This is a genomic window from Deinococcus apachensis DSM 19763 (assembly GCF_000381345.1).
Taxonomy (GTDB): domain Bacteria; phylum Deinococcota; class Deinococci; order Deinococcales; family Deinococcaceae; genus Deinococcus; species Deinococcus apachensis.
The window spans coordinates 642,642-699,509 of record NZ_KB906398.1 but is presented as its reverse complement, the minus strand read 5'-3'; the positions used below and the strand labels follow the sequence as shown (position 1 = coordinate 699,509).

The following is a 56,868-nucleotide window of genomic DNA, read 5'->3' as shown; positions in this document are numbered from 1 at the left end:
ATCCCAAGACCTGCACCGTCGCCCAGGTGTTCACCGTGGACGCCTTTGAGAGCCGCGACGGGCGCTACCTGTACGCCGTGGACCTGGACGTGGAACTTGTGAAAGACGCCCAGGTGACCATCGGCACGCACCGCCTGACCGCCAGCCACCTGCAACTGTGGTCCACCTCCGGCTACGGCAGCGTGCCCGACGCCGACGCCCTGGCCGAGATGGCGACCAACAGCGTCCGCGACTACTACGAGGAATTCGCCCTGGACTGGAAGGCGACCCACCCGAAGTAACGGCCCCGGGTGGGGGAGGCAGGTTTGTCCTTCCGAAGGAAGCGTGGGCGGGAGTCAGAGCACTTGAAAGAAGAGTTGTCACCCTGAGCGAAGCGAAGGGCCCCCTCCACAGAGGAGGAGATGCTTCTGACACTGTTCTTATGCCAGATGCTCTCAAGCTTCTCCCCCTTGCCGTACAGAGCAACCTGGACGAGCTTCAGGGGGAACTTGAATCGCCCTTGGCCTGGTCCGTCTCCAGCCCGTCCCAGAATGCCTGCAAATCGGATGCCAGCGGCGCCTCCGCGGCGAACTGGGTTCCGGCCCATGGAAAGGCGATGCGGGCGGCGTGCAGCGCCTGCCGGGGGAGCAGCAGCCGGGCGGTCAGCTCCGGCGTCTGCCCCGTCTCCATGAAGTCGAGGAAGGCCTGGGGGTCGCGCCCGTAAATCTTGTCGCCCACCATTGGCAGGCCCAGGTGCGCCAAGTGGGCACGAATCTGGTGCAGCCGTCCCGAGCGGGGATAGGCCTCGATCAGCGTGAAGCCCGCCCGCCGCTCCACCATCCGGAAATCCGTCACGGCGGGCCGCCCGTTCGGCACGACCGCCTGCCGGATCACGACCTTGTTCGCCCCGCCCAGCCCCAGATCCCCCAGCGGGGCGTCGAGGGTCAGCCGCTCCCACCCCGGCGACCCGTGGACGAGGGCCAGGTACGTCTTGCCGACCAGATGTTCCTTGAACAGGGTAAAAAAGCGCCGGGCGGCGTCGGGGTCGCGGCTCAGCAGTTGCGTCCCGCTCGTCTCACGGTCGAGGCGATGGGGCGGCGCGAGGTCACGCTCGCCCGTCTCGGCCCGCATGAAGGTCAGTACATCGGGTACGTCCACCCGCGCCCGCACCGGATGGGTCAGCCACAGCGCGGGCTTGCCCACCACGTAGAAGTCGGGATGCTCGACCAGCACGCGCGGCTTCTCGGTGGGAGGCAGGAGGGGCGCGCGGGCCGTCATACTTCCCAGATCGAGCGGTAGGGCCGGTCCCGCAGCCGGGCGGCGAGGTCCACGCCGCGCTCCACCGTGCGCGCCAGCCACTTGCCCGGCACCCCGTCCGCCGCCCACTCCGCCGAGGTCGCGTACACGAAGTGGGGGCTCACCACGCAGCGAAAATCCGTCATCAGCCCGAAGGCGAAGGCCCCGTGGCTCAGGTAGCCGTGTGCCAGGCCTCCCGAGACGAGGAAGGTGACCGGCTGGTCGAACCACGCGCCGTGCAGCCCCCGCTCAGGGTCGGTGCTGCCCGTCAGCTCGACCAGATTCTTGACACCCGCCCCCAGGCCCCAGTTGTAGACGGGCACGGCGAGGAAGACCCCGTCCGCCTCCCCGATGACCCGGTGATACAGCTCCGCGTTCGGATGCGCGTAGCAGGTGTCGTTGTCGAAGGGGGGCAGGGGCGTGTCCCGCAGGTCGAGCAGCGTCACGTCATACCCATCAGCCCCCAGTTGCGCCGCCGTCAGCCCGGCCATCCAGCGGCTGCGGCTGACGGGATCGAGGCTGGTGGACAGCACCGCGAACTTCACGGGGGGCAGGGTAGCAGGCGAGGGGTTGGAAGAGCCACGGCTTTCAGTCCCTGCGCCAAGCCATCCGGCGCGAGACCCCCTTACGCTGCTTGTGGGAATCCAGCAGCCATGGGCGGCGGAACTTCCGGCCCGAAAGGGGAAGACGATGAAACTCAACCACCTCAACCTGACCGTCACCGACGTCAGGGCCACTCTCGCATTCCTGGAAAAGTATTTCGGGCTCCGGGGCCAGGGGAAGGCCAATGACCGCATGGCCTTCCTGACCGACGACAACGGGACGCTGATCAGCCTCTTCCGCGGGGAGCACGTCAGCTACCCCGACACCTTCCATGTCGGCTTCACGCAGGCGAACGAGGAGTGGGTATCAACTAGCAGCTCCGCGAGGACGGTTACGAGGTGGGGCCGCCGGGCAGGCAGCACGGCTCGTGGACCTTCTACTTCCGCTCCCCGGGCGGATTTGTCATCGAAGTGCTCTGCTGAGCCGCCGGGGGCCCCACTGTTCCTAAGCCAACCGGCGCACGTTTCCCCGCACTACCCGTTGTTATCCTCGGTAAGAGATGCCGTTTGCCGCCCGTGCCCTGACCGCCCTGGATTTTCCCCGCATCCGCGACGCCCTCGCCGAGCGCAGTTCCACGTCGCTGGGCGTGGAGCGGGCGCGGGCCATGACGCCCTCCGACGACGCGGGCCGCATCCGGCGCGAACTCGACGAGGTGGAGGACGCCCTCTTCGGGGTGAGCCTTAGCCTCGGGGGCATCCAGGACATCCGCGACCTGTACGGGCGGGCGCAGGAGGGGCGGGTGCTCTTGGGGCAGGACCTGCTGAACGCCGCCTATTCGCTGGACGGCGCGATGACGGTCAAGCGGGCGATTAATGCCAACTCGCGGGGGCCGCTGCGCGACGTGGCCCTTGGTTTGGGCGACCACAGCGAACTTGTGCGCCGGGTGCTCTCATCCCTCGACCGCGACGGCGGGGTGCGCGACGACGCCAGCCACCGGCTCCGCGACCTGCGCCGCCGCATCGAACCGCTGCGGGGCCGCATCCGCGAGAAGCTGGCGGCCACCCTGGACCGCTGGGCGGACGTGCTGCAGGAGCACATCGTCACCATCCGGCGCGACCGCTATGTGCTCCCCGTGCAGGCGAGCCGGGTGGGACAGGTGCAGGGCATCATCGTGGACGCCTCCGCGACCGGGCAGACGTACTTCGTGGAACCGGCGGCGGTCACCCAGCTCAACAACGAACTCGCCCGCCTGATCCTCGACGAGGAGGCCGAGGTCCGGCGCATTCTCACCGAGCTGTCGGGCCTGCTCGCCTCCGACCCCGACGTGCCCGTCACCCTCGCCACCATCGGCGAACTCGACCTGATCTCCGCGAAGGCGAGGCTGGCGCGCGACTGGCGCCTCAACCGCCCCGAGCCCACCACCGACAGTACCTACGACCTGCGGGAGGCCCGGCACCCCCTGATCGAGAACCCCGTCCCCAACGACATCGGCCTCGGCGACACGAAGATGCTCCTGATCACCGGGCCGAACATGGGCGGCAAGACGGCGACCCTCAAGACGCTGGGCCTGGCCGTCCTTATGCATCAGTGCGGGCTGTACGTGGCCGCCGCCTCCGCCCGGCTGCCTGTGGTGCGCGACGTGCTGGTGGACATCGGCGACGAGCAGAGCATCGAGGCGAGCCTCTCGACCTTCGCCTCGCACCTCAAGCACCTGCGCTTCGTGCTGCGCCACGCCGCGCCCGACACCCTGGTCCTCATCGACGAGCTGGGCTCGGGCACCGACCCCGCCGAGGGGGCCGCGCTCGCGCAGTCGCTCATCGAGACCCTGCTGGGGCAGGACGCCCGCGGCATCATCACCTCGCACCTCTCGCCCCTGAAGCTCTTCGCGCTGGAGACGCCTGGGCTCAAAAACGCCTCGATGGGCTTCGATGTGGAGACCCTCTCGCCCACCTACCAGCTTCAGGTGGGGCAGCCGGGCCGTTCCTACGCCCTCGCCATCGCGCGGCGGATGGGGTTGCCGAACGATGTGCTGTCGCGCGCCGAGGAACTGCTCGGCCCTGACGCGGGCCTGATGGAGCGGATGCTGGAGGGCCTGGAACGCGAGCGCGCGGACCTCGCCTCGGAACTGGAGCGGGCCACGACCGCCCGCCGGGACGCGGAGGCTGAAGTCGCCCGCATGCGCCAGGAGCGCGAGACGCTGGAGGCCCGCCGAAACGAGATGATCGCCGAGGCCGCCCAGAAGGCCGAGACCCTGTACGCCGACGCCATCGAGCGGGTCCGCACCCTGCGAGCCCGCGCCCAGGAGGACAGCGCCCGCCCCCGGGTGATGCAGGAGCTGCGCGAGTTGCGCTCCGCCGCCCAGAAGGCCCGCCCCGCCCCGCCCCCCTCCCGCGAGGAGCGCGGCGATCCCATCCGGGTGGGCAGCACGGTCGAGGTGCCCGCCTACGGAGCGACCGGCCAGGTGCTGGAGATGCGCGGCGACGACCTCGTGGTGCAGCTCGGCGTGATGAAGGTGGGCGTCAAGCGGCGGGACGTGCGCCTCAAACCCGAGCCCAAGGTGAAGGCGCCGCGCCCGACCTTCGCGGGGACCAGCCCCAACACCTTCCAGAACGAGCTGCAACTGCGCGGCCTGGGCGTCGAGGAGGCGGTCGAGGAACTGCGCACCGCGATCACTGAGGCGCAGGCCCTCCGGGAGACGCCGCTGCGGGTGGTCCACGGCAAGGGGCAGGGGGTGCTGCGCCGCCTGTTGCGCGACTACCTCAAGACCGACAAGCGCGTCGAGTCCTTCCACGATGCCGAGGCCAACCAGGGCGGGCACGGCGTAACGATCGTGAATGTTAGGACCTGAAAAACATCATTTTTCACATCCGCGTCACATTCACCAAAACCGGCGGGAAAGGCGTCAGGATGCTCGGGTGTCGAGACGATTCACCCAGATTCTGAAGTGCGGGGCAGCCGCCCTGACGCTCACCGGCCCCGCCGTCGCCACTGCCCAGACGGCAGGCACGCAGACGAATGCTGTGCCCGCCCTCCGGCTGCCCGCTAACTATTTCCCGCGTTTTGGCGACACCGAGGTGGTGGCTGGCCTCGACGGGGGAGTGTCTTTCGGCGTGCGCGCCTTTCCGCTGCCCTTCAAGCAGGATGTGCGCCTGGTGCTGGCCCGGCACCCCCAATACTGGGAATACGGTGTGAGTACCCGGATCAACGACACCTCTCTAGTCGTGGGTGTGTTCGATAATGGCCTGGGCGCCGCCGCGGGGATTCCCCGCCTGGAGATCACATATAACCCCTACCGTGGGCTGCAGTACAGTGGGCTGCTTCAGGGAAACGGCGCGTACTCCCGCTTTGCGGGAGGGTACGCCTTTACGGTTTTCCAGGACCGTGTGCGAGTGGTGAATAACGCTGGGGTGGCCTTTCAGGGGGATGTGGCGGCAACCTACACACAAACGGAAGTGGGGGCCGGGTACGGCAAGATGTTCGGGAAGATCAACACGTCCTTTGGCGTCAACGCCCGTCTGTACACCTTCCCCATTCAGCGAGAGGCACAGGGCAGTCTGGACGTGTCCCTTAACGCGAATACGGCCCTGGCCCCCGGCCTCACGCTGGTCGCCTCGCATTTCGAGCGGCTTGTGGCGGGCCACGTCGCCATTCCTGCCCTGAATCACGGCCGCTCCCAAGAGACGAACGCCAGCCTCACCTACCGCCTGCCCATGGGCGCGACCCCGCCCGCCTTCACCGTGGGCGCGCTCCGCACCCGTGTCACCCGCGTCTGGACGGGCAACGTGACCACCGTATACGGCGACCTGCTGCTGCGCGCCGAGGCGCTGCCCTCGCTGTTCGGTCCCTCGATCGGCTACCAGTGGGCGGCCGACGGCACGGGCAAGTGGCTCTTCAGCCTGACGTTCATGGGCAAGTGAGCGGCTGATCCGCGGCGTCCCCTGCTGGGCGGCGCGCGAGGGTGACCGGGCAGCCTGCCCTCCACCCGGCAGACCTTTGGAGGGCCCCGTTCCAAGCACGAGCTTCCATTGCCTGCCACACAGGCTTGTGGCAGAATGCCGGACGAATTCTCAGAAATTCGTTCCTTTTCCTTCATCCCCATGCACGTGAGCAGTGGAGGGCAGCCGTGGTACAAGCGACGAGACAGGTCAGACTCACGAGGGAGGGCTTCGAGCGCCTCCAGCGCACCCTGGCGCAGGAGAACGCCCGCCTGGCGGAGGCGACCCGCATCCTGCAAGAGCAGATGGAGACGAGCGCCGACAACGAGGACACCGGCCTGGAGGACGCCAAGCGCGAGAAGCTGAACATCGAGGCCCGCATCGAGGAGCTGGAGGACACCCTCGCCCGCGCCACGATCATCGAGGACCACGAGAATGACGGCCGGGTGGAACTGGGCGCGGTGGTCACCCTCGCCAACGAGGCCACCAAAAAGGACATGCGCGTGCAGGTCGTCAGCGCCCCCGAGGCGGCGGTCCTCGGCGGCAGCCTGCCGCGCATCAGCGAGGAAAGCCCGGTGGGGAAGCAACTGATGGGCCGCAAGCTGGGCGAGACCTTCGTGGTGAACCTGGAAAACGGCAGGCAGGTCAAGTACCGGGTCAAGACCATCGAGTATTAGACGGGGCAGGGGGAGTGGGGGGTACCGGGCAAGGCCCCTCCGCTCCCTCTTTTTGCTGTTACCGCCGCCTATACTTCCCCCTATGTCCGACTCCGTCCCCACCCAGGATGCCCGCCGCGCGGGTCTGCACGAGCAGACTGTCAGCCGCCTGAACAACCAGGACGCCCTGCGCGAAGCGGGCTTCGAGCCCTACCCCTACAGCTACCCCCAGACCCACCACACCCGCGACGTGCTCGCCGCCCACCCTGGGGTGGAGCCCGGTCAGGAGTGGCCGGAGGAGATGTATGCCCTGGCGGGACGCATCACGAACTTCCGCCATCAGGGCGGGTCCGCCTTCGCCGACCTCCAAGACGAGCAGGGACGGCTGCAACTGCACTTCTCCAAGCAGGACACCGAGCAGTTTGCTGCCACGAAGAAGATCGACCTCGGGGACATCATCGGCGTGACGGGTTTCCCCTTCGTCACGCGGACGGGGCAGCTCACCCTGCGAGTCAGGTCATGGCAGCCCCTGGTCAAGAGCCTGCACCCCCTCCCCAGCAAGTTTCACGGTCTTCAGGATGAGGAACTGCGCGCCCGGCGCCGGTATCTGGATCTGATTGTGAACCCGGAGCAACGGGAGGTGTACCGCACTCGCGCCCGCGCCATTCGTTACATCCGCAACTTCCTCGACGACCGCGGCTTTATGGAGGTGGAGGGTCCCACCCTTCAGGTCGTGCCGGGCGGCACGGAAGCCAAGCCCTTCAAGACCTTTCACAACGCCTTGGGGCACGAGTTCAGCCTGCGAATCAGCCTGGAGCTGTACCTCAAGCGGCTCCTGGTTGGCGGCTTCGAGCGCGTGTACGAGATCGGGCGCAACTACCGCAACGAGGGCATCGACCGCACCCACAACCCCGAATTCACCATGCTGGAGGCGTACTTTGCCTACGGCGACTATGGGAACATGATGCGGCTGGTCGAGGAGCTGCTGCACGGCCTCGTCACGCAGATCAAGGGCGGGCCGCGTCTGACTTACCAGGGCAAGGAGGTGGATTTCAGCCTGCCCTTCCGGCGGCTGGACTTCGTGACGACGCTGAAGGACGCCGCCGGACTGGATTTCGACCCCACTGACCTTGCCCGGCTGCGGGCCTGGACCGACGAACGCCACCCGGAACTGCGGAAGGTGCCCGACTACAAGCTGCTCGACAAGCTCTTCGGCGAGTACGTCGAGCACACGCTGGTCAACCCAACCTTCGTGACCGACGTGCCGCTGGCGATCAGCCCGCTGGTGAAGGCGCACCGCTCCCGCCCCGGGTTCAGCGAGCGCGCCGACCTGTTCGTGGCGGGGTTTGAACTGGCGCCCATCTACAGCGAGCTGAACGATGCCTTGGACCAGCGGGGCCGGTTCGAGGCGCAGACCGAACGCCGTGATGCCGGTGACGACGAGGCCCACGAGCAGGACGAGGACTTCCTGCTGGCCCTGGAGTACGGCATGCCGCCCGCCGCCGGAATGGGTATGGGCATGGATCGCCTCGCCATGTTGCTCACGGACAGCGATTCCATCCGCGACGTGCTGCTGTTTCCCCTGCTGCGGCCGGAAGGTCAGCCGGGCGGAGTTGAGGTGGCTTCAGAAGCCGACACCTTGGGCTAAACGTTCTTCTGGAACCCCTCAAGGGCCGGAGCATCTACGCTCCGGCCTTCTTCTTGGGGGCACACCCACCCCGTTAATTGGTTCTCTTGACAAACAAAGAAGCATGGGAGCAGGATGAAGCGTTTCATAAGACGACCTGCTTCGTGTTCTCGAAGCCTGCTCCGCCTTCTGCTCCCGGAGTCCTTTTGCCGTACGCCGAGCTTCCCAACGACACGCTCGACTTGGCCGCCATTCGAGCCCGTCATACTCTGTTGCTGCTGGGCCGACTGTGGCGGGGTGACCGGGCACGGGTGGACCTCGCACGGGAACTAGGCTTGTCGCGCAGCGCGATCAGCTCCATCGTGGCCGAGCTGATGGACGCCGGGCTCGTGCAGGAGGCCGGGCCGCGTGTGGGAGTTTCGGGCGCCGAGGGAGGCGGACAGGTGGGCCGCCGCGCGACGCTGCTGGCTCTCAATACCCGGGCCGTCTTCCTGCTCGCCGTGGATCTGGGGGCCAGCCACGCGCGGGTGGACCTGCTCGACCTGCGCTGCGCGACACTGGCCTCCCGGACTGTTGCGCACGACATCCTGCTCGGCCCCGCGGCGACCTACGCCCTGCTGGTGGAGCTGACCTGCGCGGTGTTGACCGAGGCGGGCGTGGGGCGTGAGCGGGTCGCGGCGGTCGGCGCGGGTGTGCCCGGCCCGGTGGACCACGCGACCGGGTGCGTCGTTCAGCCCCCCAACATGCCCGGCTGGGACGGCGAGAACGTGGCGGCGGGGCTGGAGGCGGCGCTGGGGCTGCCCACCCGGGTGGACAACGACGCCAACCTGGGCGCGCTGGCCGAGACGCGCTTCGGGGCGCATCGGGGCGCCGCCGATCTGATCTATGTGAAGGCCGCGACCGGCATCGGTGCGGGCGTGCTGCTGGGCGGGCGGCTGCACCGGGGCGTCCGGGGCGGGGCGGGCGAGATCGGGCACATCAGCATCAACGAGCAGGGGCCGGTGGGCCGCAGCGGCAACCCCGGCAGCCTGGAGAGCTACGCGGCGGGGCAGGTGCTGGTGAAGACCGCCGCCGAGCGCCGCGCCGCCGGGGCGCTCACCACGCTGCCCGACCCCCTCACCCTGGCCGATCTGATCGACCGGGCGAACACCGATCCCCTGGCCCGCGCGGTCTGGGCCGAGGCCGGGCATCACCTCGGCGTGGCGATCAGCACCGCCCTGAACCTCTTCAATCCCAGCGCGGTCGTGATCGGTGGGCGGCTGGCGGGGGCGGGCGAGGTGTTCCTGCACGCCGTGCGCGAGAGCGCCCTGGGCCGCACCATGCGGATCAACGCCGACCGGGCCCGCATCGACCTCAGCACGCTGGAGGGGGACGCCGGGGTCCTCGGCGCGGGCGCGATGCTCCTCGACCACCTCTTCACGCCGGGCGGCCTGCGCCACCTGTACCGGGTCGCGGCGGTGGGCCGGGGGCCGCCCCAGGCTCCGGCCGCGTTGCCGACCGTCCCCACCGCCACGCTGTTCTCCCCAGGAGGAACCCCATGAAGAAAGCTCTGCTCATTGCCGCCGCCCTCGCAGTCACGGGCACCGCCGCCGCCGCCGGGAAGCTCGAAATCTTCTCCTGGTGGTCCGGTGACGAGGGTCCCGCCCTCGACGCCCTGGTCAAGCTCTACAAGCAGAAGTACCCCACCGTTGACCTGGTGAACGCCACGGTCGCGGGCGGTGCGGGCACGAACGCCAAGGCTGTGCTCAAGACACGCATGCTCGGCGGCGATCCGCCGGACTCCTTCCAGGTTCACGCGGGGCAGGAACTCATCGGCACCTGGGTGGTCGCCAACCGCATGGAGGACCTGACCAGCCTCTACAAGTCCGAGGGCTGGATGTCGAAGTTCCCCAAGGACCTGATCCCGCTGCTGTCGAGCAAGGGCGGCATCTGGAGCGTGCCCGTCAACGTCCACCGCTCCAACGTGATGTGGTACATCCCCGCCAACCTCAAGAAGTGGGGCGTCACGCCGCCCACCAGCATCGACGGGCTGCTCAAGACCTGCGCCACCCTGAAGGCCAAGGGGCTGGCCGCGCCGATCTCGGTGGGGGACAGCAGCTTCCCACAGCCGCACATGTGGGAATCCATCGCGCTGGGCACGCTGGGCACCCAGGGCTGGGCCGACCTGTGGAGCGGCAAGCTGAAATTTACCGACCCCCGCGCGGTGAAGGTCTGGACCAACTTCGGCAAGGTCATGGACTGCACGAACAAGGACTCCTCGGGCCTGACCTGGCAGCAGGCGACCGACCGCGTGGTGAAGGGCCAGTCGGCCTTCAACATCATGGGCGACTGGGCCGCTGGGTACATGGCGACCACCCTCAAGCTCAAGCCCGGCACCGGCTTCGGCTGGGCGCCCGCGCCCGGCACGGCGGGGACCTTCCTGTTCCTCTCGGACAGCTTCGGCCTGCCCAAGGGCGCCAAGGACCGCACCCAGGCCGTCAACTGGCTCAAGCTGCTGGGCAGCAAGCAGGGTCAGGACACCTTCAACCCGCTCAAGGGTTCCATCGCCGCGCGCACCGACTCGGATGTGAGCAAGTACAACGTGTACTCGCAGTCGGCGGCCAAGGACTGGCGCAACAACCGCATCGCGGGCAGCCTGATCCACGGCGTCGTCGCCAACGAGACCTTCACCAGCGGCTTCGGCGGCATCGTCGCGCAGTTCGTGCAGAACAAGGACGCGAACGCTGCGGCGCAGGCTACCCAGGCGCTCGCCACCCAGGCGGGCATCGGCAAGTAAGTTCCGGCTGGGGCGGCGTCCAAGTGGCGCCGCCCCGCATCCATTGGGGTGCGCCCCCCGTTCCAAGGAGTTGTTCATGGCCCGCGCCTCCATCCCGACCAGGGCCGCCCCCCGGCGGCGTTCTTTCAACTCGGACCGGCTGTGGAGCCTGGTCGTGCTGCTGCCCTCCGCCGTGCTGCTCGCCATCTTCGTGTACGGCTTCATCTTCCGCTCGGGCTACCTCAGCCTGACCGACTGGGGCAACGACCCCGCGCAGGCCCTCAGCCTCAACCCCGTCATCAAATACACCGGCCTGACAAACTACAGCAACCTCTTCGGCGGCCTGCTTGACTCGCGCTTCCGGCAGGATCTGGTCAGCACACTCTTCTTCACGGCCTTTTTCATCGTGGCCTGCCTGGGGTTGGGGCTGGGCCTCGCCATGCTGCTCGACCGCAACCCGAAGGGCGAGGGGCTGTGGCGCACCATCTTCCTCTTTCCCATGAGCCTGAGCTTCATCGTGACGGGCACGATCTGGCGGTGGATGCTCCAGCCCGCGGGCGGGGTGAATGCGCTCTTCGGCCTCGACCCCGACCGCCACGCCTGGCTCACGAGCAACGCCTCCATCTGGCGCTTCGACTGGAACAAGTTGCCGCTGATCACGGCGGTCGTGGTGGCGCTCGTGCTGCTCGGCCTCGCCTCCCGCGCCCGGCAGAGCGCCAACCGGACCCAGATGTGGGTGGCGATTGCCTGCGCGGCCCTGCTCGTGCTGTGGGCGTTCACGCTCGGCAACAGCGTGAAGATGACCCCGGTGCCCGAGTACCACGGCTTCAACCTCGCCTTTATCGGCATCATCATCGCGGCGGTGTGGCAGATGTCGGGCTACACGATGGCGCTGTACCTGGCGGGCCTGCGCGGCATCCCCGACGAGCTGCGCGAGGCGGCCCGGGTGGACGGGGCGAGTGAGTGGGGTGTGTACCGCCGCGTGATCTTCCCGCTGCTCGCGCCCATCACCCTCTCGGCGATGATCATCCTGGGGCACATCAGCCTCAAGATCTTCGACCTGGTCTACGCGATGACGAGCCTGAACAACCTCAACACCGAGGTGCCCGCCCTGCTGATGTACATCACCGCCTTTCAGGGCAACCAGTTCGCCAAGGGCGCGGCCATCGGCATGGTGCTGCTGATCCTCGTGGCCGCCGTCATCGTGCCCTACCTGGCGAGCCAGTTCCGCCGGAGTGACCGCTCATGACCACGACCGCCACCACTCCCCGCCCGGAGGTCACCGCCCCGCGCCGCCCCAACGTCAGCCGGATGCTGCTGTACCTCGCGCTGCTCGTGGCCGCGCTGTTCTTCCTGGTGCCGGTGTACCTGCTCGTCGTGACCGCGTTGAAAACGCCCGACGCTATCGGCCTGGATACGACCTGGAGGCTGCCGGGCGTCTGGAACTGGGCCAGCTTCTCGGAGGCCTGGAGCAAGGTCTCGGGCGGACTGCGGAATTCGATCATCCTGGCGTTCAGCGCGACCGCCCTCTCGGCGCTGCTGGGCAGCCTGAACGGCTACGCCCTGAGCAAGTGGAAGTTCCGGGGCGCGGACCTCCTCTTCGCCCTGATGCTGTTCGGCATGTTCATCCCGTACCAGGCGGTGCTGATCCCGCTCTTCCAGTTCATCAAGAGCATCGGCCTGTACGGCAGCATAGGCGGCCTGATCCTGGCGCACGTCGTCTACGGCCTCCCCATCACCACCCTGATCTTCCGCAACTACTACTCGGAGGTGCCGGACGCGCTCGTCGAAGCCGCCCTGATCGACGGGGCGGGTTTCTGGGGCATCTACAGCCGGGTGATCTTCCCGCTCAGCGTGCCGGGCTTCGTGGTCGTCGTGATCTGGCAGTTCACCCAGGTCTGGAACGAGTTCCTGTTCGGCGTGACGCTGGCGAACCCGTCGAGCCAGCCCATCACGGCCGCGCTCGCCCAGCTCTCGGGCGGCCAGGCAGTGAGTTGGAATCTGCCGATGGCGGGCGCGATACTCACGGCGATTCCCACCCTGATCGTGTACATCCTGCTGGGACGCTATTTCGTGCGCGGCCTGCTCGCGGGAAGCGTCAAGGGGTAGGACTTTCAAACCTCCGCAGCACGCCTTCCTCCGCGGGTGGGCGTGTTCTTCTTTGTCTACGCACCTTCGCGCCTTTTCTGACAGCGACCGCTGGTCAGCTACGGTAGACTTCCGCCTACCTCATGCCGAGTGCCGACTCCCCCGCCGTGTTCGTCGTGTCCCCCGACAAGGCGCGGGCGGCCCTGCTCGCGCCCGCGCTGCGGCAGGCCGCTGTCCTCGCCATCCCGGACGCCGAGACCCTGCTGCGCGAGGCCCACGTGCGCCCGCCCGCCGTCGTGTTGCTGTACGCCGACACGCCCGGTGTGCCGCTCGCCGAGGTGCTGCCCCTGCTGCGCCAACGGGCCGAACTCGCCGGAACCCATTGGCTCGCGGTGGGGACGCATGGCCTGGGTGCGCTCCTGGCTGCGGGAGCCGACGCTCTGATCAGCGATGCCACCCCCGTGGACGCCCTGGCCCTCCAGGTCGGCACGCTCCTGAACCGCGCCGCCCGCTACAACGAGATTCAGGTTCGCCTAAACGCCATGCAGCGCCGCCTGGACGATTGGGAACATGAGGAACGGGTGCGCGACCAGCTCGTGCATATGCTCGTCCACGACCTGAAAAACCCCATCGCCGCCGTGATGGGCCTGTTGGAGGTGGTCGAAGAGGACGACCGGGTCCCCGACGATTCCCGCGAACTCGTCCGGGTCGCCCGCGACGAGACGCAGCACCTGCTGCACCTCGCTGTCAACATGCTCGACGTGCGGAAAATCCAGGCGGGCAAGATGAACCTGCGGCCCGAACTGGTCTTCAGCCCCATGTTCGAGGAGGTCATCGAGCAATCTCGCGGCGATGTGGGCAGCGGCCTGCGCGACCGCCACGTGAGGGTGGAGGTCGCCCCCAACCTCAGCCCCTCCCGCGCCGACCCGGAAATCCTGCGCCGGGTGCTGGCGAACCTCATCAGCAATGCCATGAAGCACACGGTCATGGGTGGCCTGATTCACGTCCGCGTCTGGCAGGAGGAGGACGCGACGCGCGTCCAGGTTCGGGACGACGGCGAGGGCATTCCCGAGGACGACATTCCCAACCTCTTCGCCGCCTTCGAGCAGTCACGCCTGACCCTGCACGGCCGCTTCGACACCGGCATGGGCCTGGCCTTCTGCAAGCTCGCCGTCGAGGAACACGGCGGGCACATCTGGGTCGAGTCGGAGAGGGGCAAGGGCACCACCTTCACCTTCACCCTGCCCCTAGCGCAAGACGGCGAGGACGACGACTTCGTGGAGCTGTTGAGCTAAGGAGGAGTAAGGGAGCAACTTACGGGAGGTGAACTACGACGGCGGGCGTGCTGCTGCGGCCCGGGTGTGGGAAACGCCCGTTTCAATCCTCAGCTCACCCGAGGGCAGGCTGCAACGGGAGTGTCGTTGCTCTGCGCCTGGAATATAAGTTCTGTACTCCCCCGTGCGGACGTCCCGGTGATGTCCAGCATGGGGATCAGCCCTGACGGACTGTAGCTGCTCCGCGCTGCCCTGTAGCGAGGTTTCTAGGTTCGCGCCCCCCCTGGCTTTCCCACGTCATATAGGGTTCCCGCATCGTCTGAGGCGGCGTTTCGTGCTAGAACATGAGGCGTACTACAAGTCGTTCGCAGGTCAAGTTCGTCAGGCCTCTCTTTTTTTACCCTTCCTAGTGCGCTTTTTCACAAGGTGATGTGGATAGGGAAAGAGGGGCAGAAGGGAGACTCCCATCGAGTACGCGAATTTTGTGATCATGCTGCTGATCGCGCTGGGCATCGGTGTGCTGGCGGTTATCGTCTCGGCGCTATTGGGACCGAAAAAGGCGAGCCGCACCAAGCTGATGGCCTACGAGAGTGGTAATGACCCGGAGCACGGTGGCGTGGGGACCGGCCAGCGCTTTCCGGTGCATTTCTACCTCGTCGCCATGCTGTTCATCGTCTTCGACATCGAGACGGCCTTTTTCTACCCGCTCGCAGTGGCTTACCAGAAGCTGGTGCCCTTCGCCTTCTGGGAAGCGGTGACGTTCGTGGGTCTGCTGCTGGTGGGGTACTACTACATTCTCAAAAAAGGGGTGTTGGAGTGGTCCTGACTGCGGGTCAACTGGGGGTCATGTGCAGAGCCTCCTCAAGCCTCCTGGAGGTTCCCGTATGGCGCTGAAAGAACTCTTCGACCGCGATTGGCAGGAACTGGAATCGGAGGGCATCCTCTTTTCCAGCCTGGAGAAGCTGGTCGCCTGGGGCCGCTCCAACAGCCTGTGGCCCGCGACCTTCGGACTGGCCTGCTGCGCCATCGAGATGATGAGCAGCACGGACGGGCGCAACGACCTCGCGCGCTTCGGGTCGGAGGTCTTCCGCGCCTCGCCCCGGCAAGCGGACGTCATGATCGTCGCCGGTCGCCTGAGCAAGAAGATGGCCCCGATCATGCGCCGGGTGTACGACCAGATGCCTGACCCCAAATGGGTGATCAGCATGGGTGCCTGCGCGAGCAGTGGCGGCATGTTCAACAACTACGCGGTTGTGCAGAACGTGGACCACGTGGTGCCCGTGGACATCTACGTGCCCGGCTGTCCGCCCCGCCCCGAGGCGCTGATCTACGCCGTGATGCAGCTTCAGAAAAAGGTGCGCGGCGAGGCTTTCGACGAGCGCGGCCAGGAACTCCCGATGGTGGAGGCGTGGACCCGATGAGCGAGCGGATGATTGTCACGACCGCGACTGCCGGAGCAGGTGTGGTGGAAACCGGCAGCGTCGGCGAGCTGATGGTGGACCTCGGCCTGACGCCGGAAAGGACGAGCGAGCCGACCGCCATCGTTCCTGCCGGGCGGCTGCGGGAGATAGCGTTCGCCCTCAAGGAACGTGGCTTCATGCTGATGGACTGCGTCGGCGTGGACTACCTGGCGTTCCCGGAAGCCCGGCCCGCCCGCTTCGCGGTGCTGCACAACGTCTACCACCCCGAGGACCACCGCCGCCTGTTCCTGCGCGTGTGGCTGAACGACGGGGAGCCGCTGGAAAGCCTCTACCCCGTCTGGAAGGCCGCCAACTACCTGGAGCGCGAGGTGTACGACCTGATCGGCGTGGAGTTCGCCGGGCACCCAGACCTCCGTAAAGTGCTGACGCCGGACGATCTGGAAGGCCACCCCCTCCGCAAGGACTACCCCCTCGGCGAGACGCCCGTGCCCTTCCGCGACGGCCGCTTTATCGACCCCGCCGCCTTCCGGGCGGGCCTGACGGGGCAAAGCCGGGGCCTGACGGGCTGGCGCGGCGAACTCCGGCGGGGTGAGGGTGAGGACCGCGTGCCGCCCGTGATGCCCGCAGGGGGACCGAAATGACCATCAAGGACCGGGACCCGAACTCCGGCACGTTGCCCCGCACCCAGATGACGCCGGACCACCAGGAGTCCACCGGGGCCGAGCGGCTCGGGGGGCAGACGGGCGCGCTGCTGCACACCGAGATCATGAGCCTGAACGTGGGGCCGCAGCACCCCTCCACGCACGGCGTGCTGCGGTTGGTGGTGGACATGGACGGCGAGTACGTGGTGAAGGTCACGCCGCACATGGGTTACCTCCACACCGGCTTTGAGAAGACCTTCGAGAACCGCACCTACCACCAGGGCGTGACCTACGCGCCGCGCACCGATTATCTGCACTGCTTCGGCCACGAACTCGCTTACGTTCTCAGCGTGGAAAAGCTGCTGGGGGCCGAGGTGCCCGAACGGGCGACCACCGTGCGCGTGATCCTGCACGAGCTGGGGCGGATCCACTCCCACCTCGTCTTCGTGGGGACGGGGCTGCTCGACCTGGGGGCGCTGACGCCCTTCTTCTACGCCTTCCGGGAGAAGGAGGCGCTACAGGACCTCTTCGAGGCGGTGTGCGGCTACCGCATGAACCAGGGATACTTCCGGGTGGGCGGCCTGTCGCGCGACATCCCGGAGGACTGGCCTGCCCGCGTCTCCGCCTTCCTCGACACCTTCGATAAGGGTGTGGACGAGTACGAGACGCTGTTCGCCAAGAACCCGATCTTCCTCGATCGGGCGACGGGCGTGGGGATTATCCCGCGGGACGTGGCGATCGACCTGGGGCTGACGGGACCGAACCTACGCGCGTCCGGCGTGCCCCTCGACCACCGCAAGGACAACCCCTACTGCGGCTACGAGACCTACGACTTCGAGGTGCCATATTCCACCACCGGGGACAGCCTCGCCCGCTTCCAATTGCGGCTGATGGAGTTCCGCGAGAGCGCCAAGATCGTCCGCCAGGCCCTGAAGCGCCTCACGCCCGGCCCGATCAAGGACCCCAACCGCAAGATTTCCCTGCCGCCCCGGCAGGAGCTGGAGACGAGCATGGAGGCCGTCATCCACCACTTCAAGCTCGTGACGGAAGGCTTCCACCCCCCGGTCGGCGAGGTGTACGTGCCCGTCGAGTCGGCGCGGGGCGAGGTCGGCTACTACATCGTCTCGGACGGCGGCTCGATGCCCTACCGGGTCAAGATCCGCGCGCCGAGCTTCGTGAACCTTCAGGCGCTGGAGTACGCCTGCGTCGGCGCCCAGTTTGCCGACCTGATCACCATCCTGGCGACGATTGACCCGGTGCTGGGGGATGTGGACCGGTGAACAGGGAAGGGGTCAGCGTTCCACCGTCAGCAGAAGATCGGGTGCGAGGGGTTGCAGCCGACGGTCAGCACTCCCGAATTCCGCTTGGGGAATGGTCATGACTGCCATGACCCGTGAACTCCCCGCCGTCCTGCTCGAAGCCTTCCAGCGCAACGGGCGGGTGAATGCGGCCATGCTGGACGCCATCACGGACACCGACCTGGACCTGAGTGACGGGCAGGGCGGGATGAGCGTCGGGCAGCATCTGGAGCATATGGCGGGGATGCGCCGGTACTGGGTTGGGCGCGTCTCTCCCGCGCACGGGGAGGCCATGACCTTCACCACCCAGGAGGGCGATCAGCGCTCCTGGACCGTGACGCTGAGCCCTGCCGAACTCCGCGAAGCCTTCAACCAGGGCGATGCGGCGGTGCTGGAGGCCGTGCAGAGCGCCTATGCCGAGGGCCGGAGCTTCACGGGCGTGTACGAGAGCGACCCGGCGCACTTCCTGCAACACACCATCGTCCACGACTCGCACCACCGGGGGCAGGTCATGAGTCTGCTACGGCGTGGTGGGCGCAGCCTGGAACAGATGGACGCGCTCGAACAGGCCATCTGGCCGATCTGGAAGGAGTAGGTGGGAACCATTTTTATGGGTTACTTTTCCGACAAACAACTCCTCGTCGCGGACATCTTCAGCCGCTACCCGGCCTCCCCCCAGGGCCGACGCTCGGCGCTGATGCCGCTGCTGCGTGAGGTGCAAGACGCCCACGGGTACGTGTCCGAGACGCACATGGCGGAGATCGCGGCCCTGTGCGGCACGACGGCGACCGAGGTGCGGAGCGTGATGAGTTTCTACTCGACGTACCACACGCTGCCGACCGGCCGGTACCACCTCCAGGTCTGCTCGACCCTGATGTGCGCGCTGGCCGGAAGCGACGAGCTGTGGGACCACCTCGTCTCCAACCTGGACGTGCAACCCGGCGAGGTCAGCCCGGACGGGCGCTTCAGCGTGCAGAAGGTGGAGTGCCTGGGCTCGTGCGGCACCGCGCCCGTGGTGCAGATCAACGACGAGGGGTACTACGAGCAGGTGACCCGCTCGAAGTGCGACCGACTGATCAAGGCAATGCGGGCGGACACGCCACCCCCGCCCGACAATCCCGTGCCCGTCACCGTGCGCGAGGACGGGCGCCAGATGACGGCGAAGGGAGAGCGCGTCGGGGCCAGCATCCACGACCTCGCCCCGCTGACCGGAGGTGAAGCATGACCGTCGCCGAACCCGCACCCAAACCCATCACCAGCGGCAAGGACCCCCGCTTCGCCCCCACCCTGTATGCGCACGTCGGGCAGGACCAGAGCTGGACGCTCGACTACTACCGGCAGCACGGGGGGTACGAGGCCGTCAAGCGTGCCTTCGCGATAGGCCCCGACGCCGTCATCGACGAGGTGAAGAAGTCCGGCCTGCGCGGTCGTGGTGGGGCGGGCTTCGCCACTGGCCTGAAGTGGTCCTTCATGCCCCTGAAGGACGGCAAGCCGCACTACATCATCTGCAACGCGGACGAGTCGGAGCCGGGGTCGTTCAAGGACCGCTATCTGCTGTCAGAGGACCCCCACCAGCTCATCGAGGGCATGCTGATCGCCGGGTACGCCATGCGCGCCTCGGTCGGCTACATCTACATCCGCGGGGAGTACGTCCACGCTGCCGAGCGGGTCTGGGCCGCCATCATTGAAGCGCGGGCGGCGGGGCTGCTCGGGAGGAACGTCCTCGGCAGCGGCTTCGACTTCGAGTTGCAGGTCCACCGGGGCGCCGGGGCGTACATCTGCGGCGAGGAGACGGCCCTGATGAACTCGCTGGAGGGCCTGCGCGCCAACCCGCGCCTCAAGCCGCCCTTTCCCGCCGCCGCCGGACTGTACGGTCTGCCGACGACGATCAACAACGTCGAGACCTTCTGCGCCGCGACCCAGATTCTGAAGTACGGCGCCGACTGGCACGCGGGCATGGGCACCGAGAAGAGCAGGGGCATGAAACTCTTCCAGATCAGCGGCCCGGTGCGGCGGCCCGGCGTGTACGAGCTGCCGCTGGGCACCACCTTCCGCGAGCTGATCTACGACTGGGCGGGGGGTCCCCTTGAGGAGATGAAGGCGATCATCCCGGGCGGCTCCTCCTGCCCGATGCTGCCCTGGAACGACCAGATTCTCGACACGCCGATGGATTACGAGAGCGTGGCCGCCGCGGGCTCGATGCTTGGCACGGGCGGCGTCACCCTGATCCCCAGGGCCGACTGCATCGTCAATGCGACGTGGAACCTCGTGCGCTTCTACGGGCACGAGTCGTGCGGCAAATGCACCCCCTGCCGGGAGGGGATCAGCTCGTGGATGACCCGCATGTACGAGAAGCTGGTGCGCGGGCACGGCCAGCCCAACGACGTGCAGCTTATCCTCGACATGAGCGACAACATCGGTGGCCGGAGCTTCTGCGCCCTCGCCGACGCCTGCCTGGGACCGGTTCTGAGCTCCATCAAGCTCTTCCGCGAGGAGTACGACGCGCTGGCTCAGACCGGGCAGCCGCTGTACCCGGCGCGGAAGCGGTGGAGGGACAGTTGATGGTTCCGCCCTCGATGCCGTTTTCCATCCCCTGCCGTAAGGAGCACGCATGAAAGTTGTTGTGGACGGCATCGAACTCGACCTCCCCGCGGGCACCAGCGCCATCGACGCGGTGTTCGCCGCGGGGCGGGACGTGCCGTATTTCTGCGCCCACCAGTACCTCTCGCCCGTTGGGGCGTGCCGGATGTGCCTGATCGAGTCGGGCTCCCCGCGCAAGAACCCGGACGGAACGTTCGTGATGGAAGGCGAGGGCGACGCGGCCAAGCCCAAAATCTTCTGGTTCCCCAAGCCGATGGCCGCCTGCACCATGCAGGCCACCGAGGGCATGCACATCCGCACGGCGGCGACCTCCGAGGTCGTGGCGAAGTCGCAGGCGGGGATGATGGAGTTCACGCTCCTGAACCACCCGCTCGACTGCCCGACCTGTGACAAGGGTGGCGCGTGCGAGTTGCAGGACCGCGCTTTCGAGTACGGGTACGGGGCCAGCCGCTTCGGCTTCGACCGCCGCCACGCGGACAAGCACTATCCCCTCAGCGACTTCATCATCCTCGATCAGGAGCGGTGCATCCACTGCAAACGCTGCGTGCGCTACTTCGAGGAGGTGCCGGGGCAGGAGGTGCTGGACTTCATCGAGCGCGGCGGGCATACCTTCATTGATACGGAGGAAGGGGGACTGCCCACCGGCTTTCAGGGCAACATCGCCGATATCTGCCCGGTGGGGGCGCTGCTTGACAACGTGGCCCGTTTCCGGGGCCGCAACTGGGAGTACGACCACACGCCGACGACCTGCACCCTCTGCCCGGTGGGTTGCTCCATCACGGTGGACGCGCGTAACGGGCGGCTGGAGCGCGTCGTCTCGCGCGAGAACCGCGAGGTGAACGAATACTGGCTCTGCGACGCGGGCCGTTTCGGGCACGTCTTCGCCTCGGAGGACCGGCTGACCAAGCCCCTGATCCGGGTGAGCGGTGAGCTGCGCGAGGCGACCTGGGAGGAGGCCATCGTCGCCATGAAGCGGGGCTTGGGCGGCATGTACGCCTCCGACCTCGCTCTGTACCTGAACTCGGACTCCACGCTGGAGGAGGGGGCAGCGCTGGAGGCCCTGGCCGGGCTGACGGGTGCGCCCTCGGTGGATCACTGGCCGCGCTACCCGGTGAATGTGCCCTCCACAGCGACGCTGACGGACGTGGCGACCGCTGACGCCGTGGTCGTACTGGGCGCCGACCTGGGCGAGGAGGCCCCTGTGGTTGAGCTGCGCGTGCTGGAGGCGCTGCGCGGCGGAGTGATCCCGCCCGAGTTCACGCACGGCACGGCGATTGCCGACCTGCGCCTCGTCGAGCGCCCGACCCGGCACCCCGAGCGCCTGGCCGTGATCGGCCCCGATTCCCGCCTCGCCCGGCACGCCGGAACGCGTGTGGGGGTGGAGGGTGGGGGAGACCTGCTGGGGGCCCTCCTGAATCCCCGGACGGACGAGGCGCGGGCGGTGGGGCAGCTCCTGAAGGAGGCCGAGCGGCCCGTCGTCATCCTGGGTGCGGACGTGCTGAACAATCCGTCCGGGGCGTTCGCCACACAGATCACCGACCTCGCCCGTCAGACGGGGGCGAAGGTTCTGGCGATCCCGGCCGGGCCGAACAGCAACGGATTGGCGCACCTGAACCTCATCCCCCGCGCGGGCGGCCTGAGCTACAGCCGACTGGCAGACGCACAGGCCGCCTTCATCTCCAGGCTTGACCCCGGCGTGCGTGCTCGCGGCTTTACCATCGTTCACGACACGCACCTGACGAATACCGCGCGACTCGCCGATGTGGTCCTCCCCGCCGTGACCAACTACGAGAAGCGGGGGACGACCGTGAACCTCGAAGGCCGTCTCCTGCCGCTGACCCAGGCGGCGCTCGACGCTGGAGAGGGGGCCGACCTGATCCGCACGCTGACCGCGCTGGCGGAGGTGCTGGAGGTACGCGCTCCCGCCCGTGGGCTGAAATCCGCCCAGGCACTGCTACAAAGCCGCCTGGGGGTGAACGTCGCCGACCTGCCTATAGGTGGCCGAATTCAACCGTTGGGCCGGACGTTCGATGCTCCCATGGGGCAGACCTACATCCCGAAATTGTGGAAGGAACGCATGCACGTGGACCCCGAGCGCCGGGGCAGCGGCGTCATGAACCACGCCGAGCGGCGGGAGGACCCCATGTGGGAACTTCCCATGCTGGGTGCGGCGGTTCGTCCGGGGGGTGACGACTGATGCCCGACTGGCTCGTCCAACTCCTGATCACGCTGCTCAAGGGCGTGCTGGTCGCCTTCGCGCTGCTCACCACCTTCGCGTACATGACCCTGATCGAGCGGCGCCTGCTCGCCCGGATGCAGATTCGTCTGGGGCCGAACCGGGTGGGGCCGATGGGCCTCCTCCAGCCCCTCGCGGACGCGATCAAAAGCATCTTCAAGGAGGATGTGAGCGTCACGCTCGCGGACAAGCTGGTGTACACGCTCGCGCCCATCGTCGCCATCGGGATGGCGCTAACGGCGTTCGGGGGGATTCCAGCTGGACCTGCGGGGAGCCTCTTCGGCGCCGACCCCTGGGTGTACAACCTTGACGCGGGGCTGCTCGCGCTGCTGGCGATCACCTCCATGGGCGTGTACGGCATCTTCCTGGGCGGCTGGGCGTCGGGCTCCAAGTACCCCATCCTGGGTGGCCTCCGAAGCAGCGCGCAAATGATCTCCTACGAACTCGGCATGGGCCTGAGCGTGCTGGGTCTGCTGATGCTGGTGGGAAGCACCAACTTCGTGCGAATCGTGGAGTGGCAGGCGGTGAGCGGCTGGCTGATCCTCTTCCAATCCCTGGGCTTCGCGCTCTTCCTGATCTCCTCCTTCGCCGAGACGAACCGCACGCCCTTCGACCTGCCGGAGGCTGAGCAGGAGATCGTGGCCGGATACCTCACCGAGTATTCGGCGATCAAGTGGGCGCTCTTCCAGATGGCCGAGTACGTCAACATGATCACCGCCTCCGCCGTGATGTCCACGCTGTTCTTCGGCGGCTACCGCGGGCCGGTGTTCCTGGAGGGCCTGATTCCCGGCATCTCCGGCTGGCCGATCATCTGGCTGGTCCTCAAGATCGCCTTCTTCCTCTTCATGTTCATCTGGGTGCGCGCCACGCTGCCCCGGCTGCGCTACGACCAACTGATGCGTTTCGGCTGGAAGCTGCTGCTGCCCGTCGCTCTCGCCAACACGCTGCTGACGGCGGCTTACCTGGCGTTCGCGCGGGGCACCGGGCTGTGGCTCCTCAGCCTGCTCAGCCTGGGCGGGCTCGTGCTGCTCCTCGTCATGAGCGACCGCGTGCGCGTGCTGTGGAACACGCCGACGCAGCGCCGCGAGAGCGGGGCGGCGCCCGTTCGCCCGGTGGGGGGCGACTGATGCCGGTCCTCCCCCATCTTCCACACCCATCCGAAGGAGAAACATATGGGCGTTCTTGAAATCGCCAAGGGCATGGGCGTCACGCTCGGGAAGCTCTTTCAGAAGCCGGTGACGGTCAGTTACCCCGAGCAGCGGGCGACGATCCAGCCGCGCTTCCGCGGGCGGCACGTCCTGACCCGCCACCCCGGAACCGGGCTGGAGAAGTGCATCGGCTGCTCGCTGTGCGCCGCCGTGTGCCCGGCCTACGCGATCTACGTGGAGGCTGCCGAGAACGACCCCCAGAATCCCACCAGCCCCGGCGAGCGCTACGCGAAGGTGTACGAGATCAACATGCTGCGCTGCATCTTCTGCGGCCTGTGCGAGGAAGCCTGCCCGACCGGCGCCGTGGTGCTGGGCAACGAGTTCGAGATGGCGGACTACCGCTACCGCGATCTTGTGTACGGCAAGGAGGACATGCTCGTCGGCGTGGAAGGCTCACTGCCCCAGCGCCGGGAGGCCGCGCGCACGGGGAAACCGGTCCGTCTGGGCTTCCAGGTGCCGCAGGGACCACGCAAGGAACTGGAGGGGGTGGAGTACCCGAGATGAGGACGGCTGAATGGATTGGTTGGGCGGGGACGTTGGTCACACGCCCCCTCACCCTGGCCCTCTCCCACGGGGGGAGAGGGAGCAAGACGCGCCACACGCGAGGCTGCCCATGATCGCCTTCATGATCCTGGGTGCCCTCGCGCTGGTGGGCGCGATCATCACCATTGCGGCGAAGAATGCGGTTCACGCGGCGCTGGGCCTGGTGGGCACGCTGCTCAGCGTCGCCGGGCTCTTTGCCAGCCTGAACGCCTCCTTTCTGGCGGCGACGCAGGTCATCGTGTACGCGGGCGCGATCATGGTGCTGTTCCTGTTCGTGATCATGCTGCTGAACGCGAACCAGCCCATCTCGGGGCGCGACCCGGTGCCCTTCGTGCGGGAACTGGCGGGCATCGGCGGGGTGATTCTGGCGGGGGCGCTGGCGGTGCTGGCCCTGACCTACCGTGATCCCCGCCCACTCGCGGAGGGGGCTCAGGCCCTGCGCGGCGGCGGGGCCGGACCGGTCGGCGAGGTGCTGCTGACCCGCTTCCTGCTGCCTTTCGAGGCGGTCAGCATCCTGCTGCTCGTGGCGATTGTGGGGGCGGTAGCCCTGGTGCAGCGGCCCGTGCCGCAGTCCGACGGGGTGCCCGACACGGAGGCTGTGAGCCTGCCCCTCCCCGGCACCGAGCGGGAGGAGGTGCGCGCCTGATGGCCCCGACCAGCTATTACGTCGCCCTCTCGGGCCTGCTCTTCGCCATCGGCATGATCGGCGTGCTGACCCGCCGCACCGCGATCATGGTGTTCCTGAGCGTCGAACTCATGCTGAACGCCGCGAACCTCGCGCTCGTCGCCTTCGCGCGCTCGTGGGGGGACCTTACCGCGCAGACGGCCGTGTTCATCGTGATGACGCTCGCCGCCGCCGAGGTCGCGATCGGCCTCGCGATCATCGTCGCCATCTTTCGCAAGCGCGAGACCACCAACGTGGACGACCTCGCCACCCTGAAAGGCTGAGTGCGGGCGTGCCCCTGTATCTGCTGCCGCTGTTTCCGCTGCTCGGCTTCGCGCTGCTGATTTGTTTGCCCCGCCTCTTTCCCGGCCGGTCGGCGGGCTGGCTCGGCTCGGCCACGGTGCTGGCGAGCTTCGTCGTCGCCGTGCTGCGCTACTTCGGCCAGACGGACACCGCTGCCCACGAGGTGCTGTGGGCCTGGCTGCCGAACATGGCGCTCAACGCCAACCTCGCGGTCGGGTTCTGGTATGACCAGCTCTCCGCCCTGATGGCGCTGATCATCACGGGCGTGGGCTTCCTGATCCATGTCTATTCCGTCAGCTACATGGGCCACGATCCCAAGTTCGTCCGCTTCTTCGCGTTCATGAACTTCTTTGTGGCGATGATGCTGATCCTGGTCCTCGCCGACTCCTACCCGTTGATGTTCGTGGGCTGGGAGGGCGTGGGGATGGCCTCCTACCTGCTGATCGGCTTCTGGTTCAATGGCCGCAACTCGGAGGCCTCGGACCAGGAAATCCGCGAGGCGAGCGACCGCGAGGGTGTGGCCAACTCCAACGCCGCGCGCAAGGCGTTCATCATGAACCGCATCGGCGACCTGGGGTTCATGTTCGGCATGTTCCTGATCTACAAGCTCTACGGCACGCTGGTCATTCCCGAGCTGCTGGAGCGGGTGGAGGGCGCGCAGGTCGCCGTCGCCGGAATCGAACTCGCCTGCCTGTTCCTGCTCGTCGGGGCCGTCGGCAAGAGCGGTCAGCTCCCGCTGACGACGTGGTTGCCGGATGCGATGGCGGGTCCCACGCCTGTCTCTGCCCTGATCCACGCCGCCACGATGGTCACCGCGGGCGTGTACCTCGTCGCGCGCAGCCACTTCCTGTACGACCTCGCACCCGTCGCCTCGACCTGGGTGGCCTGGGTCGGTGGGCTGACGGCGCTGTACGGCGCACTGTCGGCGCTCAACCAACACGACATCAAGAAGATCCTCGCCTACTCGACGGTCTCGCAACTCGGGTACATGTTCATGGGCGTGGGTCTGCACGCCTACTCGGCGGGTGTCTTTCACCTGCTGACGCACGCGTTCTTCAAGGCGCTGCTCTTCCTGGCGGCTGGAGCGGTCATCCACGCCCTGCACGAGGAACAGGACGTGCGCGCGATGGGCGGGATGCGGAAGTTCATGCCCTTCACGCACATCGTCTCGCTGATAGGCGTCCTTGCCATCGCCGGAATTCCGATCTGGAGCGGCTTTTTCTCCAAGGATGCGATCCTGGTCGCCGCCTTTGAGGCCAGCCCGGGCCTGTACGTGATCGGGCTGGGCGTGGCGCTGCTGACCGCCTTCTACATGGGCCGCTGGTACTTCCTGGTGTGGCGGGGCGAGTACTGCGGCCGTGTCGCGCACCCCCATGAGGCCGACGGGGTAATGCAGGTGCCGCTGGGCATTCTGGCGGCCCTCGCCACATTCGGCGGGTTCCTGAACATTCCCACCTTCCTGGGGGGCGGGCATGCCTTCGACAATTACCTGAGCCGGGCGGTTCCCGTCGAGGTCCATGAGCTTCCCGTGACGACCGAGTGGGTGCTGACAATCCTCGCGGTTGCTGCTGGCGTGGTCGGGCTGCTGTGGGCTCTCGCGGAACACCGTGCCCGGAGCCTGGCGAACGGGCCGTTGGGCCGGGCCAGCACCCAGGCCCTGTACCTTGACCGCATCTACGACAGCCTGTTCAGCATTCCCAGCCGCGCGATTGCCGATGGGCTGGACGTGGTGGACCGGGGCGTGGAGGGCACGCTGGGAGGCATTGCGCGCAACAGCGCCGCGCCCGGTGGCCTCTTTACCCGCTGGCAGAATGGCTTCGTGCGGGCCTACGCAGTGTCCATGCTCCTGGGCACGGCGCTGATCCTGGGGTACTGGGCGATCAAGACGATTGGGGGCGCGGCGTGATCCACCTGATGATTTTCCTGCCCCTGCTGGGGTCGCTCGCGCTGCTCGCCACGCCCCGGCGCTGGCGGGAGGAGGTGGCGGGGTTCTTCGCCGCCCTCACCCTGGGGCTGGGCCTGCTGATCTGGCGGGGGGGCGGCGCGGAACTCTTCAGCGTGAACTGGGTGCCCGCGCTCGGGGTGACGTACTCGGTCGCGCTGGACGGGGTAAGCCTCGCGCTGGCGCTGATCACGGCCTTCATGTCCCTCGTCGCGGTGCTGTACGCGGCGCGGCGGATCGAGAACCCCGGCACCATGCTCTCGCTCGTGCTGGCAATGGAGACGGGCCTTCTGGGTATCTTCGCCGCGCGGGACCTCGTGCTGTTCTACGTCTTTTTCGAGGACGCGCTGCTGCCCGCCCTGCTCATGCTGGCGATCTACGGCAAGTCGGGCCGCATGCGGGCGCTCGTGCAGTTCGCGGCGTACACCCTCTTCGGCAGCCTGCTGATGCTGCTCTCGATCATCGGCGTGAAGTACTACGGGGGGAGCCCCACCTTTGCGCTCGCCGACCTCGTCAACCACCCGGTCACGGGGGCGACGCAGACTTGGTTGTACCTGGGCTTCCTCGCCGCGATGGCCGTCAAGCTCCCGATGTGGCCGCTGCACGCCTGGTTGCCCGACTTCCACGAGCAGAACCATGACAGCGGCGTGCCGGACGTGATGGGCACGCTGTACAAGGTGGGCGGCTACGGCATCTTCACCTTCGGGCTGCCGCTGTTCCCCGACGCCTCGGAACAGCTCCGGCCAATCCTGATGGGGCTGGCCGCCTTTACCGCGCTGTACGCCGCCTGGATTGCCTTCCGGCAGACGGACTGGAAGCGGCTGCTCGCCTACGCGGGACTGTCGCACATGGGGTTCGTGGCGCTCGGAGTCTTCAGCCTGAACGAGACGGCCACCATCGGGGCGATGTACCTGCTCGCCTTCCAGAACGTGTACACCGGGGCGCTCTTCCTCTCGGTCGGGATGCTCCAGGAGCGGGTGGGCAGCATCCACACCCGCGTCGGCGGCGTGATGACCCAGGCGGGGGCGCTGAGCGGCATGACGATGGCGCTGTGGTTCGCCTCCATCGCGGTGCCGGGCCTGGCGGGCTTCGTGGGGGAATTCAGCGTGTTGCTGGGCGCGTATCAGGTGCAGCCCTGGATCACCTTCGTCGCGGGCCTCTCGACCATCGCTGCCGCCGCTTACGCGCTGACCGCCTACCAGACGACTTTCTGGCAGGGCCGACCGCTCGGTGGCGTTCGTGTGGCCGACCTGCGACATACGGAATGGTTGGTCCTGGGCCTGCCCCTTGCCGTCGCCCTGTTCTTCGGAATCTACTCCTCACCGGCCCTTCGCCTCATTCAGCCCGCCGTGCGCGGCGTTCTCGCCACCCTGGGGGGCCAGTAAATGCTGCAAGTGCCTGACGTCTATCTCGCGCCGATGCTGCCCATCCTGATCGTGCTGGCGGGGGCGGTGGCGAGTACCGTGCTGGGCTTTTCGCTGCCCCGCCGCGCGCTGACGATCATCAACCTCGTGCTGCTGGGGGTGAGCGCGGTCAGCATGGGCGCCCTCTGGAACAGCGGCGCGACCGCCTTCGGGGGAAGCCTGCGGGCCGACAACGCCGCCCTCCTGCTGGGGATCAGCATCCTGGTCGGCAGCGCGATGACGCTGCTCGTGAGTCTGGACACCGCCTTCCGCGCCCGCGTGAGCTTCCCCGAGTTCGACGCGATGCTGATGTACTCGGTAACGGGCACCCTCTTGATCGCCTTTTCGGGGGACCTGATCACCATGCTGATCGGTCTGGAGATCATGAGCCTGAGCAGTTATGTCCTCGCCACCCTGCAAGACTCGCGCCGGGCGGAGGAGTCGGGCCTCAAATACTTCCTGCTGGGCGCGGTGGGGAGCGCCATCCTGATCTACGGGATCGCCCTGGTGTACGGCGCGACGGGCAGCCTGAACTACGCGGACATTGCGGAGCGGACGGCGGGCCTGACCCCGCAGAACGTCGCCATCTTGGTCGGTGGGGCGCTGCTGTTGCTGGCGGGCTTCGCGTTCAAGGTGGCGCTGGCCCCCTTCCACCAGTGGACGCCCGACGTGTACACCGGCGCGCCGACGAGCGTGAGCCTCTTCCTGAGCACGGTGGTCAAGGTCGCCGCCTTCGCCGGGATGCTGCGGGTGTTCGGTGGGGCGCTCCAGAATGCGCCGGGCTGGGCCTCGGTCCTCCAGATCCTGACGGCGGCAACGCTCATCATTGGGAACGCGGCCGCGCTGTTCCAGCCCAACTTCAAGCGGATGATGGCGTACTCGGCGGTCGCGCACACAGGCTTCCTGGCGATGACGCTGCTGGGCGTGCCCGGTCTGGGCGGGGCGGCGCTGGCGTACTACCTCCTCGTGTACACCCTGATGACCGCCGCCTCCCTTGCCATCGTCGCGGCGCTGCAACGCACCGAGGCGGGCATGAGCATCACTGACCTGCGCGGGTTGTACTACCGCCACCCGGCCTACGCGGTAGCGCTGGGGGTCTGCCTCGCCTCTCTGGCTGGGTTGCCGCCCTTTGCGGGCTTCTTCGGCAAGTACCTGGCGTTCCAGGCGGCCTTCCAGAACGGGTACGTGTGGATTTCCGTCCTCGCGGCCCTCGCCAGCGTCGCCGCGCTCGTGTACTACCTGCGCCCGGCCATGCTGATGTTCATGCCCGACCGCACTCCCGCCCGCGAGTACCCCCACGGGGAGCGCGCGGCGACCACCTTCACCGTCGCCCTGGGCGTGGTTGGCGTCACGGTCCTGGGCATTCTTCCCAACCTGTGGTACGGCTGGGCGGCGAACCCGGCGATTTGGGAGACGCTGGCGGGGAGATAGACAGCAGTCGGCAAGCAGCCGTCAGCGGGGTGCTGGCGGCTGTTTCCTTTCTGTCTGACTGCTGAACGCCCTACTCCCGCTGTTCCTGCTGGTACTTCATCCTGTAACGGCTGCGGCTGGCCGCCTCCACCAGATCGGTTGGGGTGCGGGTTTCCGGGCCGGTGGCGGCGGCGCCCACGCTGGCGCGTACGGTCACGTCGCGGTAGCTCAGGCCGTCCACGGACTGCTGCACCCCCTCGCTCAGCCTGGTGAGGTCGGCGGGCCGGGCGTTGTCGAGCAGAACCGCGAATTCGTCGGGACCCCAGCGGAAGACCATGTCGCCCCGGCGCTTGGAGGTCTGGAGGCGGCCCGCGAGCTGGCGCAGCACCTCGTCCCCGGCGGCGCGGCCGTAGGTCTCGTTCACCCGCCGGAAGCCGCTGAGGTCCACCAGCAACAGGCCGATGGGGCGCCCGGCGCGGCCCGGCCAGCGGTCCTCAATGGCGCGGGTAAAGGCGAGGCGGTTACCGAAGCCAGTGAGAGGATCGCGGGTGCCCAGGTTACGCAGGGTCCACCAACGTTCCAGGGCGACCAGGGCGGTGCCCAGGATCGCGGCGAGCGAGACTGTCATGCCCGAGAACAGCACGTTCACCAGCCACAGCGGCACCGCCAGACCGAGTGCCCCCAGCGCGATCACAAAGCCCCACAGGCCCCGCACGAGGACGGCCAGCACGGCGGCGGCCACCGACAGCAGCGCGGTGAGCCACAGCGGCAACTTCAGCAGCGGCGCGCCCAGCAGCGTGGACACGGCCCCCGCGTGGAGGAGCACAGCGGGGGTGACCTCTCCCGCCACGTCCCGCCGGGTGGCGCCGGGCTGCCCCTCCGCCGTCAGGCCGATCAGGACCACCCGGCCCTGGAGGTCCCCGAAGCGCACGTTGCCGTTCACCACGTCCCGGAAGGGGATGACAGCCAGGTGGGCGGGATCGCTGCGGCGGTAGCGCAGGAGTTGGGGCTCGGTCTCCAGCGGCACGGGCTGGCCCGCGCTGACCGCGAGCTGGCGCGCGAAAGACGGCTGGACGGTGCCCCCGGGGTCCGGGTAGGCTGTCTGGAAGCGGCGCACCGTGCTGTCCGGGTCGGTATTCAGGGTGTCCACCCCCGTCCGGGCGCGCGGCACGGCGAGCGTCTCGCCCGGCTCCACCGCCACCACCACGTTCGGGCGGGCGAAGACCGTGGTGAGCGCCCCATCCTCCCTGCCCAGGTCGGTGAGGGGCAGGTCGAGGCCCACCGTCTGCACCCCCGCCTCGTCCAGGGTCCGCAGGGCCTGCCCGTACAGGCCGCGCGGCCAGCCCGGCAACGGGCCGTAGTCTTGCAGCGAGGCGTCGTCCACGCCCACGACGACCACGCGCGGGTCGGGGGGGGCGGGCAGCGCGCGGTTGAGCGCGTCCCACAGCCGGTCGTTGTCGGGAAGCGCGAGCGCCAGCCCCAGGGCGAGCAGGGCCGCGGCGGGCACCATCAGCCGCGTCAGCGGGCGTTCAGGAGGGGACCGCATGGGCCTCGTTTCCCGCCTCGTCGCGCACCGTTACGCGGACGGGCGTGCCGGGCGCCGGGGCCGGGAGGGTCAGCCGGAAAGTGCCCGTGCCCCCCGCGAGCGTGACGGACTGCCGGAAACTCTCCCCGCCCAGGTTCGCGGTCAGGTCCACCCGCCCGGCCCCGGCCTCACGCACGCTGCCGCTCAGCAGGAGCACCCGGCCCGCGCGCTCGGCCCGCAGGTTGCCCAGGGTCGGGGGCGTGCGGTCGATGGTGACCTTCAGGAGGCGCGTCCGCAATTGCCCGCGCCACTCGGCCCGGACCTGAACGGTGTGCGGACCTTCCGCCAGCGCCGCCCGGTCCAGCCGGAAGCGCCCGGGCTTGCCGCCCACCGGGGTCAGCGGGAAGGAGCGCGTACCCACCTGGGCGACCACGCGGGCGCCCGGCAGGCTGCTCACCCCCAGCGTCAGGTCCCGCAACGCCCCGGGAACCGGGTCGAGCTGGAGGGTCAGGGAGGACCCGGCCGGGGTGGCGGGCACGGGCGGGCGGGAAGGGGTGGTGGTGCGGGCGGGTCCCGCACTGGCGATCACGCCGGGGTCCCCGAAGGTCTGCGCCAGCCTCGCCGCCCCCACCCGGAACAGGCTGCCGCGTACGGCGGAATTGGCGAGCGGCGTTCCGGGCCCCCCGCCCTGGACCACGTTCAGGACGCTGCCGCGCGTGAGCCCCAGCGTGACCTCGTGACCCAGGACGGTGCGCTCGGTGCCCAGCACGTCGAGTTCGCCCCCCTCCTGAAGGCGCAGGTAGCCGCCCCCCGCGTAGCCCACCTCGGCCCAGGCGTTGTCGCCGGTGATCAGCCGGTTTCCGGTCCCCAGGGCGGTGCCGATCCGCGCGATCTGCCGCCCCGCGTCCCCGCCCACGTAGACCGGGCCGCGCGTGGCCTGCACGGTCACCCGGCCCACCCCCGTGAACTGGGCGGCGTACCAGGGATCCGTCTCGGCGAAGGCGCTCACCACCCCCGACCCCAGCGCGACCTGCCGCCCGGCGTTCAGCGACACCACCCGCCCCGCCACCGCAAGACGGCCGTTCCCCGCCAGCAGGGCGACCCGGCGCGGGGTCCCGTTCGTCCCCAGGTCCACTCGCGCCTGGGCGCCCCCCTCCAGCACGAGGTGATTGCCCAGCACATGCGCGCCGACCGGCCCCCGCAGCAGGAACTGCCCACCCTGCAGGTCCGCCTCGTCCCGGTACGCCCGCAGGCGCGACTCCGGGCCGACGAGGACCGTGCCCGAACGCCCGCCCCCACTGCTCGCCAGCCAGACCCGCCCGGCTCCCGTCCGCAGGCCCTGGCGCACCGGAGTCGGCCCGCTGATGGCCCGCCAGGCGATGTCCTCCAGCACCTCCGCGCGGCCCAGGACTTGCTGGGCCACCAGCGGGGCACTCTGCGCGGAGGCGGTCCCCAGCAGCAGCGCGGCGAGGACGAGGCGGGTTCGGGCGGGAGGCGGCCACGGGGTGGCCCTCATGCCGCCTCCGGCGCGGTGTTGGGCTGGGGGGAAACGCGGCTGACACGTGTGGGGCTGCCGAACAGAGGACCCTGCGGCGCCGCTCCCGGAGAGGACAGACCGGACAGTCCGGAGCTGAGCGGAATCCGTATCACCCCCCCAGCTTACGGGAAAAAGCGGGCCGGGGCGTGGAAAACCGTATACTGCCCGGCGTGCTGGTCGCCGTTCAGGACGCCACGAAGGAGTATGGACCCCTCACCGTCCTGTCGGGGGTGAGTTTTGCCGTCGAGCCCGGTGACCGGGTGGGCCTGGTGGGCCGCAACGGGGCGGGCAAGAGCACGCTGCTGCGCCTGCTCACGGGCGAGGTGCGGCCTGATGGCGGAACGGTGCGCCGCGGCCCCGGTGTCCGCGTCCGGGCGCTGACCCAGGACCCCACCTTTCCGCCGGAAGCGACCGTGGACAGCGTGCTGGAAGCCGCCTTCCACGACCTCGACGCGCTGGAGGCGGAACTCACGGAAGCCGCGGCGGCGATGGCGAGCGGCACTCCCGAGAGCGTGCTGCACCACGAGGAAGTCCTGGAACATTACGTCCGCCGGGGCGGCTTCGAGCGCCGGGGCCGCAAGGAGGCGGTCACGCTGGCCTTCGGCTTCCGGGGCCGCGAGGGGGAGCAGGTGTCTGGCCTCTCGGGCGGCGAGCGCACCCGCCTCGCCCTGGCCGCCCTCCTCGTCGAGAATCCCGACGTGCTGCTGCTGGACGAGCCGACCAATCACCTCGACATCGTGATGGTGGAATGGCTGGAGACGTTCCTGGGCCGCTACCCCGGCGCCGTCCTCGTCATCAGCCACGACCGCGCCTTTCTCGACGCGGTGACGAAGGAGACGGCGTACCTGCGCGGCGGCACGCTGAAGGTGTATCCCGGCGGCTACACGACCTTCCGCGAGACTCTGGACGCCGAACTGGAGCGGCAGGCGGCGCAGTACGCGCAGGACGCGAAGGCTATCGCCACCCTCCAGGCCAGTGCCGACCGCATGAAGGTCTGGGGCCTGGGCATGAGCAAGCTCGCCCGCCGCGCCAAGGCGATGCAGGCCCGGGTGGACCGAATGCAGGCGCGCGCCACGAGTGCCCCCCCGCCCGAGGAACGTAGCACCCGCATCACCTTCCACGCCCCCGAGAGCGGCGACGTGGTGCTCGACGCGCGGCATGTCTCCAAGGCGCTGGGCGGCCGGACCCTTTTCCAGGACGTGAACGTACAACTCCGGCGCGGCGACCGGGTGGCGATCATAGGGCGCAACGGGGCGGGGAAGACCACCCTGCTGCGGACCCTGCTGGGCCTGACGCCGGGTGACGATCCGCGCGTCCGGGTGCTGACCGGCGCCCGCGTCAGCGTCGGCTACTACGACCAGGCCCTGCGCGGCGTGGACCCTTCCGAGACGCTGTACGACGTGGCCCGCGAGTACGTTCAGAAGGACGTGGAGGCGCACACCCTGCTGGGCACCTTCATGTTCCCCTACGATCAGCACGACAAGCCCGCCCGCATCCTCTCGGGCGGCGAGCGGGCGCGGCTGGCGCTGCTCAAGCTCGCGCAGGAGGACCACAATCTCCTCGTGCTCGACGAGCCGACCAACCACCTCGACATGGAGATGGTCGAGGCCCTGGAGGACGCCCTGAGCGCCTACACGGGCACGCTCATCATGGTGAGCCACGACCGCGCCTTCATCGAGGGGCTGGCCGACCGCATCTGGCTGATTGAGGACGGGGCATTCTACGAGTACCCCGGCTGGGAGGACTACAAGGCCAAGCACCGCCCCGCGCAGGCGGCGGAGGTCCGGCCCGAGCCGAAGCCTGCCCCCTCACCCACCCCGAAGGGCAAGGGCCTGTGGCACCTCAAGCGCGAGGTGGAGGCCATTGAGGCGGACATCTCCCGACTGGAGAACGATCTCCTCCACGCCCAGGCCGCATTGTCCAGTGCCCCGCCCGACGCCGACTTCGTGACATTGGGGCGGGCCGTGCATGACCTCGAAGTGCAGCTAGAGGCGAGGATGGAGGCCTGGGGCGAGAAGCAGGCCGAGGTCGAGGCGCGGGGGGGCTGAAGGGCGGGAGAGAGAAAGGAGGAGGGGTCGACTGCTCGCGCCCCTCCTCCTTTCTTTCTCCCGGCGCTTACTCCACGCGGGTGATCATGACGTAGTTGATCTTGGTGTTCGTCCCGCCGATGGCGTCGATGGTCAGTAGACCGTCCGTAACGGGAACTGCGTTAACCGTGGTCGCCTCCTTGAAGGGGTTGGCGCGAGTGGCCTTGAACTGGTCGATCAGCGTGACCCCCTCCACGTTAACGGTATGCAGGCTGGGGCCGCTGTCCTGGGTGCTCTGGTTGGCGTCACCCACACCGACAGTGACGTTGTACTTGCCGGGCTCGACCCGGTACTCCCAGGCCACGTTCTCGGTGATGTGCGGCAGCTTGCAGATGTTGCCGCATTGCAGGTGAATCAGGGTGTACTGGCGCTCCTCCACCGCAGTGGTGGCGCCTATGTCAGTGCGGCGGTCACGGGTGTTCTTGGAAGCGTCGATGGGGGTGGGAGTCACGCTGCGGGCGCTGTCCTGGGTGACCCAGCCGTAGCCGCGGGCCGTGTTGTAGGGCAGGCCGTTGTCGGCGGTGTAGCCCGTCGGCACCGGCCCCGCTGTCTTCACCGGGCGGAAGCTGAACCGGGCGGTGGGGTACGCCGTTTCCGCCGCCACCACCGTGATCGTCGTATCGCTGAAGATGTTGGTGAAGCCGGGAACCGCCGAGGCCGCGCGGATGGTGGCCTTGCCGACCCCCTTGGCGGTGATCAGGCCATTATCGTCAACCGTCGCGACAGTCTTGTCGCTGGAGGTCCAGGTCACCGCCTGGCTGGGCAACTGCTCCACGACGTTGCCGCGAACGACGACGTGGGCCATGGTGGTCTCACCTGGGGACAGCGTGTTTCTGTCCAGCGTGATGTTGACGTCGGTGACCTCGATGACGGTCGGGGTGATTCCGCCACCACAGGCCATCAGGCCCAGCGAGAGGGTCAGGGCGAGCGCGACGGTGGCCGAACGGCGAAGGGGTGCTTTGTTCATCATGCGGACCTCACGTGTTTTAAGGGGCGGATATAGCGAGAACGGGAGAGGGACGTGTGTGCAGCCGTCTCACCTCATGTCATATCCAGCCGTGCGACATCAAAACGTTAATGGCAGCGTTAATAGCGTGAGATTGCGTGTTGTCGCGATGGGGGCATGAAAGGGGGAGGAGAGCCGCCGTACCCCTCGGGAGGGGGCAGGCAAGCTCTCCCCTGCGCCTTTACTGCCCGAAGGGGAAGGTGTCGGCCACCTCTTCCTCCTCATCCCCGGCGGTGGCGTCCAGCGGCACCACAGCGCTCGTCTCGTCGAAATGCAGGAGGGCGTCGTACATCTCGCCCGGGCGCGTGTGGACGTAGTGGCTCCAGCGCTCCGTCTCGGGGCGGTAGATCACGCCGATGAAGCGTTGCAGCCGCTCGCCCCGCAGGGCTCCCGTCAGACCCGGGTCGCGCAGGTCGAGCCAGAAGCTGCCGCCGACCTCGTGCAGCACGTCCTCCAGGCTGCCGGGCAGGCCGGGGCGCACCCGCTTGGTTCGGGCGGGCTCGTCCCAGTCGTCGGCGGCGGTCACGGTGCCGTGGTGGGTGCTCTGACCGACGATGAAGGTCTCCTCGGGCCAGCGCTCGCGCGTGAGTTGTCCCAGGTTGAGTTCGCCGCGCGCCCAGCCCATCTCGCTCGCGCGGGCGTCCCCCAGGTGCGAGTTGTGCGCCCAGACCACGATCTTGGGCGGGCGGCCCTGACCCTCGCCGTGTTCGACCAGCGCCCCCAACGTCTCGGCCATGTGCGAGTCGCGGATGTTCCAGGACTCGTCGCGGCCCCGGAACATCGACCGGTAGTAGTTCTCGGCGTTGATCGCCAGCCGCGCGTTCTGCTCGGCGTAGAAGTGTTCGTCCTCGCCCAGGGGGCTGCGGCTCAACTCCGCCTCCCGCCGCTGAAGTTCGAGGAGCTGGCCCACCGCCGCGTCCTCGCAGGGCTCGCGGTTGCCGTACTCGGTGGCGTAGCCGTAAGCCTGCGGGTTCTCGCCGAAGTGGTCGAAGCAGGCGTAGCGCTTCCGGGCGCGGGCCGCCGCCTCCGGGTCCACTGTGTCCAGGTACTCGACGACCGCGCGCATCGAGCGGTGCAGGCTGTAGAGGTCCAGGCCGTAGAAGCCCGCCTCCTCGCCCGGGTGGCGCTCGTTGTGGTCTCGCAGCCACTCGACGAAGTTGTGGACATCCTCGTTGCGCCACATCCATTTGGGGAAGCGCTGGAAGTCCTCCAGGGCCTCCTCGGCGCTGCCGTCATCGCTCTGGCCGCGGACGTAGCGGTTGATGCGGTAAGCGTCAGGCCAGTCGGCCTCCACCGCGACGGCCGTGAAGCCTCGCTCCTCGATCAGCCGCCGGGTCAGCCGCGCCCGCTCCCGGTAGAACTCGTGCGTGCCGTGCGAGGCCTCGCCGATCAGGACGAAACGGGCGTCCCCGATACGCGTCAGCAGGTCGTCGTAGTCGTCCGAGGCCCCGTTCAGGGGTCCGGCCGCGCCGCGCAGGGTCTGGATCAGGTCGGATTCGGGATGGGGCATGGCGTCACTCCTGGGTGGGGTGGAGGGAGGCGGCGCGCGTCAGCAGGTCGCGCACCTCGTCGTCGGTCGTCTGGTGGAAGTCGGCGTAGAACTGGCCGACCGCCATGAAGTCGCGCGGGGTCAACAGGCATATCACCTCGTCGGCCTGAGTCTCCAGGAGGCGGCAGGTTTCGGGCGGGGCGACGGGCACGGCGACCACCACGCGGGCGGGGGAGAGGGCACGCAATGCCTGGAGCCCGGCGCGCAGGGTGGCCCCGGTCGCCACGCCGTCGTCAATCAGCAGCACGGTGCGGCCCTCCACCGGAGCCGGGGTGCGGCCCTCGCGGTAGGCGCGCTCGCGGCGGGCGAGTTCGGCCTGCTCGCGCTCCTCGACGGCAGCGATGGACGGCTCCGATACACCCGCGCGGCGAACCAGGTCCTCGTTCAGCACCCGCACGCCCCCGGACGCGATGGCGCCCATCGCCACCTCCTCGTGCCCGGGCAGGCCGAGCTTGCGGACGAGGAACACGTCGAGGGGGGCACGCAGGGCGTAGGCAACCTCGTAAGCCACCGGCACGCCGCCCCGGGGAAGGGCGAGGACGGTCGTATCAGGCCAGTCGTGCCGTTCCAGCAGCCTCGCCGCGAGCTGCCGCCCGGCGTCCTGACGGTCGAGAAAGCGGTCCTGGGCCATGCTACCCCCCCGCCCCGATTGTCGGCGCCCCCCCTGAGCGGCGCCAGCCGTCTTCGCTTTAGGCCCTGTTGGCAGGGCGCTCATGGGGGGAGAACCGCCTCCCCGCCAGCCGCGCCAGACAGCCCCGGGCAAAGGCCACAGCTTCTGTCGTCCGGGCCGGGTGCCTCAGGGTGACGGCGCGGCTGGCCCGGTGAAAGGCGAGGAGCAGGCCGAACAGGGCCGCCTCGCGCCCGCAGGGGAGGGCCGCCGCCCGGGCGACCTCCTCCGCCACGGACCAGCCGTGAAAGTAGGCGAGGCTCGCCACGTCCCAGGCGGGAGGGCCGATGGCGGCGTCCCCGAAGTCCGGCAGAGCGGCCAGGCGACCCTCCCGCCAGCGGAACTGCTCGCCGTGCAGGTCGGTGTGGCAAAGGGCCGTCCTGCCCCCGATCACGTCCCGCAGGTCCCCCTCCAACCCGGCCAGGGGCCCGGCGAGGTCGGGGGCGGCGGCGACCAGGGGATGCGCCTTCAGGTCGGTTTCCCCGAACGGCCACGCCTCCTCCAGCCGGGTCCGCAGGCCACTTGCCGGTGTGGAAGCGAGGCCCTGGAAGGCGTCCGCCCGGTCCTCCAGCAGCCCGTAACCCCTATGGGGGAGGGCGTGGAGGACGGCCAGCGCGCCGCCCAGGTCCGCCCAGCCCGCTGGGGAAGGCCCGCTCCCGTCCCCGCCTGCCAACGTGTCCACCGTGAACGCCCGGCCAGAGGGGAGAAGACCGACCTCCAGCGCCTCCGGCGTGGGCACTCCTGAGGACCGGAGGGCGGTTCGGATGGCAGCGTCTACGTTCAATCGCGTGGCTTCCCGGCCATTCAGGGCGGCCAGCCGCACCACCCGGCGCCCATCCGTGAATGCAACGCAGGTCGCCCCGGACGCCAGGAACCGTGCGGAAGGGCCCAGGACCGCCCGCGCGTCCCGTTCGTCAATCCCCGGCATCCCTGCCCGGCAGGAAACAGGGGTTGTTCAGATCGTTGTGGTCCACCACCACGCCCGCGTGCCGCTGCGGCTCGGCCTCCCGGAAGTACAGGCGGTTGCCCTCCACGTAGCGGCGGTTCGATTCGGCCTGAGGGTCGGGGGACCCGTATCCCGGTCTACAAGCGGCGCCACGGGGCACCGAGACCTCAAAGTCCACGTGCAGGAACACCGAGTCGTCCCACACGTCCCTCAACTCCGGGCGGTGCAGGAACAGGCCATCGAGGATGAGGATGCTGCCGTCCGTCGCCGCGAATTCCGGCATCTCCACGGGCGAGTCGGTCACGTGGTCGAAGATCGCGGTTCGGTAACGCCCCGACCCACCTGGCCCCAGCGGATTGAGCAGCGCCGACCGCAGTCCCGGATAATTGTAGGAGTCACGGTAGAAACCTTCGGGGGAGGTGCGGCCCCGGCGGTAACGCGCCTCCCGTAGTGCGTGAAAGCCGTCCACCGAGGCGCGGATGACGCTTCGACCCCGCTCGCGCAGCGCGGCGGCGAGTTCGTCCGCGAAAGTCGTCTTGCCCGCGCCGTCCACCCCGTCCACGGCGACGCGCAGCACGGGGCGGGCAGGTTGGACGTCCAGCCGCCCCGCCAGGTCGTGTATAAGCCGGGCGCGAACGGTCAAAGCTTCAGGTCGCCCCTCTCGGTCACGTTCAACCCCTGCGCCACCTCGCGTGCGGCGCTCTGGCGCTCGCGGTCGAGGTAGGTCTGGGCCTGGCCAACCTCGCGGCTCAGCACCTGAATGGTGTCCTTGAAGCGGTCGAGCGCCTGGGTGCGGTAGGTGCTGATCGCGTCGAGCGCCCCGTACACCTCGCGGAAGGCGTTCTGGATGACCTGCGGGTCCACCGTTGCGCTTCCGGCCTGCTTCTGAATCTCGGTGGACTGCTGCCGGAGCAGGCTGGCGGTCGAGCCGATCATGCGGCCCGTCGTGTCATTCAGCGCCGTGACCTGCCCCAGCACCGCTTGTTGGGTGCCGAGCGCCTGCGCGACCATGATCGCCGTCCTGAGGGCACTCACCGTGGTCGTCGTCGCCCGGTCCACCCCCTTGATGAGTTCGAGGTTGTTGCGCCGCACCAGATCGAGCGCGAGGTAGCCCTGAATCCCCACCGCGAGCTGGGTCAGCAGGTCGGTGACGCGCTGGCGGACCGCGAAGAGCAGTTCCTCACGCACGAGGCGGGCCTTTTCGGGGTCGGTGCTCTCCAGCAGGGCCAGCCGCTGCGTGAGGGCGTCGTCCACCGCTTTGCCGACGTGGGCGTACTGGCGCAGCTTCTGCATGGTCTCCCAGAGGTGGACCTTTTCCGTCTCGATGCTGGCGTTGTCGCGCCTCAACTCGTCCTGGGAGCGGTAGAGCGTCTCCAGAATGGCGTTGAGGTGACTCTGGGCGCTCTGGTAACGGTCGAGCGCGTTCTGGGCCTTGCGCCCCCCCGGCAGTTTGCCGAAAAAGCCGCGCATGGTGGGCGTGCGGCTGGGGTCGAGGTCCTCCACCGTGCGGCGCAGGTCAGTCAGGCCCTTCAGGATGTCGCTGCCCTCGGCCAGGGCTCCGGCACGGGTGGCTCGCAGGGGGCGCTCCAGCATCCGGCTCGACACCTGCGCCGCTGCCCGCTGCTCCGGGGCGCCGAGATCATGCACGGCGTCAAGCTTGCGCTTGAACTCCGGGCTGTGGGTGCCCGCGTGCAGCACGTCCTCGACAAAGGCCCGCGCCATCGTGTCCAGCCGCGCGCGGTCCTCGGGGGAGAGGGGCACCATGTCGGGAGCCTCCTGCGCCGGAACCTGGGGCACCGCCGCCGGGGCGTTCAGCAGCGACTCGGGGGGCGTCAGCGGCTCGGGTTTATCAGCACTCATGCCCCACAGTACGCCTCCCGGGAGTCGGGGGTTGCATCCGGCAAAAGGCGTATGGGTGCCGGGAACTGGAGGACGCGCCGCAGGAGGTCAGCCCACGTCGATCATGACCTTCATGCTGGTCCGCTTCTCGCGGTCGGCGAACTCGAAGGCCTCCGGCGTCCGGTCGAAGGTGTAGCGGTGCGTCACCAGGGCGTCGAGGTTCACCGCCCCGCTCTCCACAAGCGCGATGGCCGCTGGGTAGCAGTTCGCGTAGCGGAACACGCCCCGGATGCTCACCTCCCGGCTGGCCGCGCTCACGATGTCCAGGCTGACCTCGGGGTCGGGTGGCAAGCCCACCAGCACGGTCGTTCCGCCCGGACGAGGTGCGGCGAGGCTCAGGCGGGTGGTCGGCAGGCTCCCCGCCGTCTCGAAGGCCACGGCCACCCCGGCATGTGAGAGCGGGAGGTCACCCCGGGTAATGTCCCGGAGACGGGCGAGGGAGTTCTCCACCCGCGCATTGATCGTGTGCGTTGCCCCAACTTTCCGCGCCAGGTCGAGCCGGAAATCCTCCAAATCGACGGCAATCAGGGTCGTCGCTCCCGCCGCCCTCGCCGCTTGCAGGGTCGTGCAGCCGATAGGCCCGGCCCCGAAGACCGCGACGCTCTGCCCGGGTGAGACCGCCCCCTTGCGCGCCGCCCAGACGCCCACGGCCAGGGGCTCGATGAGTGCACCGGCGTCGTCGCTGATCGCATCAGGAAGCTTGAAGGCGAAGTCGTCCGGCCAGATCACGTGCTCGGCCAGCGCCCCGTGGATGGGCGGCGTCGCCATGAAGGTCATCCCCGGGCAGAGGTTGTACTCGCCCCGCTTGCAGTAGGCGCAGCGGCGGCAGGGATAGCCGGGTTCCAGCGCCACCCGGTCGCCGGGCTTCACGTGGGTCACGCCCTCGCCGACCGCGTCCACCACACCCATGACCTCGTGGCCGAGGACGAGCGGGGCCTCCACCACGAACTCCCCAATCCTGCCGTACGTGTAGTAGTGAACGTCGCTGCCACACACGCCGATGCGCCGCACCTGTACACGGACCTGGCGGGGGCCAGGCGCCGCCACCTCGCGCGTCTCCCAGCGCAGGTCGCGGGTGCCGTGAAGGACGCTGGTGCGGGCGGAGCGGGAACCGGGGGTTGTCATGAGTCCACCTTTTGAGAGCGTCTTGGAAAAGGGCCTGAATGGGCGGCTAAGGGCGCTGGGAGGTCGTCTGCGTTCCCCCCACCCGGCCTCCCCAGCAAGGTGGGAGGGGCACAACCCGCATTGCCGTTGCGAACTTGGGGAGGGCCTTCCGACGTTTCAGACGGAATCCGGCACTTCTCCTCACCACACCGTGTACCCGCCGTCCACAACGAGGGTGTGCCCGGTGACGAAGCTCGCGGCGTCGCTGGCGAGGAACAGCACGGCCGGGGCGATCTCGCGCGGCTCGGCGAGGCGGCCCATCGGCGTTTCGCTCAGCCACACGCTCGCCCATTCGGGAGTTTCGAGGCCACGCTTCGTCAGCGGGGTCGCGGTATAGCCCGGCGCGACCGCGTTCACGCGCACCCCCCGCCCTGCCCACTCGCCCGCGAGGGAACGGGTGAGGTGGATGACGGCGGCCTTCGAGGCGTTGTACGCCGCCTGCGGCTGCGGGTGGTTACTGATTAAGCCGCTCATGCTTGCGGTGCTGACGATGCTGCCCCGTCCCCGCGCAAGCATGTTTCTGCCGAACTCCCGGCAGCACCAGTACACGCCGTCCAGGTTGACGCCCATCACAGCCCGCCAGTCGTCGTCGTCGGTGTCCTCGGCGGGAGTGTTGCGGACGACTCCAGCGTTGTTCACGAGGATGTCCACGTCGGGGAGTCGCCCGGCCAGTGCCCGAACCGCCTCCGGGTCCGTCACGTTCAAGACCTCGAACGCGCCGCCCAGATTGCGGGCCGCGCCCTCGCCCACATCCGGGTTCAGGTCCGCGACCGTCACGCGCGCCCCGGCCTCGGCCAGTCCCCGCGCGATCTCCAGGCCGATGCCCTGCGCGCCCCCCGTGACAAGGGCGTGCCTCCCGTCCAGCCGGAAGAGGTCGAGGATGCCAGTGGTGGAGGGGGTGAGGGTGGTCATGGGGGCTCCTTGGGTGAGGGGGAAAGGCGGGATTTCTTGTCCTGGCTCACTCCGACCGCGCGCCGACTGGAGCTCCGGCGGGGTTCTGAGCAGCGGCCTGAATCGCCCCCGTGACTCCCTCCCGGCGCAGGCGGTCCCGCGCCTCCAGGTACGCCGAGCGGAAGCGGGCGTTCTGCCCCAGGTCGCCGAAAATGTCCTGAAGCTCCAGGAACGCCCCCGGCTGCCGGGCTTCGCGGAGGACGGCGTCCGTCAATTGTTCCGCCCGGGGATCCACCAGGGTCGGGAAGTGCCCCTCGTGAGCGGCGGCGATGTAAACGCTCCACCCGGCGACGACCAGCGCCGAGCGCGCGATCTCCCCGCCCGAGGCCAATTGCTCGCGGATGACCGGCAGCAGGAACTTGGGGATGCGCTCGGACCCCTCCACGACCAGGCGGGCCAGGGTGTCCCCGATGGCGGGGTTGGCGAAACGGGCGATGAGTTCCTTCCCGTAGGCCGCCAGGTCGATCCCCGGCACCGGGCGCAGGGTGGGCGTGGCCTCCTGGGCCATGTACCCCAGCAGGAAGTCCACGAAGGCCGGGTTCTGGCAGACCTCGTGCGCGTAGGTATACCCGGCGAGCAGCCCCAGGTGGCCAATCGCCTGGTGGGAGGCGTTCAGCAGCCGCAGCTTCATCAGCTCGTAGGGCTCCACGTCACTCACGAGCTGCACCCCGACCCCTTCCAGCGGGGGCCGCCCCAGCGTGAAGGTGTCCTCCAGCACCCACTGGGTGAACGACTCCGCCACCACCGGCCACTCGTCGTCGATGCCGTACTCGTCGGCCACCTGCTGCCGCATCTGCGGGGTGGTCACGGGCGTGATGCGGTCGACCATCGAGTTGGGAAAGGCGACGTGCCGCGCGACCCATTCCCCCAGTTCGGGGTCTTTCAGCCGGGCGAAGGCGGTGAAGGCCCGCCCCGCCACATGGCCGTTCCCCTGCATGTTGTCGCAGGACACGACCGTGAAGGGCGCCAGGCCGCGCTCCCGCCGCTGCCGCAGTCCTTCCGTGATGAAACCGAAGACGGTCCGGGGCGCTGAGCCCGGCGTCAGGTCGTGCCGGAGGTCTGGGGTCGAGGGGTCGAACTCGCCGGTGACGTTGTTGATGCCGTAGCCGCCCTCGGTGACCGTCAGGGAGACGATCTTTGTCGCGGGGTCGGCCAGCTTCTCCAGCACCGCCCCCGGGTCGTCCGGCGCGAACAGGTATTCGTGAACTGAGCCGATGACGCGCGCCTCCGACTGACCCTCTGGCGACCGGGTGACGAGGGTGTACAGGTTGTCCTGGCGGGCGAACACGTCGCGCATCCGGGCATCGCCGGGCAGCACGCCCACCCCGCAGATCGCCCATTCGGAATGCCCGCCCACGTTCAGCAGCCGGTCGATGTACATGGCCTCGTGCGAGCGGTGAAAGCCCCCGACGCCGAAGTGGACGATGCCGGAGGTCAGCCGCCGGGGATTGTACTGGGGCACGGCGACGCCGGGGCCGAGAGTGGCAAGGGTGGACAGGTTGAGTTTGACGGTCATGAACACTCCAGCAGGATGAGGGGATCGGCGGGCCTGGCGCGGGGAGGAGAAGGCCCCGAAGCGCGGGAGGGCGGTTCAGGGCCGGTCTCCATCCCCCACTTCTTGAGAGGGTATCCCCACCCGCCCTTATTTCACCGCGCCAAAGCTCAGTCCGCGCACAAGCTGGCGCTGGGCGATCCAGCCGAAGATCAGCACGGGCAGCACGGTCAGCGTGGCGGCGGCGCTCAGTTGTGCCCAGAACAAGCCCTGGCTGGTCTTGAACTCGCCGATGAAGACGCTCAGCGGCGCGGCGTCCGCCGAGGTGAGGTTCAGGGCGAAGAACACCTCGTTCCAGGCGAAGATCAGGGCCAGCAGCGCGGTCGCGGCGATGCCCGGCATGGAGAGCGGCAGCGCGATCCCGAAGAACTCCTGCGCCACCGACGCGCCGTCCACCTTCGCGGCCTCGTAGATGGCAAACGGGATTTCGGACATGTACGAGTGCATCATCCACACGACCAGGGGCAGATTCATCGTCGTATACATCAGGATCAGGCCGGGCAGGGTGTCGAGCAGCCCCAGGTTGCGAAACAGCAGGAAGAGGGGCACGATCACGCCCACGGCGGGCATGAACTTGGTCGAGAGCATCCAGGTCAGCACGCCCTGCGCCCGGCGGGTGGGGTACACCGCGAGCGCGAAGGCGGCGGGCAGCCCCAGGATGAAGGCGAGCAGGGTGGAACCTATGGCCGCGATCAGCGAGTTCTTCAGTGCGGGCAGGTAGGTTGGCAGCGCCCGCTGGAAGTTGTCCCAGATCGGGGTGAAGAAGAAGACGGGTGGCGTGGCGAAGGCCTCCGCCTCGGTCTTGAAGGCGGCCAGGATCATCCACACGAGCGGGAACAGGAAGGCCAGCGCGATCAGGTAGGTCAGCAGCGTGAGCAGAATGTTGCGCCAGCGGTGGCGGTCGCTGACAGTGCGGTTCGTCGGCAGCGTCGTCATCTCAGGCTCCCCGGTTGCCCGCGGTCGTGCGGCTGATCAGTTTCAGCAGGTACACGGCCAGGATATTGGTGAAGATCACCGTCAGAACGCCCGCCGCGCTCGCCAGGCCGATGTTGTACTCCGCGAACGCCTTCTGGTAGATGAAGTAGGGCAGGTTCGTCGTGGCGATGCCGGGGCCGCCCGAGGTCGAGCCGTAGATCTCGCCGTACACCTGAAGCAGCGCGATGGTCTCCATCAGGACGACGACCTGGATGGCCTGCATCCAGTGCGGCAGGACGATGTGCTGGAATTCCTGCCAGGGGCTGGCGCCGTCGAGCCGCGCGGCCTCGATCTGGTCGTCGGGCAGGCTCTGCAGGCCGGTGAGCAGGATCAGCGCGGCAAACGGGGTCCACTCCCAGGTGATCATCATGATGACCGAGAGCATGGGGTGCTGGCCCAGCCAGTCCACGGGCGCGAGGCCCAGGCTCTGCGATACCCACGCGAACAGGCCCGAGGTGGGGCTCAGCAGCATGTTCTTCCAGATCACCGCTGTCACGATGGGCATCACCAGGAACGAGGAGATCAGCAGGGTCCGCAGCAGCGCCCGTCCCAGAAACTCACGGTTGAGCAGCAGCGCCAGCCCCCCGCCGATGATCAGGGTCAGGATCAGGGTCCCGCCCGCCAGCACGACCGTGTTCAGCAGAATTCTCAGGTTCTGCGGGTCGGTGAGCAGCGTCTGGTAGTTCTCAAACCCGATGAAGGGGCGGCTGGTGGGGTCCACGAGGTTGTACCGGAAAAACGAGTAGTACACCGTCATGAAAAACGGCACCTGGGTCGTCAGGATCAGGTACAGCAGCGCGGGCCACATCAGGGCGGCGGGCGTGAGGCGCAGGCCACGCTTGGGGGCGGGCGGCACCCGGGTCGTCGTGGTGGGCAGGGACTGGGCCGTGGTCATGGGGTCACCTCATGGGGGGCCGGGGGACCGGGAAGGCGTGCCTCTTCCTCCCGTCCCCCCTCGCGGCGTCACGTCTTTGGCCGCCTTACTTCTGGTACCCGCCCTCCTTGGCGACCCGGTTGGCGGCGTCCTGGCCCTGTTTCAGCGCCTGGTCGATGGAGGTTTGCCCGCTGAGCGCCCCCGCCAGGTACTGCCCGACCTGCGTGCCGAGCGCCTGGAACTGCGGGATGGACACGTACTGGATGCCGGTGTAGGGCACTGGGTCCTTGGTGGGCTTCGTCACGTCGGCACGGTTGATGCTGCTCAGCACGATATTGCTGAACGCCCCGGCGGCCTTCTTGTAGTTGGGGTTGGTGTAGGTGCTCGTGCGGGTGCCGGGGGGCACGGCGGCCCAGGTGCCCTTCGTGCGGGCGACGAGGTTGATGTACTCGGGGCTGGTCGCCCAGGTCAGGAACTTGAAGGCGGCGTCCTCCTGCTTGGTGCTCTTGGGAATCGCCAGGTTCCACGACCAGAACCAGTTGCTGCCGCGCGGGGTGCCGGGGCCGACCGGCGCGTTGGCGAAGCCCACCGACTTCACGATCTTGGAGGAGGCGGGGTCGGACAGGAAGCCCGCCGCTACGGTCGCGTCCACCCACATGCCGCACTTGCCCTGGCTCATCAGGGTCAGGTTCTCGGTAAAGCCGTTGCTCGTCGCGCCGGGAGGGCCGTACTTCTTCAGCGTGTTCACGTAGAAGGTCAGGGCATTCTTCCACGCGGGGGTGTTGAGCTGCGCCTGCCAGTTCTGGTCGAACCAGCGCCCGCCGAAGGTGTTCACCATCGTGGTGATAAAGGCCATGTTCTCGCCCCAGCCGGGCAGCCCGCGCAGGCAGATACCGTACACGCCCTGCGAGGGGTTGTGGATCTTCGCGGCGAAGCTCTGGAGCTGCTGCCAGGTGGGGTTTGGCGGCATGGTGAGCCCGGCCTTCTTGAACAGGTCCTTGTTGTAGAAGGTCATGCTCGACTCGGCATAGAAGGGCACGGCATACAGTTGCCCGTTCACCGTCAGCGCGCCCCGGACGCTGGGCAGGATGTCGTTGAGCTTGTACGAGGAGGCGATGGAGGGGTTCTTCTGGAAGAGCGGCGTCAGTGGGTCCAGCCATCCGTTCTTGGCCCAGATGGGCACCTCGTACACGCCCACAGTGGCGATGTCGAAGCTCCCCGCGCCGCTCGCCACGTCCAGCGTGATCTTCTGGCGCAGCTCGTTTTCCGGCAGCACGACCCACTTCACGTTGATGTCGGGGTACTTCTTGTTGAACTCCGGCGTGAGCTTTTGCATCGTCACCATGTCCGGGTTGTTCACCGTGGCGATGGTGATCGTGGCGGCCTGTGCGGCGCCGCCGAGGGCCAGGGCCAGAAGGACGAGCGGGAGACGGGAACGTGGCATGCGGGAACCTCCACCGGGGCGGGAGACGGCGCGGTGCGTCGCCCCCGACACGCGGGCGGGGACGGGCAGGGTGGCCGCTCCACCCCGCGCTGGAAATGGTCTCGTGTCCATCAGTTAAACACAGCTGAGCTGGCCTGTCTATGGAAGAGAAAGGCTAACTGAACTCGGTTCATCCACCGAAATGGTCACGAGACCAGGCCTTGCCCTAGCATGAGGGCACAGGAGGCGAGGCGACTACAATGTTTCCCGTGGCAACCATCCAGGACGTCGCGCGCCTAGCGGGCGTTTCCCCCACCACCGCCAAACGCGCCCTGCGGGAACCGGACAAGCTCTCGCCCGAGACCCTCGCCCGCGTGCGGGCCGCCGTGCAGACCCTGGAGTACGAGCCCGATCAGCGCGCGGGCAGCCTGCGCGGCGGCCAGAGCCGCACGGTGGGGCTGATCGTGGCGAGCGTCGTCGAGCCGTTCTTCGCCGAATTTGCGCGCGTCGCGGGCCGCACCCTCGCCGCAGCGGGCTACACGCTGATCATCAGCGAGAACGAATACAGCGCCGCCCGCGAACTCACCGAACTCCAGCGCCTGTACGGCCAGCGCGTGGCGGGCATCATCCTGCGCCCCGGGTACGGCGACGAGAGCCGCGACTACCTGCGCCGCCTCGCGGGCCGGGGCGTTCACCTGCTGGAGTTCGACTATATCCCGCCCGGCAGCCCGTACCCCGGCTTCATGCTCGACAACGAGCGCGCGATGGAGGAGGCGGTCCGGTACCTGCACGGCCTCGGGCACGAGCACATCGCCGCCCTGGGCACCTACCACCCGCAGATACACCCCGAGACGCGCAGCAAGGCTTTCCCTCAGATCATGGCCGGGCTGGGGCTGACCGTCCCCGCCGAGTACCAGCGCGTTACCCTCTTGACCGAGGAGACGGCCTATCGCCTCACCCACGAACTCATGGCCCTGGACACGCCCCCCACCGCGATCATCGCCCTGACTGGCACCGAGGGAATCGGGGCCTTCCGCGCCGTCCGCGAGCGGGGCTGGCGTATTCCCGACGACCTCAGCCTCGTCACCTTCGACAACTACCCGTGGACCTCGCTCGTCACCCCGCCGATCACGGTGCTGGAGCAGCCGGTGGCGGAGATGGCGGTGAGCGCGGCGCGGGGGATGATCTCGCTGATCGGCGGTGAAGCCGTTTCCAGCCGTGTTTTCCCGGCGAGGCTGATCTCCCGCCTCAGTTGCGCCACTCCGCGGGCCGTGCCGTCGAGCCGGGCGGGGTAGGGAAGGAGGTCCTTCAGGTTGACCCTGTCGCGCCACAGAACAATCCCCCCTTCGCGCGGAAGGGGGGTTGGGGCGTTCTAACCGCTAGGTTGTCCTTGCACAGTAGGCGGAGGCTGGCCCGGCGAGCCCACGCGCCAGCAGCAAAGCTCGGTTGGCCTCAGCGGGTCTGCCCGCCACCTGCCCCGCTCTGGAGGGGGCGGCCTGAGGCGTCCACCACCCGCACGCTGCGGAAGGTTCCGGACACGCGCACCAGTGTCCATGGGCTCGTGAGCGCCTGGGTGGTGATGGCCCCGGGACCGGGGGTCCGCACCTCCACCGTCAGAGTCAGGGTGTCGCCCTGCACGCTGGCCCCGGTCGCACGAACGCCGTAGCCCCCGGTGGGCCGCTGGCCCAGGAAGACGCCGACGACCGTCTCGCCGGAGCGCAGGGTGGGCACGGCGGGAGTTCCGGTTTGGCGTCCGTAGGCGAGGGTATACAGGGCGTTCAGGGCCGCCTGGCTGGTCGCCACCTGCACGGCGGCGGTGGCGACGTTGGCATTGGTGCCGCTGGCGAGTTCGGTGACGGTCACGCGGCCTCCGGCAGAGGTGGGCGTCGTCGGGGTGCTCGGTGCGGTGCCCGTCCCCGGAGTGGTCGTCACGGTCCCGGTCGCCCCCGGAAGATTGGAGGCCGCCCCGCTCGCCGTGAAGGTCACGAGGCTGCTGCTCAGCCCCGCCTCCCGCAGGCGTTGCAGCACGGCGACCCGCTCCACGGCGGTCCCCACCGTCACCCGCAGGCGGCCCTGGGCGGGGTCGATCTCCTTCGCCGTCAGGCCGGGCAGGCCTTGAAGTGCGGCGGAGGCGGCCTGAAGCTGCGAGAGGCGGAAGCCCGAGGGGTAGACGGGATCACTCGCGTTCGTCGTCGTGGATGGGGTGGGAGCACCAATCGGCGTGGCGGGAATCGAGGTCACGCCTTGGGCCGAGGCACACGCCCCCAGGGCCAGGGACAGGCAGAGCAGAACTTTTATGGTCATGCCCCAGCCTCTCGTGCCGCTCCTGACCGTGCATGAGTGCCCGTATACTCCCCTTCATAATGAGCACCGGCATGATCGACGCGGCCCAAATCGAGCATCTCGCGCACCTCGCGCGGCTGGAACTGACCCCCGAGGAGCGGGAGAGCATGCAAGCGGACCTGAACGCCATCCTGGGCTACTTCGAGCAACTCAGCGCCGTGGACACGAGCGGCGTGGAGGAGATGCAGCGCCCGGTGGACCTCGTGAACGTGCTGCGGGAGGACGAACCCGGCGCCGTGTTCAGCCGCGACGTGGTCGAGGCCCTGGCGCCCGAGACCCAGGACGGCTTCGTGCGCGTGCCCCGCACGGTGGAGGCCGAATAATGCTGGACCTCAAATTTATCCGGGAGAACCCGGAGACGGTGAAGCGGGCCATTGAGGTCAAGGGTGTAAACCTCGACCTCGACGATCTGTTGCGAATCGACCGCGAACTCGTCGAACTCAGGCAACGGGTGGAGGCCCTCCAGACCGAGCGCAACGCGAATGCGAAGCTCGTTCCGAAGGCCAGTCCCGACGAGCGCCCCCGCCTGATCCAGAAGGGCAAGGAACTCGCCGAGGAGATCAAGGCCCGCGAGCCCGAGCTGCGTGCTCACGAGGACGCCCTGCGGCACCTCCTCCTGCGGGTACCCAACATTCCCCATCCCAGCGTGCCGGTCGGGAAGGACGATTCCGAGAACGTCGAGTTGCGCCGTGAGGGTCAGCTCCCCGAGTTCCCCTTCCAGCCGCTCGACCACGTCGAACTTCTCGAACGCCAGGGCTGGGCCGACCCCGAGCGGGTGGCGCGGGTGTCGGGCAGCCGCTCGTACCTCCTCAAGGGCGACGCGGTCATGCTGGAGATGGCCGTGCTGATGTTCGCGCTCGACTTCCTGCGGGGGCGGGGCCTGACACCGCTAAGCACCACCGCCCTCGCCCGCCCCGAAGCCTTCGTGGGCTCGGGCCATTTCCCTGGTGGCGAGGATCAGGTCTACAAGATCGAGGGCGACGAGCTGATGCTGGCCGGAACCGCCGAGGTGCCCGTGAACAGCCTGTACGCGGGCGAGCAGCTCTCGTTTGACCAGCTCCCGATGGCCTACGCCGCGGTCAGCGCCGCCTTCCGCTCGGAGGCCGGGTCGGCGGGGCGGGACGTGCGCGGCCTGATCCGCGTCCACGAGTTCCGCAAGGTCGAGCAGTACGTGATGACGCGGGCGGACGAGGCCGAGGCCCTGCACTGGTTTGGCACGATTCTAGAGAATGCCGAGGCGATCCTGCGCGCGCTGGAGCTTCCCTACCGCGTCGTCCAAAACTGCACGGGCGACATGGGTGCGGGCAAGGTCCTCATGTACGACATCGAGACCTGGGTGCCCAGCGAGGGGCTGTACCGTGAGACCCATTCCTGCTCGTACCTGGGCGACTGGCAGGCCCGCCGCACCGGCCTGCGCTACCGCGACGAGGGGGGCAAGCTGGTGTACGCCCACACGCTGAACAACACGGGGATCGCCACCCCGCGCATCCTGGTGCCCCTGCTCGAAAACCACCAGCAGGCGGACGGGACCATTCGCGTACCCGAGGCGCTGCGCCCCTATCTGAGCGGGCGCGAGCGGCTGGGCGTGCCGGTGCGCGAGGTGGACGTGACGGCCTGAAGAGCCAACACCTCCTTGGGGACCGGGCAGACTTCTCCCGGTCCCCGACTTTTGGAGCGTCCACAATTTTGTCCCCGGCGGCCCGTCGGGTCCCGTACCCTGGAGGGGTGAAACGTCTCGCGCTGCTGCTTCCCCTGGCCCTCGCCGCCTGCGGGCACCTCGCAGTCCTCCCCGAGGCGCTTCCGCCCCTGCGCGAGAGCGCGATGGGAGAAATGCTGACGCTTTCGGGGACGGTAGAGAATTGGGAGGCAGGCCGGACGGCGGAGGTCCATTATGGACCGGCGCATCTGGGAACGGTGCAGGGGGATGGAACCCTCACAGTTGCGGCGCCGTTCGTTCCCTTCAACCTGTTTTCAGGGGCGGAAGAGGTTCTGTTGCCGAGCGTGATCGGGGCGGATTGTGCGCTCGATACTGTGACGGTGTCCAATCGGCAGGCCCGGGCGGAGGGGCTGGTGAGCCTGCCGCTCGGGCTTGCCCCAACACCCCAGACCTCTCCCGCTCCACCTATGCCCATGCTGCTGAGGCGGCAGGGCGAGACGAGGGTCGTGCTCGTCTATGTGGACCGGGATGTGCGGGTCAGCGGTCAGAAGTCCTGCACGGGGGAGTCCTGGTCGTGGAGCCCTCCACCCACGAGTTGGGCACGCAGCGCGGCCATCAACGTGTTCCTGCGAAAGGGGTGGAACACCGTCTCCATCACCGAAAAGGATCTGGGCGAGAACAGGCGGCAACTCGTTGTGCAGGGCGGGGATACCGAGCCCCCCACGCCCTGGCGGTTCAGCTTTTTCCAGTGATGAGGCCTGGTGGGCTGTGCTGGGCGTCGCCCGAGGTGCGGTTTGTCCTCCTCACCCTGACCCGCTAGCCTGGCACATGGACATTCCGCCTGAAGTGCTGGAGCAGACGCAGGCCCGCTTCCTCCAGCGTGACCCCGAGCGGGCCATGACGATGCAGCACCTGACCGTGGGCGGCCCCCTCGCCGCCGACTCGCAGTTCCGGGTCGAGGCCCGCCTGACCCGCCTGGGCGTACCCCTGCCCGACGCCCGGGCCGTCGCCGAGGGTCACGAGGACGCACTGACGGTCGCCGCCCGGTTGCCCGAGGACACCCGGCTCCCGCTGGAGCGGATCATCGGCGCGAACGACCTGGTGGGGGTCGCTTACCTGGACCTCGCGCGGTCAGCGGCGCGTTCCGTGGGCCGCGTCGTGCTTAAAGACGCGCAGGGCCGTACGCAGGGTTTCGGGACGGGCTGGCTGTGCAGCCCCCGCGCGATCCTGACCAACCACCACGTGTTGGAGGACGCCGCCGTGGCCCGCACCTCGGTCATCGAGTTCAACTACGAGCTGAGCGCGGGCGGCACCCTTCAAAACCGCGTGACCCTGAACCTCGACCCGGACGCCCTCTTCCTCACGTCGGAGGCGCTGGACTACTCGCTCGTCGCCGTGGGGGGGGACACGTCCGCCCTCGGCTGGCTGCCCCTCTTCGGGACGACGGGCAAGGTACTCGTCGGCGAGGCGCTGAGCATCGTCCAGCATCCCTCCGGCGAGCCCAAACAGGTTGCGCTGCGCGAGAACCGGCTGGTGGACCTGCTGCCCGACTTCCTGCACTACGAGACGGACACGGCGCCGGGATCGAGCGGCAGCCCCGTCTTCAGCGACACCTGGGAGGTCGTGGCCCTGCACCACAGCGGCGTTCCCCGCACCGACGCCCAGGGCCGCCCCCTGCGCCGCGACGGCCAGCCCCTGCAACCCGGCGACTCGGACACCCTGATCGACTGGATCGCCAACGAGGGCGTGCGCATCAGCCGCATTGTCGAGGACCTGCGCGCCCGTTCGGATGCCGTAGGGAATGCCCTCGTCGCGGAGGTCCTTGCTGCCCAGCGCCCACCGCTGCCGGGTCCGTCCGAAGTGCAGGCCGAGGTGGGCCGCGTGCTTGACCTGGGCGCCGTGACGGTGGGGCCAGATGGCGTGGCGAGCCTGCCCGTCACCCTGCGCCTGCGGGTGGGTGGGGAAGAGGGAGGGTCCAATCCCGCGCCTGCACCTCCCCGCCCCTACCTCGACCCGGAAGATGCCGGGAAAGCCGCGGCCTACTACACGGATTTGCCAGAGGGGGGCACCCCGCAGGCCCGCTTCCTGGCCCTCTCGGACCTCGTGACCCGGACGCACACCCGGACCCCCACCTACGACCCCGCTGGCGAACTCTACCCCTGGGTGGACCTCTGGCCCGACGGCAAACTCCGCAGCCTCTACTCGGCGCGCGAGCACACGCCGGAAGAGCTGATCGCCGCCGACCGCGCCGCCCAGGAACGCCGCACCACCCTGGCCGCCCGCGAGGGGCTGAGCGTGGACGCGCTGGAGGAGGCGCTGCCGTACAACTGCGAGCACGTCGTCCCGCAGTCGTGGTTCGGCAAGCGCGAGCCCATGCGCGGTGACCTGCACCACCTCTTCGCCTGCGAGCCGGGCTGCAACTCGTTCCGGGGCAATACCCCCTACTTCGACTTCCCTGACTACGGCGAGGCAGTCAGGAGCGACTGCGGACGGCGCGACCCCGGCGAGTTCGAGCCCGCGCACGGCAAGGGGGCCGCTGCCCGCGCCACGCTGTACTTCCTGCTGCGTTATCCCGGCGTGGTGCGCCAGTACGGCGAGCGCCACCTGACGACCCTGCTCGCGTGGCACACTTCAGAACCTCCAGCCGAGTGGGAACGGCACCGCAACGCCGCCATCTTCGAGCGGCAGGGGAACCGCAATCCCCTGATCGACCACCCGGAATGGGCGGATGGGGTGGCTTTCAGCGAGGGGCTGGGGCGCTGAGGGGTCCATCGGCGCTCCCCCTGCTACCCTCCTGCCATGACCAAGCCCCCCGCCTCCTCGCGCACGGACAAGGGTGTGCGCGGCCATGACCTCGACCTGCACGTGACCTTCGCCCAGGCCCTGCCGCGCGAGGCGGCGCTGGCCGTGCTGCGCCCCGCCGAGGGCTTCACGGTGGACCTCTATGCCCGCCACGACGAGCCCGGGAGCCCGGTGCCCTCCGCCCGCCTGACCGGCCCCCTGCGTGACCCCGAGACGCTGCGCGCCATTCTTGCCGCCTGGCTCACGGGCGAGGTGCGGACGGTGGAGATCGGGCTGCACGGGTTTCTGCGCTCGTCGACCGGGCAGACGGACTGGATGCCCTGGAAGCGCAACCTCGTCCTGCCGCGCACGGAGGTGGACCGGGTGACCTTCGAGGAGGGCGTGCGGTACGTGCTGGAGTGACGTTCGCTACGCGCTCAGCGGCAGGACGAGCGCGCGGGCCTTGGCGTCCTCGTCCCCCCGGGGACGCAGCACGAGCACGCCCAGCCGCGCGTCAGGGCGCAGCAGGTAGGGCAGGCAGGTGTGCGTGAGGGTCAGCAGCGCCTTGTCGGCCTGGGCCTGCGCCTCGGGGTGAGGAAGACCGCGCAGCACGAGCACGGCCCGGTCCCCCGCCTTGCTGACCCACACGTCCACCACGCCCTGCTGGTCCACGCCCCGGTGGTCCCGGTACTCGAACTTGTGCCCACGCCTGAGAAGCTGCATTCCCTGTTCACTCCCTTGATCCAGACCTGAACGGTGCGGCCCACCAGCCGTTCCGGGGTCTCCAGACTGTCCTTGCCCCGTCAGCGTAGGGTTCCGCCGGATGGCCTTTGTCCCGCTGGCTTTGCGGGGGTCCCTCCGGAAAGGGTACGAGGAAGGCCCCGCCGCAGTTCCCCCACGGCCTCACGGTTGCGCCGGAAGGGGCCTCCCTAGAATGGCCCGGTGACCCATGACGGCCTCAGGGAGATGCTGCTGGAATTCCAGGGCTACGTGCTGGCCTACCGTCTGCGCGCGGCGGTGGGCGGCCGGGTGACCCCGCGCGGAGAGCTGCTCAGCCTGTCCGGGTACGCGGCGCTGCGCCTGGAGCGCCAGGCCCTCGCCCGCGGCCTCGTCCGCGAGGGCCTGGACCACGCCCGCATGGGGCGGCTGGACCAGCTCTCCGACGAGCTGATGTTCGGCTTCTGGCTCAACCCCGCCGAGGTCGCCGCGTTCCTACGCGCCGCAATCCGCCAGGGCGGGCACCCGGCGCTGGGGGACCCGGGCGCCTTCGCGGCCCTCCTGACCCCCACCGAGCATGAGCGTCTGGGTGACCTGGGCGTGCGGCTGGTGTGTGCCCACCACCTCACCTGCCTGTCGCTCGCCGCGCCCCTGCTCGACCCCGACGCGCTGGGCCGGGTGTGGCAGCGGGTGGAGGCCACCACCCCGCCCCTCTTCGTGGACGAACTCGCCGGGGCCGGACATGCCTGACCTGAGCGCCGTTCAGGGAATGCTGCGGGCACTCCTGCCCCGCCGCTGCCCCGGCTGCAACGGGCAACTCGGGCGCTCGGCGGGCCTGTGCCCGGGTTGCCGCGCGGTCCTCCGCCCCCGGGTCGAGACCCACTCGCCCCTGTGGCCCCGCCCGGAGGAGCACCTCGTCACGCTGGGCGCGTACCGGGGTGTGACCCGCCGGGCCGTCCGCGCGCTGAAGTTCGGTGGGGCGCGCGACCTGGCGGGGGCGCTGGGCGAGGCGCTGGCGGATGGGGTGCCCACGGCCTGGAACATTGCCACGGTCGTGCCCGTCCCGCTCCATTCCGGGCGCGAGCGCGAGCGGGGGTTCAACCAGTCCGCGCTCCTGGCCGGGGCGGTCGCCGCCTCTCTCGGGGTGCCGAGCATCCCGGCCCTGCGCCGCACCCGTGCCACCGCCCAGCAGGCCCGGCTGCACGCGCACGAGCGGACCGCGAATCTCGTGGGGGCTTTTGGGGCCGACACCCGGCGTCTCCCGCCCGGGCCGGTCCTCCTGCTCGACGACGTGCTGACCACCACGTAGGCACACATATACCAGAGCGAGTGAGAGGGGAAGCAGCGTAGGAGTTGCTCAGTAGGTTGATTAGCTTGAAGGTGTACCATTTC

The 56,868-nt window shown here is 68.7% G+C and carries 52 protein-coding genes (1 of these 52 cut by a window edge); 34 read left to right on the top strand and 18 right to left on the bottom strand.

Going from position 1 to position 56,868, the window contains the following annotated elements:
• On the top strand, positions 1 to 281 hold the 3' portion of the coding sequence (locus F784_RS0103560) for a hypothetical protein (protein ID WP_157464961.1). The gene continues 217 nt to the left of window position 1, outside the view; the window shows 281 of its 498 coding nt (coding positions 218-498); its start codon lies off the left edge, out of view; it ends in the stop codon at positions 279 to 281.
• A 196-nt stretch (positions 282 to 477) separates the two neighbouring features.
• Here the strand turns inward: F784_RS0103560 and F784_RS22255 are convergent, their stop codons facing one another.
• Together F784_RS22255 and F784_RS0103550 are read right to left on the bottom strand one after the other, a co-directional pair.
• On the bottom strand, positions 478 to 1,257 hold the full coding sequence (locus tag F784_RS22255) for an RluA family pseudouridine synthase (RefSeq protein WP_019585326.1): 780 nt from the start codon (positions 1,255 to 1,257) through the stop codon (positions 478 to 480).
• The gene (locus F784_RS0103550; RefSeq protein ID WP_026332241.1) at positions 1,254 to 1,820 is read right to left on the bottom strand and encodes an NADPH-dependent FMN reductase; all 567 of its coding nucleotides are present in this window, start codon (positions 1,818 to 1,820) and stop codon (positions 1,254 to 1,256) included. The genes F784_RS22255 and F784_RS0103550 overlap by 4 nt, the downstream gene beginning before the upstream one ends.
• 557 nt (positions 1,821 to 2,377) lie before the next feature.
• On the opposite strand from F784_RS0103550, the gene F784_RS0103540 reads away from it, so the two are divergent.
• The 24 genes from F784_RS0103540 to F784_RS0103425 all read left to right on the top strand — a co-directional run bounded on the left by F784_RS0103540 (position 2,378) and on the right by F784_RS0103425 (position 29,844).
• Positions 2,378 to 4,666 (top strand): endonuclease MutS2, encoded by a 2,289-nt coding sequence (locus F784_RS0103540; protein WP_019585323.1) that lies wholly within the window; start codon positions 2,378 to 2,380, stop codon positions 4,664 to 4,666.
• Between the two features lie 67 nt (positions 4,667 to 4,733).
• Entirely contained in the window at positions 4,734 to 5,735 is a 1,002-nt protein-coding gene (locus tag F784_RS0103535; RefSeq protein ID WP_019585322.1) for a hypothetical protein, read from the top strand.
• A 206-nt stretch (positions 5,736 to 5,941) separates the two neighbouring features.
• Entirely contained in the window at positions 5,942 to 6,430 is a 489-nt protein-coding gene (locus F784_RS0103530; RefSeq protein WP_019585321.1) for a GreA/GreB family elongation factor, read from the top strand.
• 82 nt (positions 6,431 to 6,512) lie between these two features.
• Positions 6,513 to 8,057 carry a lysine--tRNA ligase gene (lysS, locus tag F784_RS0103525; protein WP_019585320.1) on the top strand — a complete coding sequence of 515 codons (1,545 nt, stop codon included), beginning with the start codon at positions 6,513 to 6,515 and terminating at the stop codon, positions 8,055 to 8,057.
• A gap of 185 nt (positions 8,058 to 8,242) precedes the next feature.
• Positions 8,243 to 9,577: an ROK family transcriptional regulator gene (locus F784_RS0103520; protein WP_019585319.1), complete on the top strand. Its 1,335-nt coding sequence runs from the start codon at positions 8,243 to 8,245 to the stop codon at positions 9,575 to 9,577.
• Positions 9,574 to 10,812 carry an ABC transporter substrate-binding protein gene (locus F784_RS0103515; RefSeq protein ID WP_019585318.1) on the top strand — a complete coding sequence of 413 codons (1,239 nt, stop codon included), beginning with the start codon at positions 9,574 to 9,576 and terminating at the stop codon, positions 10,810 to 10,812. The genes F784_RS0103520 and F784_RS0103515 overlap by 4 nt, the downstream gene beginning before the upstream one ends.
• Positions 10,813 to 10,888: 76 nt before the next feature.
• Entirely contained in the window at positions 10,889 to 12,040 is a 1,152-nt protein-coding gene (locus tag F784_RS0103510; RefSeq protein ID WP_019585317.1) for a carbohydrate ABC transporter permease, read from the top strand.
• Positions 12,037 to 12,900, top strand: coding sequence for a carbohydrate ABC transporter permease (locus F784_RS0103505; protein WP_019585316.1), 864 nt, complete (start codon positions 12,037 to 12,039; stop codon positions 12,898 to 12,900). Before F784_RS0103510 ends, F784_RS0103505 begins: the two co-directional genes overlap by 4 nt.
• Positions 12,901 to 13,022: 122 nt before the next feature.
• Positions 13,023 to 14,174: a sensor histidine kinase gene (locus tag F784_RS0103500; protein ID WP_019585315.1), complete on the top strand. Its 1,152-nt coding sequence runs from the start codon at positions 13,023 to 13,025 to the stop codon at positions 14,172 to 14,174.
• A gap of 469 nt (positions 14,175 to 14,643) precedes the next feature.
• The gene (locus F784_RS0103495; RefSeq protein WP_019585314.1) at positions 14,644 to 14,979 is read left to right on the top strand and encodes an NADH-quinone oxidoreductase subunit A; all 336 of its coding nucleotides are present in this window, start codon (positions 14,644 to 14,646) and stop codon (positions 14,977 to 14,979) included.
• Positions 14,980 to 15,037: 58 nt separating this feature from the next.
• Positions 15,038 to 15,574 carry a NuoB/complex I 20 kDa subunit family protein gene (locus F784_RS0103490; protein WP_019585313.1) on the top strand — a complete coding sequence of 179 codons (537 nt, stop codon included), beginning with the start codon at positions 15,038 to 15,040 and terminating at the stop codon, positions 15,572 to 15,574.
• A complete protein-coding gene (locus F784_RS0103485) occupies positions 15,571 to 16,215 on the top strand; it encodes an NADH-quinone oxidoreductase subunit C (RefSeq protein ID WP_019585312.1) in 645 nt (214 codons plus the stop codon). The genes F784_RS0103490 and F784_RS0103485 overlap by 4 nt, the downstream gene beginning before the upstream one ends.
• Before the next feature lie 47 nt (positions 16,216 to 16,262).
• Entirely contained in the window at positions 16,263 to 17,495 is a 1,233-nt protein-coding gene (nuoD, locus tag F784_RS0103480) for an NADH dehydrogenase (quinone) subunit D (protein WP_026332239.1), read from the top strand.
• A 97-nt stretch (positions 17,496 to 17,592) separates the two neighbouring features.
• Positions 17,593 to 18,108, top strand: a complete 516-nt coding sequence (locus F784_RS0103475; protein ID WP_019585310.1) for a DinB family protein — start codon at positions 17,593 to 17,595, stop codon at positions 18,106 to 18,108.
• A gap of 15 nt (positions 18,109 to 18,123) precedes the next feature.
• Positions 18,124 to 18,738 carry an NADH-quinone oxidoreductase subunit NuoE gene (gene nuoE, locus F784_RS0103470; RefSeq protein WP_026332238.1) on the top strand — a complete coding sequence of 205 codons (615 nt, stop codon included), beginning with the start codon at positions 18,124 to 18,126 and terminating at the stop codon, positions 18,736 to 18,738.
• Entirely contained in the window at positions 18,735 to 20,075 is a 1,341-nt protein-coding gene (gene nuoF / locus F784_RS0103465) for an NADH-quinone oxidoreductase subunit NuoF (RefSeq protein ID WP_019585308.1), read from the top strand. Before nuoE ends, nuoF begins: the two co-directional genes overlap by 4 nt.
• Before the next feature lie 49 nt (positions 20,076 to 20,124).
• Positions 20,125 to 22,311 (top strand): NADH-quinone oxidoreductase subunit NuoG, encoded by a 2,187-nt coding sequence (nuoG, locus tag F784_RS0103460; RefSeq protein WP_026332237.1) that lies wholly within the window; start codon positions 20,125 to 20,127, stop codon positions 22,309 to 22,311.
• Complete coding sequence (gene nuoH, locus F784_RS0103455; RefSeq protein ID WP_019585306.1) at positions 22,311 to 23,477, top strand: NADH-quinone oxidoreductase subunit NuoH; 1,167 nt, start codon at positions 22,311 to 22,313, stop codon at positions 23,475 to 23,477. Before nuoG ends, nuoH begins: the two co-directional genes overlap by 1 nt.
• A 15-nt stretch (positions 23,478 to 23,492) precedes the next feature.
• Positions 23,493 to 24,062, top strand: coding sequence for an NADH-quinone oxidoreductase subunit NuoI (gene nuoI, locus F784_RS0103450; protein WP_281166691.1), 570 nt, complete (start codon positions 23,493 to 23,495; stop codon positions 24,060 to 24,062).
• A 109-nt stretch (positions 24,063 to 24,171) separates the two neighbouring features.
• Positions 24,172 to 24,747, top strand: coding sequence for an NADH-quinone oxidoreductase subunit J family protein (locus F784_RS0103445; protein ID WP_019585304.1), 576 nt, complete (start codon positions 24,172 to 24,174; stop codon positions 24,745 to 24,747).
• Positions 24,747 to 25,049, top strand: a complete 303-nt coding sequence (gene nuoK, locus F784_RS0103440; RefSeq protein WP_019585303.1) for an NADH-quinone oxidoreductase subunit NuoK — start codon at positions 24,747 to 24,749, stop codon at positions 25,047 to 25,049. The genes F784_RS0103445 and nuoK overlap by 1 nt, the downstream gene beginning before the upstream one ends.
• Positions 25,050 to 25,057: 8 nt before the next feature.
• Entirely contained in the window at positions 25,058 to 26,974 is a 1,917-nt protein-coding gene (nuoL, locus tag F784_RS0103435) for an NADH-quinone oxidoreductase subunit L (RefSeq protein WP_019585302.1), read from the top strand.
• Positions 26,971 to 28,395: an NADH-quinone oxidoreductase subunit M gene (locus F784_RS0103430; protein ID WP_019585301.1), complete on the top strand. Its 1,425-nt coding sequence runs from the start codon at positions 26,971 to 26,973 to the stop codon at positions 28,393 to 28,395. The genes nuoL and F784_RS0103430 overlap by 4 nt, the downstream gene beginning before the upstream one ends.
• Complete coding sequence (locus F784_RS0103425) at positions 28,396 to 29,844, top strand: NADH-quinone oxidoreductase subunit N (RefSeq protein WP_019585300.1); 1,449 nt, start codon at positions 28,396 to 28,398, stop codon at positions 29,842 to 29,844.
• A gap of 70 nt (positions 29,845 to 29,914) precedes the next feature.
• Here the strand turns inward: F784_RS0103425 and F784_RS0103420 are convergent, their stop codons facing one another.
• Positions 29,915 to 31,369 (bottom strand): CHASE2 domain-containing protein, encoded by a 1,455-nt coding sequence (locus tag F784_RS0103420; RefSeq protein ID WP_019585299.1) that lies wholly within the window; start codon positions 31,367 to 31,369, stop codon positions 29,915 to 29,917.
• Positions 31,353 to 32,864, bottom strand: coding sequence for a FecR family protein (locus tag F784_RS22250; protein WP_019585298.1), 1,512 nt, complete (start codon positions 32,862 to 32,864; stop codon positions 31,353 to 31,355). Before F784_RS22250 ends, F784_RS0103420 begins: the two co-directional genes overlap by 17 nt.
• Before the next feature lie 191 nt (positions 32,865 to 33,055).
• Between F784_RS22250 and abc-f the strand changes: the two genes are divergently transcribed.
• Entirely contained in the window at positions 33,056 to 34,933 is a 1,878-nt protein-coding gene (abc-f, locus tag F784_RS0103410) for a ribosomal protection-like ABC-F family protein (protein WP_019585297.1), read from the top strand.
• Between the two features lie 67 nt (positions 34,934 to 35,000).
• Here the strand turns inward: abc-f and F784_RS0103405 are convergent, their stop codons facing one another.
• The 12 genes from F784_RS0103405 to F784_RS0103350 all read right to left on the bottom strand — a co-directional run bounded on the left by F784_RS0103405 (position 35,001) and on the right by F784_RS0103350 (position 47,999).
• Positions 35,001 to 35,942 carry an Ig-like domain-containing protein gene (locus F784_RS0103405; RefSeq protein WP_019585296.1) on the bottom strand — a complete coding sequence of 314 codons (942 nt, stop codon included), beginning with the start codon at positions 35,940 to 35,942 and terminating at the stop codon, positions 35,001 to 35,003.
• A 217-nt stretch (positions 35,943 to 36,159) separates the two neighbouring features.
• The gene (locus F784_RS0103400; protein ID WP_019585295.1) at positions 36,160 to 37,488 is read right to left on the bottom strand and encodes an erythromycin esterase family protein; all 1,329 of its coding nucleotides are present in this window, start codon (positions 37,486 to 37,488) and stop codon (positions 36,160 to 36,162) included.
• A 4-nt stretch (positions 37,489 to 37,492) separates the two neighbouring features.
• Positions 37,493 to 38,158 (bottom strand): phosphoribosyltransferase, encoded by a 666-nt coding sequence (locus tag F784_RS0103395; RefSeq protein ID WP_019585294.1) that lies wholly within the window; start codon positions 38,156 to 38,158, stop codon positions 37,493 to 37,495.
• A gap of 58 nt (positions 38,159 to 38,216) precedes the next feature.
• Positions 38,217 to 39,122 (bottom strand): phosphotransferase family protein, encoded by a 906-nt coding sequence (locus tag F784_RS0103390; protein ID WP_019585293.1) that lies wholly within the window; start codon positions 39,120 to 39,122, stop codon positions 38,217 to 38,219.
• The gene (locus tag F784_RS22245) at positions 39,109 to 39,783 is read right to left on the bottom strand and encodes a nucleoside/nucleotide kinase family protein (protein ID WP_040382246.1); all 675 of its coding nucleotides are present in this window, start codon (positions 39,781 to 39,783) and stop codon (positions 39,109 to 39,111) included. Before F784_RS22245 ends, F784_RS0103390 begins: the two co-directional genes overlap by 14 nt.
• Positions 39,780 to 41,000 (bottom strand): toxic anion resistance protein, encoded by a 1,221-nt coding sequence (locus F784_RS0103380; RefSeq protein WP_019585291.1) that lies wholly within the window; start codon positions 40,998 to 41,000, stop codon positions 39,780 to 39,782. Before F784_RS0103380 ends, F784_RS22245 begins: the two co-directional genes overlap by 4 nt.
• Before the next feature lie 87 nt (positions 41,001 to 41,087).
• Positions 41,088 to 42,164 carry an NAD(P)-dependent alcohol dehydrogenase gene (locus F784_RS0103375; RefSeq protein ID WP_019585290.1) on the bottom strand — a complete coding sequence of 359 codons (1,077 nt, stop codon included), beginning with the start codon at positions 42,162 to 42,164 and terminating at the stop codon, positions 41,088 to 41,090.
• Between the two features lie 180 nt (positions 42,165 to 42,344).
• Positions 42,345 to 43,115, bottom strand: a complete 771-nt coding sequence (locus tag F784_RS0103370; RefSeq protein WP_019585289.1) for an SDR family NAD(P)-dependent oxidoreductase — start codon at positions 43,113 to 43,115, stop codon at positions 42,345 to 42,347.
• A gap of 46 nt (positions 43,116 to 43,161) precedes the next feature.
• Positions 43,162 to 44,670, bottom strand: coding sequence for a mannitol dehydrogenase family protein (locus F784_RS0103365; protein WP_019585288.1), 1,509 nt, complete (start codon positions 44,668 to 44,670; stop codon positions 43,162 to 43,164).
• Between the two features lie 126 nt (positions 44,671 to 44,796).
• On the bottom strand, positions 44,797 to 45,642 hold the full coding sequence (locus F784_RS0103360; protein WP_019585287.1) for a carbohydrate ABC transporter permease: 846 nt from the start codon (positions 45,640 to 45,642) through the stop codon (positions 44,797 to 44,799).
• A 1-nt stretch (position 45,643) separates the two neighbouring features.
• Entirely contained in the window at positions 45,644 to 46,576 is a 933-nt protein-coding gene (locus tag F784_RS0103355; RefSeq protein ID WP_019585286.1) for a carbohydrate ABC transporter permease, read from the bottom strand.
• An 85-nt stretch (positions 46,577 to 46,661) separates the two neighbouring features.
• Complete coding sequence (locus tag F784_RS0103350; RefSeq protein WP_019585285.1) at positions 46,662 to 47,999, bottom strand: ABC transporter substrate-binding protein; 1,338 nt, start codon at positions 47,997 to 47,999, stop codon at positions 46,662 to 46,664.
• Positions 48,000 to 48,238: 239 nt separating this feature from the next.
• On the opposite strand from F784_RS0103350, the gene F784_RS0103345 reads away from it, so the two are divergent.
• Entirely contained in the window at positions 48,239 to 49,273 is a 1,035-nt protein-coding gene (locus F784_RS0103345) for a LacI family DNA-binding transcriptional regulator (RefSeq protein ID WP_019585284.1), read from the top strand.
• Positions 49,274 to 49,430: 157 nt separating this feature from the next.
• Here F784_RS0103345 and F784_RS24390 read toward each other — a convergent pair whose 3' ends face one another.
• Positions 49,431 to 50,282 carry a protease complex subunit PrcB family protein gene (locus F784_RS24390; RefSeq protein WP_019585283.1) on the bottom strand — a complete coding sequence of 284 codons (852 nt, stop codon included), beginning with the start codon at positions 50,280 to 50,282 and terminating at the stop codon, positions 49,431 to 49,433.
• 71 nt (positions 50,283 to 50,353) lie between these two features.
• On the opposite strand from F784_RS24390, the gene gatC reads away from it, so the two are divergent.
• From gatC to F784_RS0103315, 5 genes are all read left to right on the top strand, one after another.
• Positions 50,354 to 50,644 (top strand): Asp-tRNA(Asn)/Glu-tRNA(Gln) amidotransferase subunit GatC, encoded by a 291-nt coding sequence (gene gatC / locus F784_RS0103335; protein ID WP_026332234.1) that lies wholly within the window; start codon positions 50,354 to 50,356, stop codon positions 50,642 to 50,644.
• Positions 50,644 to 51,939 carry a serine--tRNA ligase gene (gene serS / locus F784_RS0103330; protein ID WP_019585281.1) on the top strand — a complete coding sequence of 432 codons (1,296 nt, stop codon included), beginning with the start codon at positions 50,644 to 50,646 and terminating at the stop codon, positions 51,937 to 51,939. Before gatC ends, serS begins: the two co-directional genes overlap by 1 nt.
• 107 nt (positions 51,940 to 52,046) lie before the next feature.
• Complete coding sequence (locus tag F784_RS0103325) at positions 52,047 to 52,730, top strand: hypothetical protein (protein ID WP_019585280.1); 684 nt, start codon at positions 52,047 to 52,049, stop codon at positions 52,728 to 52,730.
• Positions 52,731 to 52,806: 76 nt separating this feature from the next.
• Positions 52,807 to 54,741, top strand: a complete 1,935-nt coding sequence (locus tag F784_RS0103320; protein ID WP_019585279.1) for an endonuclease — start codon at positions 52,807 to 52,809, stop codon at positions 54,739 to 54,741.
• Between the two features lie 36 nt (positions 54,742 to 54,777).
• Complete coding sequence (locus tag F784_RS0103315; RefSeq protein ID WP_019585278.1) at positions 54,778 to 55,182, top strand: hypothetical protein; 405 nt, start codon at positions 54,778 to 54,780, stop codon at positions 55,180 to 55,182.
• Positions 55,183 to 55,188: 6 nt separating this feature from the next.
• On the opposite strand, the gene F784_RS0103310 is transcribed toward F784_RS0103315, so the two are convergent.
• Entirely contained in the window at positions 55,189 to 55,482 is a 294-nt protein-coding gene (locus F784_RS0103310; protein WP_019585277.1) for a hypothetical protein, read from the bottom strand.
• A gap of 243 nt (positions 55,483 to 55,725) precedes the next feature.
• On the opposite strand from F784_RS0103310, the gene F784_RS0103305 reads away from it, so the two are divergent.
• Positions 55,726 to 56,226, top strand: a complete 501-nt coding sequence (locus tag F784_RS0103305) for a hypothetical protein (RefSeq protein WP_040382363.1) — start codon at positions 55,726 to 55,728, stop codon at positions 56,224 to 56,226.
• Entirely contained in the window at positions 56,219 to 56,785 is a 567-nt protein-coding gene (locus F784_RS0103300) for a ComF family protein (protein ID WP_019585275.1), read from the top strand. The genes F784_RS0103305 and F784_RS0103300 overlap by 8 nt, the downstream gene beginning before the upstream one ends.
• Positions 56,786 to 56,868: the final 83 nt, after the last annotated feature.

Coding starts and splice junctions, on each gene's coding strand:
- F784_RS22255 (WP_019585326.1), bottom strand. CDS start 1,257: ATGACGGCCCGCGCGCCCCTCCTGCCTCCCACCGAGAAGCCGCGCGTG.
- F784_RS0103540 (WP_019585323.1), top strand. CDS start 2,378: ATGCCGTTTGCCGCCCGTGCCCTGACCGCCCTGGATTTTCCCCGCATC.
- lysS (WP_019585320.1), top strand. CDS start 6,513: ATGTCCGACTCCGTCCCCACCCAGGATGCCCGCCGCGCGGGTCTGCAC.
- F784_RS0103515 (WP_019585318.1), top strand. CDS start 9,574: ATGAAGAAAGCTCTGCTCATTGCCGCCGCCCTCGCAGTCACGGGCACC.
- F784_RS0103510 (WP_019585317.1), top strand. CDS start 10,889: ATGGCCCGCGCCTCCATCCCGACCAGGGCCGCCCCCCGGCGGCGTTCT.
- F784_RS0103505 (WP_019585316.1), top strand. CDS start 12,037: ATGACCACGACCGCCACCACTCCCCGCCCGGAGGTCACCGCCCCGCGC.
- F784_RS0103500 (WP_019585315.1), top strand. CDS start 13,023: ATGCCGAGTGCCGACTCCCCCGCCGTGTTCGTCGTGTCCCCCGACAAG.
- F784_RS0103495 (WP_019585314.1), top strand. CDS start 14,644: ATGCTGCTGATCGCGCTGGGCATCGGTGTGCTGGCGGTTATCGTCTCG.
- F784_RS0103490 (WP_019585313.1), top strand. CDS start 15,038: ATGGCGCTGAAAGAACTCTTCGACCGCGATTGGCAGGAACTGGAATCG.
- F784_RS0103485 (WP_019585312.1), top strand. CDS start 15,571: ATGAGCGAGCGGATGATTGTCACGACCGCGACTGCCGGAGCAGGTGTG.
- nuoD (WP_026332239.1), top strand. CDS start 16,263: ATGACGCCGGACCACCAGGAGTCCACCGGGGCCGAGCGGCTCGGGGGG.
- F784_RS0103475 (WP_019585310.1), top strand. CDS start 17,593: ATGACTGCCATGACCCGTGAACTCCCCGCCGTCCTGCTCGAAGCCTTC.
- nuoE (WP_026332238.1), top strand. CDS start 18,124: ATGGGTTACTTTTCCGACAAACAACTCCTCGTCGCGGACATCTTCAGC.
- nuoF (WP_019585308.1), top strand. CDS start 18,735: ATGACCGTCGCCGAACCCGCACCCAAACCCATCACCAGCGGCAAGGAC.
- nuoG (WP_026332237.1), top strand. CDS start 20,125: ATGAAAGTTGTTGTGGACGGCATCGAACTCGACCTCCCCGCGGGCACC.
- nuoH (WP_019585306.1), top strand. CDS start 22,311: ATGCCCGACTGGCTCGTCCAACTCCTGATCACGCTGCTCAAGGGCGTG.
- F784_RS0103445 (WP_019585304.1), top strand. CDS start 24,172: ATGATCGCCTTCATGATCCTGGGTGCCCTCGCGCTGGTGGGCGCGATC.
- nuoK (WP_019585303.1), top strand. CDS start 24,747: ATGGCCCCGACCAGCTATTACGTCGCCCTCTCGGGCCTGCTCTTCGCC.
- F784_RS0103425 (WP_019585300.1), top strand. CDS start 28,396: ATGCTGCAAGTGCCTGACGTCTATCTCGCGCCGATGCTGCCCATCCTG.
- F784_RS0103420 (WP_019585299.1), bottom strand. CDS start 31,369: ATGCGGTCCCCTCCTGAACGCCCGCTGACGCGGCTGATGGTGCCCGCC.
- F784_RS22250 (WP_019585298.1), bottom strand. CDS start 32,864: ATGAGGGCCACCCCGTGGCCGCCTCCCGCCCGAACCCGCCTCGTCCTC.
- F784_RS0103405 (WP_019585296.1), bottom strand. CDS start 35,942: ATGATGAACAAAGCACCCCTTCGCCGTTCGGCCACCGTCGCGCTCGCC.
- F784_RS0103400 (WP_019585295.1), bottom strand. CDS start 37,488: ATGCCCCATCCCGAATCCGACCTGATCCAGACCCTGCGCGGCGCGGCC.
- F784_RS0103395 (WP_019585294.1), bottom strand. CDS start 38,158: ATGGCCCAGGACCGCTTTCTCGACCGTCAGGACGCCGGGCGGCAGCTC.
- F784_RS0103390 (WP_019585293.1), bottom strand. CDS start 39,122: ATGCCGGGGATTGACGAACGGGACGCGCGGGCGGTCCTGGGCCCTTCC.
- F784_RS0103380 (WP_019585291.1), bottom strand. CDS start 41,000: ATGAGTGCTGATAAACCCGAGCCGCTGACGCCCCCCGAGTCGCTGCTG.
- F784_RS0103375 (WP_019585290.1), bottom strand. CDS start 42,164: ATGACAACCCCCGGTTCCCGCTCCGCCCGCACCAGCGTCCTTCACGGC.
- F784_RS0103370 (WP_019585289.1), bottom strand. CDS start 43,115: ATGACCACCCTCACCCCCTCCACCACTGGCATCCTCGACCTCTTCCGG.
- F784_RS0103365 (WP_019585288.1), bottom strand. CDS start 44,670: ATGACCGTCAAACTCAACCTGTCCACCCTTGCCACTCTCGGCCCCGGC.
- F784_RS0103360 (WP_019585287.1), bottom strand. CDS start 45,642: ATGACGACGCTGCCGACGAACCGCACTGTCAGCGACCGCCACCGCTGG.
- F784_RS0103355 (WP_019585286.1), bottom strand. CDS start 46,576: ATGACCACGGCCCAGTCCCTGCCCACCACGACGACCCGGGTGCCGCCC.
- F784_RS0103350 (WP_019585285.1), bottom strand. CDS start 47,999: ATGCCACGTTCCCGTCTCCCGCTCGTCCTTCTGGCCCTGGCCCTCGGC.
- F784_RS0103345 (WP_019585284.1), top strand. CDS start 48,239: ATGTTTCCCGTGGCAACCATCCAGGACGTCGCGCGCCTAGCGGGCGTT.
- F784_RS24390 (WP_019585283.1), bottom strand. CDS start 50,282: ATGACCATAAAAGTTCTGCTCTGCCTGTCCCTGGCCCTGGGGGCGTGT.
- gatC (WP_026332234.1), top strand. CDS start 50,354: ATGATCGACGCGGCCCAAATCGAGCATCTCGCGCACCTCGCGCGGCTG.
- serS (WP_019585281.1), top strand. CDS start 50,644: ATGCTGGACCTCAAATTTATCCGGGAGAACCCGGAGACGGTGAAGCGG.
- F784_RS0103320 (WP_019585279.1), top strand. CDS start 52,807: ATGGACATTCCGCCTGAAGTGCTGGAGCAGACGCAGGCCCGCTTCCTC.
- F784_RS0103315 (WP_019585278.1), top strand. CDS start 54,778: ATGACCAAGCCCCCCGCCTCCTCGCGCACGGACAAGGGTGTGCGCGGC.
- F784_RS0103310 (WP_019585277.1), bottom strand. CDS start 55,482: ATGCAGCTTCTCAGGCGTGGGCACAAGTTCGAGTACCGGGACCACCGG.
- F784_RS0103305 (WP_040382363.1), top strand. CDS start 55,726: ATGCTGCTGGAATTCCAGGGCTACGTGCTGGCCTACCGTCTGCGCGCG.
- F784_RS0103300 (WP_019585275.1), top strand. CDS start 56,219: ATGCCTGACCTGAGCGCCGTTCAGGGAATGCTGCGGGCACTCCTGCCC.